The organism is Klebsiella sp. GG_Kp173, assembly GCF_040062415.1.
Lineage (GTDB): Bacteria > Pseudomonadota > Gammaproteobacteria > Enterobacterales > Enterobacteriaceae > Klebsiella > Klebsiella quasipneumoniae.
Genome location: NZ_JBEAFZ010000020.1, coordinates 55,510 through 112,532 on the forward strand (window position 1 = coordinate 55,510; position 57,023 = coordinate 112,532).

Annotated in this window: 52 protein-coding genes and 2 pseudogenes (2 of these 54 only partly in view); 23 read left to right on the plus strand and 31 right to left on the minus strand. The window is 57.4% G+C overall.

Annotation, left to right across the window (positions count from 1 at the left end):
- The 3 genes from lgt to rppH form a co-directional block, all read right to left on the minus strand.
- A protein-coding gene (gene lgt, locus ABLU50_RS10435) for a prolipoprotein diacylglyceryl transferase (protein ID WP_004205445.1) crosses the window boundary here: on the minus strand, positions 1-135 show its 5' end (the start). 741 nt of this gene lie to the left of the window's left edge; 135 of the gene's 876 nt are visible here — the first part of the coding sequence; it begins with the start codon at positions 133-135; the stop codon falls past the left edge of the window.
- 243 nt (positions 136-378) lie between these two features.
- Positions 379-2,625 carry a phosphoenolpyruvate--protein phosphotransferase gene (ptsP, locus tag ABLU50_RS10440; protein WP_004205444.1) on the minus strand — a complete coding sequence of 749 codons (2,247 nt, stop codon included), beginning with the start codon at positions 2,623-2,625 and terminating at the stop codon, positions 379-381.
- A gap of 12 nt (positions 2,626-2,637) precedes the next feature.
- Positions 2,638-3,168, minus strand: coding sequence for an RNA pyrophosphohydrolase (gene rppH, locus ABLU50_RS10445; RefSeq protein WP_004205443.1), 531 nt, complete (start codon positions 3,166-3,168; stop codon positions 2,638-2,640).
- A gap of 453 nt (positions 3,169-3,621) precedes the next feature.
- Here rppH and ABLU50_RS10450 point away from each other — a divergent pair.
- From ABLU50_RS10450 to ABLU50_RS10470, 5 genes and pseudogenes are all read left to right on the plus strand, one after another.
- Positions 3,622-3,762 (plus strand): annotated as a pseudogene (locus tag ABLU50_RS10450) (hypothetical protein); the annotation flags it as partial.
- Positions 3,763-3,850: 88 nt separating this feature from the next.
- Entirely contained in the window at positions 3,851-4,546 is a 696-nt protein-coding gene (gene mutH / locus ABLU50_RS10455; protein WP_023319078.1) for a DNA mismatch repair endonuclease MutH, read from the plus strand.
- 63 nt (positions 4,547-4,609) lie between these two features.
- Positions 4,610-5,323, plus strand: coding sequence for a TerC family protein (locus ABLU50_RS10460; RefSeq protein WP_087833220.1), 714 nt, complete (start codon positions 4,610-4,612; stop codon positions 5,321-5,323).
- Between the two features lie 123 nt (positions 5,324-5,446).
- Complete coding sequence (locus tag ABLU50_RS10465) at positions 5,447-5,665, plus strand: YgdI/YgdR family lipoprotein (RefSeq protein WP_002915974.1); 219 nt, start codon at positions 5,447-5,449, stop codon at positions 5,663-5,665.
- 221 nt (positions 5,666-5,886) lie between these two features.
- A complete protein-coding gene (locus ABLU50_RS10470) occupies positions 5,887-6,927 on the plus strand; it encodes an NADP(H)-dependent aldo-keto reductase (RefSeq protein WP_008806332.1) in 1,041 nt (346 codons plus the stop codon).
- Between the two features lie 198 nt (positions 6,928-7,125).
- Here the strand turns inward: ABLU50_RS10470 and lplT are convergent, their stop codons facing one another.
- The 3 genes and pseudogenes from lplT to ABLU50_RS10485 form a co-directional block, all read right to left on the minus strand.
- Positions 7,126-8,319 (minus strand): lysophospholipid transporter LplT, encoded by a 1,194-nt coding sequence (gene lplT, locus ABLU50_RS10475; RefSeq protein WP_043520877.1) that lies wholly within the window; start codon positions 8,317-8,319, stop codon positions 7,126-7,128.
- Entirely contained in the window at positions 8,312-10,471 is a 2,160-nt protein-coding gene (gene aas, locus ABLU50_RS10480) for a bifunctional acyl-ACP--phospholipid O-acyltransferase/long-chain-fatty-acid--ACP ligase (RefSeq protein ID WP_087833219.1), read from the minus strand. The genes lplT and aas overlap by 8 nt, the downstream gene beginning before the upstream one ends.
- A gap of 262 nt (positions 10,472-10,733) precedes the next feature.
- Positions 10,734-10,998, minus strand: a pseudogene (locus tag ABLU50_RS10485) (hypothetical protein).
- A gap of 93 nt (positions 10,999-11,091) precedes the next feature.
- Here ABLU50_RS10485 and galR point away from each other — a divergent pair.
- The gene (gene galR / locus ABLU50_RS10490; RefSeq protein ID WP_002915981.1) at positions 11,092-12,108 is read left to right on the plus strand and encodes an HTH-type transcriptional regulator GalR; all 1,017 of its coding nucleotides are present in this window, start codon (positions 11,092-11,094) and stop codon (positions 12,106-12,108) included.
- On the opposite strand, the gene ABLU50_RS10495 is transcribed toward galR, so the two are convergent.
- The 4 genes from ABLU50_RS10495 to ABLU50_RS10510 all read right to left on the minus strand — a co-directional run bounded on the left by ABLU50_RS10495 (position 12,069) and on the right by ABLU50_RS10510 (position 16,158).
- The gene (locus tag ABLU50_RS10495; RefSeq protein WP_017899241.1) at positions 12,069-12,548 is read right to left on the minus strand and encodes a GNAT family N-acetyltransferase; all 480 of its coding nucleotides are present in this window, start codon (positions 12,546-12,548) and stop codon (positions 12,069-12,071) included. The genes galR and ABLU50_RS10495 overlap by 40 nt on opposite strands.
- Positions 12,545-13,318: a GntR family transcriptional regulator gene (locus tag ABLU50_RS10500; RefSeq protein WP_004205433.1), complete on the minus strand. Its 774-nt coding sequence runs from the start codon at positions 13,316-13,318 to the stop codon at positions 12,545-12,547. Before ABLU50_RS10500 ends, ABLU50_RS10495 begins: the two co-directional genes overlap by 4 nt.
- A 67-nt stretch (positions 13,319-13,385) precedes the next feature.
- A complete protein-coding gene (locus tag ABLU50_RS10505; RefSeq protein WP_087833217.1) occupies positions 13,386-14,813 on the minus strand; it encodes a glycoside hydrolase family 1 protein in 1,428 nt (475 codons plus the stop codon).
- 7 nt (positions 14,814-14,820) lie between these two features.
- Complete coding sequence (locus ABLU50_RS10510) at positions 14,821-16,158, minus strand: PTS transporter subunit EIIC (RefSeq protein ID WP_004205429.1); 1,338 nt, start codon at positions 16,156-16,158, stop codon at positions 14,821-14,823.
- 299 nt (positions 16,159-16,457) lie between these two features.
- Here ABLU50_RS10510 and ABLU50_RS10515 point away from each other — a divergent pair, with 299 nt between their 5' ends.
- Positions 16,458-17,459, plus strand: coding sequence for a LacI family DNA-binding transcriptional regulator (locus ABLU50_RS10515; RefSeq protein WP_004229436.1), 1,002 nt, complete (start codon positions 16,458-16,460; stop codon positions 17,457-17,459).
- On the opposite strand, the gene lysA is transcribed toward ABLU50_RS10515, so the two are convergent.
- Positions 17,452-18,714, minus strand: a complete 1,263-nt coding sequence (gene lysA, locus ABLU50_RS10520) for a diaminopimelate decarboxylase (RefSeq protein WP_057213041.1) — start codon at positions 18,712-18,714, stop codon at positions 17,452-17,454. The two genes, ABLU50_RS10515 and lysA, sit on opposite strands and share 8 nt — an antisense overlap.
- 136 nt (positions 18,715-18,850) lie before the next feature.
- Here lysA and ABLU50_RS10525 point away from each other — a divergent pair, with 136 nt between their 5' ends.
- A complete protein-coding gene (locus ABLU50_RS10525; RefSeq protein WP_004205422.1) occupies positions 18,851-19,777 on the plus strand; it encodes a LysR family transcriptional regulator in 927 nt (308 codons plus the stop codon).
- Here ABLU50_RS10525 and ABLU50_RS10530 read toward each other — a convergent pair.
- A complete protein-coding gene (locus ABLU50_RS10530) occupies positions 19,743-20,456 on the minus strand; it encodes an aspartate/glutamate racemase (protein ID WP_004205421.1) in 714 nt (237 codons plus the stop codon). The two genes, ABLU50_RS10525 and ABLU50_RS10530, sit on opposite strands and share 35 nt — an antisense overlap.
- Before the next feature lie 139 nt (positions 20,457-20,595).
- Here ABLU50_RS10530 and ABLU50_RS10535 point away from each other — a divergent pair, with 139 nt between their 5' ends.
- From ABLU50_RS10535 to ABLU50_RS10555, 5 genes are all read left to right on the plus strand, one after another.
- Positions 20,596-20,922 (plus strand): cupin domain-containing protein, encoded by a 327-nt coding sequence (locus ABLU50_RS10535; protein ID WP_004205420.1) that lies wholly within the window; start codon positions 20,596-20,598, stop codon positions 20,920-20,922.
- Between the two features lie 453 nt (positions 20,923-21,375).
- Positions 21,376-22,266: a sugar ABC transporter permease gene (locus ABLU50_RS10540; protein ID WP_004205419.1), complete on the plus strand. Its 891-nt coding sequence runs from the start codon at positions 21,376-21,378 to the stop codon at positions 22,264-22,266.
- On the plus strand, positions 22,259-23,161 hold the full coding sequence (locus tag ABLU50_RS10545) for a carbohydrate ABC transporter permease (RefSeq protein WP_017899247.1): 903 nt from the start codon (positions 22,259-22,261) through the stop codon (positions 23,159-23,161). Before ABLU50_RS10540 ends, ABLU50_RS10545 begins: the two co-directional genes overlap by 8 nt.
- 12 nt (positions 23,162-23,173) lie before the next feature.
- Positions 23,174-24,301 (plus strand): ABC transporter ATP-binding protein, encoded by a 1,128-nt coding sequence (locus ABLU50_RS10550; protein ID WP_017899248.1) that lies wholly within the window; start codon positions 23,174-23,176, stop codon positions 24,299-24,301.
- Positions 24,302-24,317: 16 nt separating this feature from the next.
- Positions 24,318-25,604 (plus strand): ABC transporter substrate-binding protein, encoded by a 1,287-nt coding sequence (locus ABLU50_RS10555; protein ID WP_004205415.1) that lies wholly within the window; start codon positions 24,318-24,320, stop codon positions 25,602-25,604.
- Positions 25,605-25,663: 59 nt separating this feature from the next.
- On the opposite strand, the gene ABLU50_RS10560 is transcribed toward ABLU50_RS10555, so the two are convergent.
- The 4 genes from ABLU50_RS10560 to ABLU50_RS10575 form a co-directional block, all read right to left on the minus strand.
- Positions 25,664-27,007, minus strand: coding sequence for a carbohydrate porin (locus ABLU50_RS10560; RefSeq protein WP_087833216.1), 1,344 nt, complete (start codon positions 27,005-27,007; stop codon positions 25,664-25,666).
- Between the two features lie 121 nt (positions 27,008-27,128).
- Positions 27,129-28,562, minus strand: a complete 1,434-nt coding sequence (locus ABLU50_RS10565) for a glycoside hydrolase family 32 protein (RefSeq protein ID WP_087833251.1) — start codon at positions 28,560-28,562, stop codon at positions 27,129-27,131.
- A 19-nt stretch (positions 28,563-28,581) separates the two neighbouring features.
- Positions 28,582-29,823, minus strand: a complete 1,242-nt coding sequence (locus tag ABLU50_RS10570) for an MFS transporter (RefSeq protein ID WP_087833215.1) — start codon at positions 29,821-29,823, stop codon at positions 28,582-28,584.
- Between the two features lie 12 nt (positions 29,824-29,835).
- Positions 29,836-29,970 carry a hypothetical protein gene (locus ABLU50_RS10575; RefSeq protein WP_017899252.1) on the minus strand — a complete coding sequence of 45 codons (135 nt, stop codon included), beginning with the start codon at positions 29,968-29,970 and terminating at the stop codon, positions 29,836-29,838.
- A gap of 94 nt (positions 29,971-30,064) precedes the next feature.
- Between ABLU50_RS10575 and ABLU50_RS10580 the strand changes: the two genes are divergently transcribed.
- A complete protein-coding gene (locus tag ABLU50_RS10580) occupies positions 30,065-31,060 on the plus strand; it encodes a LacI family DNA-binding transcriptional regulator (RefSeq protein WP_087833214.1) in 996 nt (331 codons plus the stop codon).
- Here ABLU50_RS10580 and ABLU50_RS10585 read toward each other — a convergent pair.
- Both ABLU50_RS10585 and kduD read right to left on the minus strand, forming a co-directional pair.
- Positions 31,057-32,478, minus strand: a complete 1,422-nt coding sequence (locus ABLU50_RS10585; protein WP_087833213.1) for a sugar porter family MFS transporter — start codon at positions 32,476-32,478, stop codon at positions 31,057-31,059. The genes ABLU50_RS10580 and ABLU50_RS10585 overlap by 4 nt on opposite strands.
- A gap of 296 nt (positions 32,479-32,774) precedes the next feature.
- Positions 32,775-33,536 (minus strand): 2-dehydro-3-deoxy-D-gluconate 5-dehydrogenase KduD, encoded by a 762-nt coding sequence (gene kduD / locus ABLU50_RS10590; protein WP_087833212.1) that lies wholly within the window; start codon positions 33,534-33,536, stop codon positions 32,775-32,777.
- Between the two features lie 484 nt (positions 33,537-34,020).
- Between kduD and ABLU50_RS10595 the strand changes: the two genes are divergently transcribed.
- Positions 34,021-35,196: an oligogalacturonate lyase family protein gene (locus ABLU50_RS10595; RefSeq protein ID WP_023319089.1), complete on the plus strand. Its 1,176-nt coding sequence runs from the start codon at positions 34,021-34,023 to the stop codon at positions 35,194-35,196.
- A gap of 133 nt (positions 35,197-35,329) precedes the next feature.
- On the opposite strand, the gene ompK26 is transcribed toward ABLU50_RS10595, so the two are convergent.
- The 3 genes from ompK26 to ABLU50_RS10610 all read right to left on the minus strand — a co-directional run bounded on the left by ompK26 (position 35,330) and on the right by ABLU50_RS10610 (position 38,440).
- Entirely contained in the window at positions 35,330-36,025 is a 696-nt protein-coding gene (ompK26, locus tag ABLU50_RS10600; RefSeq protein WP_004205398.1) for a KdgM family porin OmpK26, read from the minus strand.
- 248 nt (positions 36,026-36,273) lie between these two features.
- The gene (locus tag ABLU50_RS10605) at positions 36,274-37,452 is read right to left on the minus strand and encodes an acetyl-CoA C-acetyltransferase (protein ID WP_004205397.1); all 1,179 of its coding nucleotides are present in this window, start codon (positions 37,450-37,452) and stop codon (positions 36,274-36,276) included.
- Positions 37,453-37,570: 118 nt separating this feature from the next.
- Positions 37,571-38,440, minus strand: coding sequence for a LysR family transcriptional regulator (locus ABLU50_RS10610; RefSeq protein ID WP_087833211.1), 870 nt, complete (start codon positions 38,438-38,440; stop codon positions 37,571-37,573).
- A gap of 102 nt (positions 38,441-38,542) precedes the next feature.
- Between ABLU50_RS10610 and ABLU50_RS10615 the strand changes: the two genes are divergently transcribed.
- The 6 genes from ABLU50_RS10615 to ABLU50_RS10640 all read left to right on the plus strand — a co-directional run bounded on the left by ABLU50_RS10615 (position 38,543) and on the right by ABLU50_RS10640 (position 43,894).
- Positions 38,543-39,004: a multidrug/biocide efflux PACE transporter gene (locus tag ABLU50_RS10615; RefSeq protein ID WP_004205393.1), complete on the plus strand. Its 462-nt coding sequence runs from the start codon at positions 38,543-38,545 to the stop codon at positions 39,002-39,004.
- 123 nt (positions 39,005-39,127) lie between these two features.
- A complete protein-coding gene (locus tag ABLU50_RS10620) occupies positions 39,128-40,357 on the plus strand; it encodes an amino acid permease (RefSeq protein ID WP_004205392.1) in 1,230 nt (409 codons plus the stop codon).
- A 120-nt stretch (positions 40,358-40,477) separates the two neighbouring features.
- Positions 40,478-41,356 carry an aldo/keto reductase family oxidoreductase gene (locus ABLU50_RS10625; RefSeq protein ID WP_017899257.1) on the plus strand — a complete coding sequence of 293 codons (879 nt, stop codon included), beginning with the start codon at positions 40,478-40,480 and terminating at the stop codon, positions 41,354-41,356.
- Between the two features lie 383 nt (positions 41,357-41,739).
- On the plus strand, positions 41,740-42,444 hold the full coding sequence (gene mrkH / locus ABLU50_RS10630) for a transcriptional activator MrkH (RefSeq protein WP_004205390.1): 705 nt from the start codon (positions 41,740-41,742) through the stop codon (positions 42,442-42,444).
- A 17-nt stretch (positions 42,445-42,461) separates the two neighbouring features.
- Positions 42,462-43,034 (plus strand): LuxR C-terminal-related transcriptional regulator, encoded by a 573-nt coding sequence (locus tag ABLU50_RS10635; RefSeq protein WP_004205389.1) that lies wholly within the window; start codon positions 42,462-42,464, stop codon positions 43,032-43,034.
- Between the two features lie 143 nt (positions 43,035-43,177).
- Positions 43,178-43,894: an EAL domain-containing protein gene (locus ABLU50_RS10640; protein WP_023319091.1), complete on the plus strand. Its 717-nt coding sequence runs from the start codon at positions 43,178-43,180 to the stop codon at positions 43,892-43,894.
- Between the two features lie 33 nt (positions 43,895-43,927).
- Here ABLU50_RS10640 and mrkF read toward each other — a convergent pair whose 3' ends face one another.
- The 5 genes from mrkF to mrkA form a co-directional block, all read right to left on the minus strand.
- Entirely contained in the window at positions 43,928-44,563 is a 636-nt protein-coding gene (gene mrkF / locus ABLU50_RS10645) for a type 3 fimbria minor subunit MrkF (RefSeq protein ID WP_004205386.1), read from the minus strand.
- A 13-nt stretch (positions 44,564-44,576) separates the two neighbouring features.
- Positions 44,577-45,572 (minus strand): type 3 fimbria adhesin subunit MrkD, encoded by a 996-nt coding sequence (mrkD, locus tag ABLU50_RS10650; protein WP_004205385.1) that lies wholly within the window; start codon positions 45,570-45,572, stop codon positions 44,577-44,579.
- Positions 45,563-48,049, minus strand: a complete 2,487-nt coding sequence (gene mrkC, locus ABLU50_RS10655; RefSeq protein ID WP_004205384.1) for a type 3 fimbria usher protein MrkC — start codon at positions 48,047-48,049, stop codon at positions 45,563-45,565. Before mrkC ends, mrkD begins: the two co-directional genes overlap by 10 nt.
- An 11-nt stretch (positions 48,050-48,060) precedes the next feature.
- Entirely contained in the window at positions 48,061-48,762 is a 702-nt protein-coding gene (gene mrkB / locus ABLU50_RS10660; RefSeq protein WP_000820818.1) for a type 3 fimbria chaperone MrkB, read from the minus strand.
- Positions 48,763-48,857: 95 nt separating this feature from the next.
- Positions 48,858-49,466 (minus strand): type 3 fimbria major subunit MrkA, encoded by a 609-nt coding sequence (gene mrkA / locus ABLU50_RS10665; RefSeq protein ID WP_000756959.1) that lies wholly within the window; start codon positions 49,464-49,466, stop codon positions 48,858-48,860.
- 705 nt (positions 49,467-50,171) lie between these two features.
- On the opposite strand from mrkA, the gene ABLU50_RS10670 reads away from it, so the two are divergent.
- Entirely contained in the window at positions 50,172-50,381 is a 210-nt protein-coding gene (locus ABLU50_RS10670; protein WP_002916131.1) for a DUF1471 domain-containing protein, read from the plus strand.
- A gap of 95 nt (positions 50,382-50,476) precedes the next feature.
- Here the strand turns inward: ABLU50_RS10670 and ABLU50_RS10675 are convergent, their stop codons facing one another.
- Entirely contained in the window at positions 50,477-51,373 is an 897-nt protein-coding gene (locus ABLU50_RS10675; RefSeq protein WP_048295557.1) for an EamA family transporter, read from the minus strand.
- 81 nt (positions 51,374-51,454) lie between these two features.
- Between ABLU50_RS10675 and ABLU50_RS10680 the strand changes: the two genes are divergently transcribed.
- On the plus strand, positions 51,455-51,961 hold the full coding sequence (locus tag ABLU50_RS10680; protein WP_004205381.1) for a MarR family transcriptional regulator: 507 nt from the start codon (positions 51,455-51,457) through the stop codon (positions 51,959-51,961).
- Here the strand turns inward: ABLU50_RS10680 and ABLU50_RS10685 are convergent.
- The 4 genes from ABLU50_RS10685 to ABLU50_RS10700 form a co-directional block, all read right to left on the minus strand.
- Positions 51,958-52,914: a nickel/cobalt transporter gene (locus tag ABLU50_RS10685; RefSeq protein ID WP_087833210.1), complete on the minus strand. Its 957-nt coding sequence runs from the start codon at positions 52,912-52,914 to the stop codon at positions 51,958-51,960. The genes ABLU50_RS10680 and ABLU50_RS10685 overlap by 4 nt on opposite strands.
- A 152-nt stretch (positions 52,915-53,066) precedes the next feature.
- Positions 53,067-54,056, minus strand: coding sequence for a fimbrial protein (locus ABLU50_RS10690; protein WP_057213023.1), 990 nt, complete (start codon positions 54,054-54,056; stop codon positions 53,067-53,069).
- 12 nt (positions 54,057-54,068) lie between these two features.
- On the minus strand, positions 54,069-56,549 hold the full coding sequence (locus ABLU50_RS10695) for a fimbrial biogenesis outer membrane usher protein (protein ID WP_087833209.1): 2,481 nt from the start codon (positions 56,547-56,549) through the stop codon (positions 54,069-54,071).
- Positions 56,550-56,561: 12 nt separating this feature from the next.
- On the minus strand, positions 56,562-57,023 hold the 3' portion of the coding sequence (locus ABLU50_RS10700; protein WP_060655693.1) for a fimbria/pilus periplasmic chaperone. Its footprint extends 222 nt past the window's final position; 462 of the gene's 684 nt are visible here — the last part of the coding sequence; its start codon lies off the right edge, out of view; it ends in the stop codon at positions 56,562-56,564.

Here is a 57,023-nt window from a genome sequence, read left to right on the forward strand (position 1 = left end):
CGCCCGACGGGTGGCCAGCCACATCGCAAAGACAAAGCCCACCAGGTACATCAAACCGTACCAGTGGAGGGAGACCGGGCCTAGAGAAAAAATGACCGGATCGAACTCCGGAAAATGCAGGTAGCCACTATTCATCTGTCACCATAAAGACTTGTTATTCCGCCGAAAGTGGACAGCGGTGATGATCCATGCCCGATTAAAACGGGCACGCCGAAGGAGGCGAATCATAGCATAAGCCAGGAGTGCGATCCGCGCCGGCGTGTAAAAGATATGTATACGGATGCTAACAGAAGCCGTTTCACCGGCTGTGCTGTATGTTGCCGGATGGTGTGAACAGAGGATTCCCGGGTTACGGCTTACGCCTCACCCGGGATATCGCTACCGCCCGCCGCGGATCAGGCCGCCGAGACCGCGACGCTCCATAAAGGCCGCCACCTGATGGCGCACCTCGGCGGTCATCTGGGCTTCGAGGCTGCGACGAGACAGCTCCTGCGCCTCTTCGATATCGATGCGGCGCAGCAGATATTTCACCCTCGCCACCGAGCGGCCGTTCATCGACAGGTGGCGATAACCGAGACCGACAAGGATCGTCACGCACATCGGGTCGCCTGCCATCTCGCCGCACAGTCGCAGATCGATGCCAAAGCGCTCCGCGTCATGAGCGATCATCGCCAGCGCCCGCAATACCGCAGGATGCAGGCTGTCATACATGCTGGCGACCCGGGTATTGTTACGGTCGACGGCCAGCAGGTACTGGGTCAGGTCGTTCGTTCCTACCGAGATAAAATCGATCCGGCTGGCCAGCTGCGGCAGCATAAAGACCATCGACGGCACCTCCAGCATCACCCCCAGACGCGGACGCGGGATGGCGTAGCCGATCATCTCTTCCACTTCCCGACTGGCGCGGTCGATCAGCCGGCGGGCCTCATCGACCTCTTCCAGACTGGTCACCATCGGCAGCAAAATGCTGAGGTTGCCGGTGGCGGCGTTGGCGCGCAGCATCGCCCGCACCTGGATCAAAAAGATCTCCGGCTGATCGAGGGTGATGCGGATCCCGCGCCAGCCGAGGCATGGGTTCTCTTCACTGATCGGCATGTACGGCAGCTGTTTATCCGCGCCGATGTCCAGGGTACGCAGGGTCACCGGTTTGCTGTTAAACATCTGCAGCATGCCCTGATACTGGGCGACCTGCTCCTCTTCAGAGGGGAAGCCGCTCTGCAGCATAAAGGGAATTTCGGTACGGTACAGACCAATGCCGTCCACAAAACTGCCGAGCTTCTCTTCGTGCTCCGGGCTTAAGCCGGCGTTGAGCATGACTTTTACCCGCTCGCCGCTTTTCAACTCCGACGCACGCTGGAGATCGTCCTCCGCCAGGCGGCTGAGCTCGTTCTCTTCACTGATAAGGCGCTGATATTCCTGTAACAGAACAGGTTCAGGATCCACCAGCAGCTCACCGCGATAGCCATCGACAATCAGCGTATGGCCATGCAACAGCGAGGGCTGAATATCGGCGCCCATCACCGTTGGGATGCCAAGGGCCCGCACCATAATGGCGGCATGGGAGTTGGCGGCGCCATCGCGCACTACCACGCCGGCCAGGCGATCCTGCGGTACTTCGGCGAGGGTGGTGGCCGACAGCTCGTCCGCCACGAGGATAATGCGCGCCGGCCAGGTGTTGGGGCCCTGAATACTGTCGTCGAGATGGAACAGCAGACGCTGACCCAGCGTGCGCAGGTCGCCGGCCCGCTCTTTCAGATAGCCGTCGCTCAGCGCGGCAAACTGTTCGGCGAACTTCTCAATGATCTTTTTGACCGCCCACTCGGCGACGGCGCCTTTGTCGACTTCGGCAAAGAGCTCGCGACGCAGGCGGGCGTCGGAGAGCAGGTGCGAGTAGAGATCGAAGATCGCCGCCGTCTCTTTTTGCGCGCCGGCGGCGTAGCGTTTGCTGTAGCGACGAAACTCGTTGGCCGCTTCTTCCAGCGCGCCGGTCAGGCGTTCACGTTCCGAGGCGGTATCCAGCGTCGAGGCTTCATACACCTGTTCCATCAGCGGCAGGCTGACGTCCATCCAGCCCTCGGCGATCGCCACCCCGGAAGAGGCCGGCAGAGCGCGAATGCGCGTCTGACGATACTGGCCAAACAGGGCGTTCAGCTGGGACTGGGAGAGGATCGCCGCCATCTGGGTGGCGAGGGTGACGAGGAAAGACTCTTCGCTTTCATCAAACTGGCGCAGCTCACGCTGCTGGACCACCAGCACGCCCAACAGCTGGCGGCGCTGGATGATCGGCACGCCAAGGAAGGCGCGGAAGCGGTCCTCTTTGACGGCGGGGATATACTTGAAGCTGGGGTGTTTTTGCGCATCGGCGAGGTTGATGGGCTCCGCCAGGCGGCCAACCAGCCCCACCAGGCCTTCATCGAACGCCAGCGCAACGGTGCGCCCGCGAGGTTTTTTTAACCCGCGGGTGGCCATCAGGTAATAGCAGCGTCGGTCATTGTCAGCCAGGTAAACCGAGCAGACTTCCGTCTCCATCGCCTGGCAGACATCTGTCACCAGAATATCCAGCGCCTCGTTTAAACGCGGCGCACTCGCGACCTTCTCGACTATTTCTCGCAACCGAGTGAGCATAATGTGCGTGGCTTAACCTCTTTTACGTCGATAAGCAGGCGCGCTTTGCGGCTTAGGGGCGCTCTCCGCCAGCGACATGGTTACGCTGGCGAACTCTTTCATCACCCGGCGGTAGACGTCGCGTTTGAACGACACCACCTGACGAACCGGGTACCAGTAACTCACCCAGCGCCAGCCATCAAATTCAGGCGTGCTGCTGGTTTGCATATTGATGTCCGCGTCGTTACCGATCAACTGCAAAAGAAACCACTTTTGTTTCTGGCCGATACAAACCGGCTTTGTGTCCCAACGCACCAAACGTTTAGGCAACTTGTAACGCAGCCAGTTACGGGTTGAGGCCAGGATCCGCACATCTTTACGGCTTAACCCGACCTCTTCAAACAATTCCCGATACATCGCCTGCTCTGCGGATTCTCCTGGATTTATGCCCCCTTGCGGGAACTGCCACGAGTGCTGACCATAGCGTCGGGCCCACATGACCTGGCCCTGACGATTACAGATTACAATACCGACATTTGGGCGGTAGCCATCGTCATCAATCACCGGACTACCTCAAGATAAGCTTCAATGTGAATGATTGTTTCACACTCGTCGGAAACGGTAAACCACTCTGTTCGCACACTGAGAACGGATAACATTTGAATAACTCACAGTAATTGCCAGAGTTATAAACAGCGAAAGCGCCCGACGGCCGATTTTATTCACTTTTTCTGTGGATAGAGTTGTGAAGAAGTACGGAATTAACCCGGGAAAACCCGGAGTAATCTGAACATCGCACCGCTAACACCTTATAATAATGATAGCATATTCATTAAGTTAGAATATATTCCTTTCACTTATTACAGCATAACGTGACGATCATCACACATACGATCCGCCGACTGATGAAAGATCGAACAATGTCGATTTTATCCACAGATTACGCGCAGGTCGCGGGCAGATTTTCTCTAAAAATTCGATTTTCGTCGCACGTCAAGGCTGTAAATCGAACCAGTAGTGGGGCTTTTCCCCAGTTATCCCACTTTTCTGTGGATAACATGGTGTAAGATCCTGTTTATTGTCAGTGACCAGTTCTGGAAAACCTGTTTTCATGGTTTTCACCCGCAGCGCAATGACCTTAAAAAGGCATATAAATCATGGGATTGGTATAGTTACTCAGAAAACGGTAAACTCTATCCACAACGCGCAAAATTAGCGCTCATTTTTTAGCCAAAGGTGTCGCCCTATGCCCGCTATCGCTCCTCTCTCCTCTCCGCCGCAAAGTCAGGAACAGCTGTTGGCCCAGGCCCGACAGCTGGCCGGCTATACGCTGGGCGAGCTGGCGGCGCTGGCCGGGATCCCCATTCCCCGCGATCTGAAGCGTGATAAAGGCTGGACGGGCATCCTGCTGGAGCTGTGGCTGGGGGCCAGCGCGGGCAGTAAACCCGAACAGGATTTCGCCGCGCTGGGGGTGGAGCTCAAAACGATCCCTATCGACAGCCGGGGTCGTCCGCTGGAGACCACCTTTGTCTGCGTCGCTCCGTTAACCGGCAATAGCGGCGTCACCTGGGAGAGCAGCCATGTGCGGCATAAGCTGCAGCGCGTCCTGTGGATCCCGGTGGAAGGAGAGCGCACCATTCCTCTGGCGGCGCGACGCGTCGGCGCACCGCTGCTGTGGAGTCCGAACGAAGAAGAGGAGCGCCAGCTGCGCATGGACTGGGAAGAGCTGATGGATCTTATTGTCCTCGGTGAGGTGGAGCGCATTACCGCCCGCCACGGCGAGGTGCTGCAGTTAAGACCGAAAGCGGCCAACAGCAAGGCGTTGACCGAAGCCATCGGCGCCCGCGGGGAGACGATCCTCACCCTGCCGCGCGGTTTCTACCTGAAAAAGAATTTCACCGCCGCCCTGCTCGCCCGCCATTTCTTGTTACAACACGATTAATTTTTTGTTCTGCGTTGGGGCGTGCATATAATTGCTGCTTTCTATTTTGCAGGACTTTGAACAATGTTATTTGCATGGATAACCGATCCTAACGCCTGGCTGGCGCTGGGCACCTTGACGCTGCTGGAGATCGTGCTCGGGATCGATAATATTATTTTTCTCTCTCTGGTCGTGGCCAAGCTCCCCACCGCCCAGCGCGCTCACGCGCGACGGATCGGTTTAATGGGGGCGATGGTCATGCGCCTGGCGCTGCTGGCCTCTATCGCCTGGGTCGTTAAGCTGACCAACCCGCTCTTCACCATCCTCGGTCAGGAGATTTCGTTTCGCGATCTGATCTTGCTGTTAGGCGGACTGTTCCTTATCTGGAAAGCCAGTAAAGAGATCCATGAGTCTATCGAAGGTGAAGAGGAGGGGCTGAAAACTAACGTTCACTCCTTCCTCGGCGCCATCGTGCAGATCATGCTGCTGGACATCATCTTTAGCCTCGACTCGGTGATCACCGCCGTCGGTCTGTCGGACCATCTGTTTATTATGATGGCGGCGGTCGTGATTGCGGTGGGGGTAATGATGTTCGCCGCACGACCTATCGGCGATTTCGTTGACCGTCATCCGTCGGTGAAAATGCTGGCGCTGTCGTTCCTGATCCTCGTTGGCTTTACCCTAATGCTGGAAAGTTTCGACGTCCATGTGCCGAAGGGATACATCTACTTCGCCATGTTCTTCTCTATTGCCGTTGAGAGTCTTAACCTGCTGCGCAATAAGAAAAACCCGCTGTAAACCACAAAATTGCAGCCTGGTCACAGGCTGCAACCCTTTTTCAGACTTTACTGCTTTTTATGTCTCACAAATCAGGCTATTAATAGACGGGTATGGGGTGCAGCTACTCAAGAGGTGATGACGATGAAAAAATGGGCAGTATTGATTTCCGCCGTAGGACTGGCGTTCTCGGTTTCCGGTTGCAGCAGCGATTACGTCATGGCGACCAAAGATGGGCGCATGATCCTGACCGACGGTAAACCTACCGTGGATGACGATACCGGTCTTATCAGCTACGAAGATCAGCAGGGTAATAAAATGCAGATCAATCGTGACGACGTTTCACAAATCATTAAGCGTTAATTTTTCCCCGTCGGCCCCAGCCTCTGTTGACGCTGCGCTTACCGACAACCAGCCTTCTGAGAAGAGTCGGGACACACCAGGACACCGCGGGTTTCACCCACCGCTCCTCCTCGTCACCCGGCTTTTTTGATTTTTTTACTTCCTCTTTTTCTCACCCTCTGCCATGTTGATACTCCTTTGTCGGGGAATGCCTGACCTTATAAATAAAAAGGAAGCTGGCTATGCAGTATCACCGTATCCCACACAGTTCACTTGAAATCAGCACCCTCGGGCTGGGAACTATGACCTTTGGCGAGCAGAACAGCGAGGCCGATGCCCATCAGCAGCTCGATTACGCAGTCGCCAACGGCATCAATCTGATCGATGTCGCCGAAATGTACCCTGTCCCGCCGCGCCCGGAAACTCAGGGGCTAACTGAAACCTACGTCGGCAACTGGCTGGCGAAACGCGGCAATCGCGAAAAGCTGGTGCTCGCCTCGAAGGTCAGCGGGCCCGCGCGCAATAACGACAGCAGTATTCGACCAAACCACGTCCTGGACCGGAAAAATATCCGCGAGGCGCTGCACGCCAGCCTGAAGCGTCTGCAGACCGATTATCTCGACCTGTACCAGGTACACTGGCCCCAGCGCCCCACCAACTGCTTTGGCAAACTGGGCTACACCTGGGCCGACGCAGCCCCTGCGGTGACCCTGCTGGATACCCTCGAAGCGCTGACCGAGTTCCAGCGCGCCGGCAAGATCCGCTACATCGGCGTATCGAATGAAACCGCCTTCGGCGTGATGCGTTATCTGCACCTGGCGGATAAGCACGACCTGCCGCGGATCGTGACCATTCAGAACCCCTACAGCCTGCTGAACCGCAGCTTTGAAGTCGGCCTCGCGGAAGTGAGCCAGTTCGAAGGCGTGGAGCTGCTGGCCTACTCCTGCCTGGCTTTCGGCACCCTGACCGGGAAGTACCTCAACGGCGCGAAGCCGGCGGGGGCGCGCAATACGCTGTTCAGCCGCTTTACGCGCTACAGCAGCGAACAGTCGCAGAAAGCGGTAGCGGCCTATGTAGATATCGCCAAACGCCACGGCCTCGATCCGGCGCAAATGGCGCTGGCCTTTGTGCGTCGGCAGCCGTTTGTCGCCAGCACCCTGCTGGGGGCGACGACCATGGCGCAGCTGCAGGCCAACGTGGAAAGTTTGCAGCTTGAGCTGAGCGAAGAGGTATTAGCGGAGATTGAAGCGGTGCATCAGGTTTATACCTACCCGGCACCGTAGCACAACCTGTCGACGCCAGCTTCTGGCGTCGCGTTGTTGCCCGGTGGCGGCTACGCCTTACCGGGCCTACGCTACCCAGGGCGGGTAGCCGCCTCAGTAGCCGCGGTAGCCCGGATCAGGCGCAAGCCGCAACCCGGGGGTTTCTCTCTGCCGCGCGCCTGGCAGAGGCGACGATTTCAAGTCAACCGCGACGAGAAGTTATTTACGCCGCCCCCAGACCCACAGCGCGGCGATGGCCACAGCAAACACCGCGCCAAAGCCTATTCCCACAGCGACCGGCGGCACGCCCACACTTACCGCCAGAGAATAGAGCCCCAGCATCAGCAGCATCGCCACGTTTTCGCCCAGGTTCTGTACCGCAATCGCGTTACCCGCCCCGACCGAATGTTTCCCGCGCTCCTGCAGCAGCGCGTTCAACGGCACGATAAAGAAGCCGCCGAACACCCCGAGCAGCAGCAACAGACCGAACGCCGGCAGCAGCGACTGCTGCACGGCAAAGGCTATCACCGCGATACCGATCAAAATCCCGGCCGGCATACAGCGCGACACTGTCTCCAGGGTCACCAGCTTCGCCGCCGCCCCGGCTCCCAGTACAATCCCCACCGCCACCATCGCATTAAGATAGGTAGGCATGGCGTTGCTGGTAATGCCCAGCGCCACCGGCACCCAGATCACCAGCAGGAAGCGCAGGGTCACGCCAGCGCCCCAGAACAGGCTGGTGCCCATCAGCGAAAAGCGGGTTTCGCCGTTGCGCCACAGCGTGCGGCAGGCGCTGAAGAAGCTGTGCGTCATCGGCTTGAAACGCCATGACTGCCCCGGACGCGCCGCCGGCAGCCTGGGTATCCACAGGTTAGCCACCACCGCCCCACCGTAGACCAGCGCGCAGACGATCAGCGCCGCCAGCACGTGCCAGTCGGCGAGGATCCCGCCGGCCATGGAGCCCAGCAGGATCGCCGCGATGGTCGAGGACTCCATCAGTCCGTTAGCCTTCACTAACTTATCGCCGGTGGTCAGTTCGCCGAGAATGCCATACTTGGCCGGCGAATAGGCGGCGGCGCCAATCCCCACCAGCGTATAGCCGAGAAACGGATTCACGCCGAAGCAGATACAGCCGGCGCCAAGTAGCTTCAGGCCGTTGGCCACCATCATTACCCGGCCTTTGGCAAAGCTGTCGGCGAACTGGCCGACAAAGGGGGCAAAAAGGATGTAAGCGCCCACAAACAACATCTGCAGGACCGGCTGGCTCCACTCCGGATAATAGAGCTGCTTCATCAGCGCCAGGGTGGCGAAGAGAAGCGCATTGTCGCCGAAGGCCGACAGGAACTGAGCGCAGATCACCGCCATCATCCCTTTCGAATACAGCGACGGGTTAGTATGCACTGACTCACTCATGAGTTGTTTCCGCCTCGTCGACCATATTTTTCAGGGTGACATAGTCTGGCTTGCCGCTGCCGAGCACCGGCAGCTGTTTCAGCCAGCGTATATCGCGCGGCACCGCCAGCTCCGGTACGCCGTGCTGGCGAGCGTAGCGCAGCAGGGCTTCGCGAGTCAGTTCATTATCGGTGGTAAACAGCACCAGCGCCTCGCCTTTGCTGGCGTCCTGTTTAATCGCCGTGGCGTGCATTTTGTCCGGCGACGCGCCGAGGGCCACCTGCTCCACCATCTCAAGAGAGATCATTTCGCCAGCGATTTTGGCGAAGCGCTTCGCACGGCCCTGGATGCGGACATAGCCCTGCTCATCGAAAGTCCCGATATCGCCGGTGTCATACCAACCCGCTTCCTTTTCGCCGTGCTGATTTTCCGCCGTCGGCGCTTCCAGCACCCCGGGATTTTCCACCCGCAGGTAGCCTTTCATAATGTTCGGCCCTTTCAGCTGCAGTCGTCCCCCCTGCTCAATGCCAGGCATCGCCAGCAGGCGGGCGTCCATCCCCGGCAGAATCCGCCCCACGGTGCCGACCTTCGCCGCCATGGGCACGTTGATCGAGACCACCGGGGCGCACTCGGTCACACCATAGCCTTCGAGAATACGCAGGCCGAATTTATCCTGCCACAGCTGTTTGGTGCTCTCCTGCAGCTTCTCCGCCCCGGCGACCACGTAGCGGAGACGATAGAAATCATAGGGGTTAGCGAAGCGAGCATAGTTGGCGAGGAAGGTCGAGGTGCCGAACAGCACAGTGCAGTTGCGATCGTAGACCAGCTCCGGCACCACGCGATAGTGCAGCGGGCTGGGATAGAGAAACACCTCCGCGCCGGTAAGCAGCGGCGTCAGCAGGCCGACGGTGAGGCCAAAAGAGTGGAACAGCGGCAGCGCCGACATAAAGCGGTCGTTAGCGGTAAAGTCGGCGATGGTTTTGATCTGCTCGACGTTGGCCAGCAGGCTTTTATGACTGTGCACCACCCCTTTCGGGTTGCCCTCCGAGCCGGAGGTGAAGAGGATCATCGCCGCGTCTTCCGGCTGCTGCTTAACCTGCGCCAGACGCGGCGCCAGCAGATGGCCGAAAATCCACAGTTTGTCTGCGGGGGTGATATCGCCTTTGAGATCTTCCAGGAACACCCAACGCACCTGGGTCAGCTGCTCCGGCAGGTGCCAGAGCTTGCCTTTATCGAGGAAGGTGCGCGAGGTAAAAATGGTCTTGAGTTCCGCGGCGGCGATGGCGCTGCTGAGTCCTTTCACCCCGGCGGTATAGTTCATCATCGCCGGAATGCGCCCGCGGGCGATCGCGCCGAAAATCACCGCCGCACTGATGCCGGCGTTGGGCAGCATCAGGCCTATCTTCTCACCCTGCTGGCTATATTTTTCCAGAATGCGGGCGACAAACAGGGTTTTGGTCAGCAGCTTGCGATAGGTATCCGGCTGGAAGTTGATATCCTCCACGCAGGGTTTGCGCGCGCCGAAGCGGTCTTGCGCCGCCAGCAGCGACTCATACAGGGTTTCCCGCGGGCGCACCGCCATCCGGGCCTCCATCATGATCTGATGCAGCATTTCCCCGGCGATTTTGCGCCGGTCGCGGGCGCGCGGCGCCTCGGGCATCGGCAGATGGGTAGGCGGCAGCAGGTGCAGCTGAATCCGCGGGAACAGGCGACGCTTTACCAGCCCCTTCAGCCGGCTGAAGGGCGTCAGTTCAGCGCCTTCAATGCGCAGCGGCACGATGGTCGCCTGCGATTTGGCGGCGACAAAGGCGGCGCCGTCATAAATTTTCATCAGCGAGCCGCTGACCGAGATTCGCCCTTCCGGGAAGATGACCACCGGCCGCCCCTGTTCGATCAGGCGCACCAGATGTTTGATCGACATCGGCTTGGTCGGGTCCAGCGGCACAAAATCGATAATCGGCGTCAGCACACGCATAAACCAGCGCTGGCTGATTGAGGTATAGACAGCAAAAACCGGTCGGACCGGCAAAAACAACGCCAGCAGAATGCCGTCGAGGAAAGAGACGTGGTTCGGGGTAATTAAGACTTTTTGCTGGTGCAAAGCCTGCGTATCGCCGGTCAGTCTGACCCGGTATAACCCCTTGAACAGCAGTCTGAAAAATCCCAATAGCATAACAACTCCATGTGACCGGTGATGAGTCAAAGCAGGTTACACGAGAAGGCGTGGGAAAGCAGTGCGGCGGGGGGATTTTCAGAATAAAAAAAACCTGCGCATCCGCGCAGGCTGGTGTAAGACGTCCAGTACGAAGAGCGTACCTGAGAAACTCACCTATCAATACCTCTGGGATCTCGATTGTCGCGTTTTTCGCCCGCTTCGGGCCAGCGGGAAAACGCAAGTGAGTGAGCCTAAGTGCAACCAGTTATTACGATTTTCGCTATCTGTAACAACGCCGGCCACGGGCAAAAAAAAACCTGCGCATCTGCGCAGGCTGGTGTAAGTAAAGTGGTCAACTTGACGTTGACTCCACCTATCAATACCTCTGGGATAGCCAGAATATCAACCTGCTCGGCGGACAAACCAGCGAACATTCGCAACAGCGCATCGCAAAGTGTAAGCAAAGGTTTGTATTTCCCCGAGCCGGTTTCAATTACTGATAGCGTCAATGTAAACAGGTCAACGATAAGCCCGCTCTGAATCACATTTGCGCCATTCCTTCGCCGCCGCGCCTTGAATCTGCCGCTCTTTCCCGTAACATAGCAGTATGTAAACGCTTACCCTATAAAAGGCATGGTATGGCGACAATTAAGGATGTAGCCCGACTCGCAGGAGTCTCCGTCGCTACCGTCTCCCGCGTCATCAACAACTCTCCCAAAGCCAGCGAAGCCTCGCGTCAGTCCGTGGGCGCGGCGATGGAAACCCTCAACTATCACCCCAACGCGAACGCCCGGGCGCTGGCCCAGCAGTCCACGGAAACCGTCGGCCTGGTGGTGGGCGATGTCTCCGACCCCTTCTTCGGCGCGATGGTCAAAGCCGTCGAACAGGTGGCCTACCGCACCGGCAATTTTTTGCTGATTGGCAATGGCTACCACAACGTGCAAAAGGAGCGCCAGGCGATAGAGCAGCTGATCCGCCACCGCTGCGCGGCGCTGGTGGTGCACGCCAAAATGATCCCCGATGAGGAACTCGCGGGGCTGATGAAACAGATCCCCGGCATGGTGCTGATCAACCGCATCCTGCCCGGATATGAAACCCGCTGCGTGGCGCTGGACGATCGCTACGGCGCCTGGCTGGCGACCCGCCACCTGATCCAGCAGGGGCACACGCGTATCGGCTATCTGTGCTCAAACCACGATATCTCTGATGCGGAAGATCGCCTGCAGGGGTACTACGCGGCGCTGGAGGAGAGCGGCCTGCCGTGCAACGACCGGCTGGTCACGTTTGCCGAGCCGGATGAAAGCGGCGGCGAACAGGCGATGACCGAACTGCTTGGCCGCGGCCGCCACTTTAGCGCCGTCGCCTGCTATAACGACTCGATGGCCGCCGGCGCGATGGGGGTGCTGAACGACAACGGTATCGACGTCCCGCGGGAAATTTCGCTGATCGGCTTCGACGATGTCCTGATTTCGCGCTATGTCCGCCCGCGGCTGACCACTGTCCGTTACCCGATCGTCACGATGGCGACCCAGGCGGCCGAGCTGGCCTTAGCCCTGGCGGAGCAGCGCCCGGCGCCGGAGATCACCCACCTGTTCAGCCCGACGCTGGTGCGCCGTCATTCGGTGGTGGCCCCGCAGGAAGGCGATAAGTCGTAGCGATAGAGATGCACGGCGGTGGCCGGATAATCCAGGCCCTCGCCGATGTAGCGCCAGCCGAAGCGTTCATAAAAATCGCGGCAGGTGGAGTAGAGATAAAGCTCCTGATAGCCCGCGCGGCGGGCATAATCGATCACATGCCGCTGCAGCTGTCCGGCCAGCCCCTGACCGCGAGCGGCGGGCGCGACGTACAGCGCCGCCAGCCAGGGAAACAGATCCTGGCGGCTTATCAAATCGCAGCGCCAGAGGCCAATCGTTCCGAGCAGTTGCTCCCCTTCCACGGCAATAAAGGTCAGCGGTAGCGCCTCCGCCGTCTGGCTATGCTGCACAATGCTGGCGAAAAACTCCCGCGGCAGCGCCTCGCCGCCAAAGGCCTGCCACAGCCAGTCGGTCACCTGCCGGGCGAACTGCGGCGCGGCGTACAGCGGCAGGATCGTCATACCAGCTTCCCCTGAAAAATCGGCACCGAATCGAACAGATAGCCGTCAAAGTCCGGGGCGTCTTCATCGGACAGCTCCAGCAGACTGTTTTTGACGTTTTCCAGATGCTGCCACATCGCCTGCCAGGCGCCCATCACATCGCGACGCCGCAGCGCGGCGAGCAGCGTCTGCCGGTCGCCGAGCCACTTCAGCCGCCAGGCGCGGCTGGCAATATGCACATTGAACTGCTGCCACAGCGGGCTGCTGTCCATCTGCAGCCAGATCCGCTCCACCGTCGCCAACAGCATCTGGTTCTGCGTCGCCCCGGCCAGCACCAGATGGAACAGGCGGGCGTTATCCTGGGCGGTGTCGTTGAGGGCGATAGCCCGCTGCTCCTGCTCGATAATCCGCTTCAGATTATCGATATCGGCGCGGGTGGCCATTTTCGCGGCAAAGGCGGCGATATTGCTCTCCAGCAGCTGGCGCGCCTGGAGAATTTCAAACGGACCGACGTCGCTGCTGAGCAACTGCTCTTCTTCGCTGTCGTTTTCATGCGGGATACGCATGACGTACACGCCGGATCCCTGACGAATATCCACCGTCCCCTGCAGCTCCAGCATCAGCAGCGCTTCGCGCACAATGGTCCGGCTGACGCCATAGGTTTCGGCAATATGGCGTTCCGGCGGCAAACGCGACCCGACCGGGTAGCGCCCCTGCGCAATCTGGGCGCGCAGGTCATCACCAATCTCCTGATAGGGCTTCTTTTCCGGCGGAATTATCGCTTTTTCCACAAAATCACCTGTGCGTTACATGCCTGCGAGTCGAATACGCCGCTATCTTAGCAAAGATTGCTCCCCGCTAGCGGTATTCATCGTCGATATCCAGCACCAGCTCACGCCGTTCGCCGAGCTGACGAAACCAGTACGCCGAAGCTTTGGGCCGCCGGGCGCGATGGTTTTGCAGATCGATTTCGATTAGCCCGTAGCGGTTTTTAAAAGCGTTCATCGGCGACACGTTGTCGGTAAACGCCCACAGCATATAGCCCTGGCAGTTGGCCCCTGCCTCGCGGGCGCGCAGGGTGTGCCAGAGATGTTCGCTGATAAAACGAATGCGGTAGCTGTCATCGATGACGCCTTCGCGGTTACGGAACTGGCCTTCGTTTTCCACCCCCATCCCGCTCTCGGCCACGAACCACGGGATGTTGCGATAGTCATTTTTGATCCGCATCGCCATATCAAAGATGATTTGCGGGTAGATTTCCCAGCCGCGGGAGGCGTTCATCCGCCGGCCGGGCAGCTCAAACGGCTCATAATACCAGGCTGGATGGAACGGGGTATGCGGATGCCAGGCCCGCGACGGGGCTTTGACCCGGTGCGGATAGTAAAGGTTAATCCCCAGCTCATCGACGGTGTGCTCGCGGATAATCGCCAGCTCCTCCGCGCTGGCCTCCCACGTTACCTGATGCTGCTCAAGCAGCGCGAGAAGCGCCGGCGGCCAGACCCCGTGCACCAGCGGGTCGAGAAACATACGGTTGTAGAACAGATCGTAGATCTCCGCCGCGCGCAGGTCATGCGGGGCGCGGGAGCGTGGGTAGGTCACCTCCGGATTGAGGATGCAGCCGACGGTCCCGGGATAGCCGAGTTCGCGAAATCGCTTCACCACGCAGGCGGTCGCCAGCACCTTATGGTAGTTCCACTGCATCCAGGTGCTGGTGTTCTGCTCATAGGGCCAGCGCAGGGCATCCAGATAGACCCGGGTCTGCATCACGATCGGCTCATTAAAGGTAAACCAGCGGGTTACCTTCAGGTGGTAGCGGGCAAAGACCTGCTCCGCGTAGCGCACAAACAGCTCAACCACTTTTTTCGACCCCCAGCCGCCATACTTTTCCAGCAGATAGCCCGGTAATTCGTAATGCTCAAGGCAGATCATCGGCGTAATGCCGTTGGCCAGTAACGCATCGAACAGCTGGTCGTAATAGGCCGCATACTCCTCATCCACCGTGACGTTTTCATAGTCGATCAGAAAGCGCGACCAGTTGATCGAGGTGCGGTAGTGGGTCAGCCCGGCCAGCTTCATCAGCTGCACGTCTTCCTGAAAGCGATTAATAAAATCGGTAGCCACCGCCGGGCCATAGCTGTTATGCCAGACGTGGCGGTCGTTTTTGTACCAGAGATCGGGCCAGGAGTCCTGCCCCGGTTTTTTTCCGCTCCAGCCCTCGGTCTGCCAGGCGGAAGCCGCCGCGCCAAGGATAAAATCATCGGGAATGGTCATCCGTACGGTAGTCATAGGCTCCTCAGACAGGGTTGGCGGTCTGTTGATTATCGGCCTGACGCTGTGCAGCATCGGCACGGCGGGAGGCAATTTTGACGAAAGGCAGATAGATAAGCACCGCGACGACGATGCAGATAAGCTGGGTCACCACCGCCCCCATCGAGCCGGCGGTGGACAGCCAGGCGTTGATCAGCGGCGGCGTGGTCCAGGGCACCATCACCACCGCCTTGCCGGCGAAGCCGGTCAGGGTGGCGAAATAGCCGATGCTGCCGGTCACCAGCGGGGTGATGATAAACGGGATGGCGAGGATCGGGTTGAGCATGATCGGCATCCCGAAGATCACCGGCTCGTTAATATTGAACAGCCCCGGGCCTATCGACAGCTTGGCGATCTCTTTCATCTCTTTGCGCCTGGTGGCGATCATCACCGCAATCAGCAGGCCGATGGTCAGCCCCGAGCCGCCGATGCTCATGTAAACATCCCAGAAGGGCATCGTGATGATGTTCGGTACCTCTTTCCCCTGCTCAAAGGCGCTCATATTGACGGTGATCGCCCCCAGCAGCAGCGGCTCGCGGATCGGCTTGATCATCTGGTTGCCGTGAATACCGATCACCCAGAACAGCTGGGCGACGAACATCAGCAGCAGGATCCCCGGCAGGCTCTGCACCACCCGCTCCAGCGGCTGCTGCACCACCTGGTAGACCGCATCGTAGAGATACATTCCCGTCAGCTGGTGGAAGAGAAAACCAAAGGTGGCGATCGCGGTGGTGGTGATGATCGCCGGGATCAGCGCGGAAAAAGAGGCAGAAACGTTCGGCGGCACGGTATCCGGCATCTTGATCTTCAGCCCCTTGCGCCCCTCCAGCCAGCAGTAAATCTCGACCGACAGAATGGCGATGAACATTCCGAGGAACAGACTACGGGTATCGGAGAACTGACGCAGCAGGACATCTTTCACCACGTGCATCTGGCCATCGACCATCATCTCCACCGTGGTCGGCGTGACGCAGATAAAGCAGATCACCGCCAGCAGGCCGGGAAACAGGCTTTTGATGCCGTTGATCCGCCCCAGCTCAATGCCGATCAGAAACACGGCGCCGATATTGAGGAAGTTGAGCGTGGCGTAGTTCAGCGCGCTGGTGATCGGCTTCAGCGCCGCGAGAAAGGAGAGTGAGGAAAAGCTGGCGAGCCCATTCTTCGGATCCAGCACCATATTGGAGATCAGCACCGAAAAGGCCCCGACGATGATCACCGGCATCAGGGTAATAAACGCCGATTTGATCGCCATAATGTAGCGATAGCTGTTGAATGTCGTCGCGAAACGCCCCAGCGCGTCGATCAGTTTGTCCTGTAATGCCATAAAAGAGTACCTCAGAGTAAAGGGCTTATTGCGGCCAGGTGGACAGCCAGAGACTTTTGGCATACCAAAACATAGTCGCCAGGCAAAAATTGTTCTGTGACAGCGCTCGCAACCCGCTTCGTGGTATCCCAAATATCGATAAAAACAGCCATTGGCATACCAGATAACGCCGGTTGGTCAGTTCCTGCTAAAAGCGTGATCGCGATGGTTTTTCCGCCCCGCCCCGTCGATATGTCCCTTTTCGGTCTGTGATAAACTGCGCCTTACCACGTGAAATCAGGAATCGATGAATGGCTACAATGCTGGATGTCTCAATTCGCGCAGGCGTCTCGAAAGCGACGGTTTCCCGCGTGTTGAACGGCACAGGTCAGGTGAAAGAGAGCACCCGCCAACAGGTCTTTAAAGCGATGGAAGAGCTGGGCTACCGGCCGAATTTCCTTGCCCGCTCGCTGGCCAATCAGACCAGCAACAGTATCGGGCTGGTTGTCTCCACCTTTGACGGCTTCTACTTTGGCCGTCTGCTGCAGCAGGCGTCACGCCAGACCGAAGCCTGGGGAAAACAGCTTATCGTCACCGACGGCCATGATACGCCGGAGCGCGAAGAGGAAGCGGTGCAGATGCTCGCCGACCGGCAGTGCGATGCGATCATCCTCTATACCCGGCATATGAGCGAGAAGGCGATCATGTCGCTGATTAACTCGATCGCCATGCCGCTGGTGGTGATTAACCGTGATGTGGCGCAGGCCCGCGAACGCTGCGTGTTTTTCGAACAGCAGGAAGCCGCCTTCCAGGCCGTGGAGTATCTGATTACCCAGGGCCACCGCGATATCGCCTGCATCACCGTCCCGATGCACACCCCCACCGGCCAGGCGCGCCTGCAGGGCTATCGCAACGCGCTGATAAAACATGGTATTGAATGGGATCCGAGCCGGGTGAAATACGGGGACTCGACGATGACCCGCGGCTACGAGCTGTGCCGGGAACTGCTGGACGAGAAAGCCCGCTTCAGCGCGCTGTTTTCCTGTAACGATGATATGGCGCTGGGGGCCTCAAAGGCGCTGCATCAGGCGGGGCTGCGTATTCCGCAGGATGTGTCGCTGTTTGGCTTCGACGATGCGCCAAGCGCGAAATGGCTGGAGCCGGGGCTGTCGACGGTCTATCTGCCCATCGACAACATGATCACCACGGCTATCGATCAGGCGATCAAGCTTGCTAATCAGCAGCCGATCGAAACGATCCCGCCGTTCACCGGCACGCTGGTGTTGCGCGAGTCGGTAACGACGGGACCGTTTTTTAAATAAGCTCTAAGGCCAGCAGCTCCTGGATGGTCTGGCGACGACGAATCAGCCGCGCCTTGCCGCCATCAAACAGCACCTCCGGCAGCAGCGGACGGCTGTTATAGTTGGATGACATCGAGGCCCCGTAGGCGCCCGTGTCATGGAGCACCAGATAATCCCCTGGGGCCACCGCCGGCAGCAGACGGGTCTCGACTTTACCCCCTTCCTGCTGGGTAAAGACGTCTCCGGACTCGCACAGCGGCCCGGCCACCACGGTCTCCACCTGCGGCGCGGCGCTGAGATCGCGCCCATCCGCCGCCAGAGCGGTGATATGGTGATAGCTGCCGTACATCGCCGGGCGCATCAGGTCGTTAAAGCCGGCGTCAATCAGCACGAAGTGGCGGCTGCCCATCTCTTTCACGCTGCGCACCTGCGACACCAGCACGCCGGACTCGGCCACCAGGAAGCGTCCGGGTTCAATCTCCAGTTTCACCGGGTGCCCCAGATGGGTGGCGATCTGCTCCCGGGCGCGGTTCCACAGGCCGTAATAGTGGGCGGTGTCGATGGCCTCTTCACCCTCGCGGTAAGGAATAGACAGGCCGCCGCCGGCGGAGATGGCCTGCAGATCCTGGCCAAAGTCGACAACCTGGCGCACCATCGCGCCGCACACCTGCTCCAGGTGACCGTAGTCGACGCCAGAGCCGATATGCATATGGATCCCCACCAGCTGCAGCTGATAACGACGCATCACTTCCAGCGCCGCCGGCAGATGGCTGTACCAGATGCCATGCTTGCTGTTCTCACCGCCGGTATTGGTTTTCTGGCTGTGGCCGTGGCCAAAGCCCGGGTTGACGCGCAGCCAGACGCGATGGCCCGGCGACACCTCCCCCAGCTGGCTTAGCATGTCGATCGAACCGGCGTTCACCGGGATCTGTAACGCCTTGACGCGATCGAGGGTGGCGTCGTCGATCAGATCGGCGGTGAAGACAATATCCTCTGGATGCTGCTGCGGATCGTAGCCTGCCGCCAGCGCACGCTCGATCTCCCCCAGCGACACCGAGTCCACCTTCACCCCCTGCTCACGCATCAGACGCAGAATATGGATGTTAGAGCAGGCTTTTTGCGCAAAACGCACCACGTCAAACTGGCTGAGCTGGGCAATCTGGCGGCGAATAATCTGCGCATCATAGACCCAGACCGGGCAGCCAAATTCCGCCGGCAGGCGCAGCAGGTTGTCCGCGGTTAGATCGGTATCAGTGGCGTAAAGCGAATGTGGCATAAAAACTCCGGTGCAGTGCGTGTGTTGGTCGCTGTTTTTTCTGATTACGCCACAGTGCCTGACCAATAAAAAATATCGTTTTATCGCGACTCTATGCAAAAATGATATGGTTACAGCAGAGCCTCAGGGAGACCGCATGCCAGCCGTCAATTTGCGCCATATCGAAATCTTTCACGCGGTGATGACCACCGGCAACCTGACCGAAGCCGCGAGGATGCTGCACACCTCGCAACCCACCGTCAGCCGCGAGCTGGCGCGCTTTGAGAAGGTGCTCGGCCTGCAGCTGTTTGAGCGGACCCGCGGTCGCCTGCAGCCAACCGTGCAGGGCCTGCGCCTGTTTGAGGAGGTTCAGCGTTCCTGGTACGGCCTGGACCGCATCGTCAGCGCCGCCGAGAGCCTGCGCGAGTTCCGCCAGGGCGAGCTGTCGATCGCCTGCCTGCCGGTGTTTTCCCAGTCCTTTCTGCCGCTGCTGTTGCCGCCGTTTCTCGCCCGCTACCCGGAGGTCAGCCTGCAGATCGTCCCCCAGGAGTCGCCGCTGCTGGAGGAGTGGCTCTCCGCCCAGCGCCATGACCTTGGCCTGACGGAGACCCTGCATACCCCGGCGGGCACCGAACGCACTCCGCTGCTGACGCTGAATGAAGTCTGCGTGCTGCCCGCCGGCCATCCGCTGGCGGCGCAGACGACGCTGACCCCCGCCGATTTTCAGGGCGAAAACTACATCAGCCTGTCGCGCACCGACAGCTATCGCCAGCTGCTCGACGCCCTGTTCCTTGAGCATCAGGTTAAACGGCGGATGGTGGTCGAAACCCACAGTGCGGCCTCGATCTGCGCCATGGTGCGCGCCGGCGCCGGGATCTCGGTGGTTAACCCGCTGACCGCTCTGGACTATGCCGATAGCGGCGTGGTGGTGCGCCGCTTCAGCGTCGAGGTGCCGTTTACCGTCAGCCTGATCCGCCCGCTCCATCGCCCGCGCTCGGCGCTGGTCGATGCCTTCGTGACGCACCTGCAGCAGAGTCTGCCGCAGATCCTCACGCCGCTGGCGTCGGTCCTGCAGAGAGCATAAAGTTGACCGCGTCTTCCGCATGGATCGCCGCGGTGTCAAAGACCGGCAGCGGGCTGAGCTCGGCAGGCACCAGCAGGCCTATCTCTGTACAGCCGAAAATAACCCCTTCCGCTCCCTGCTCCGCCAGGGCGGCGATCGTCTGCAGATAATAGTCCCGCGACGCCTCGCTGAAGGTGCCGAGACAGAGCTCGTCGAAGATGATCTGATTGATCCGCGCCCGATCGTCGGCCTCGGGGATCAGCGTCTCGATGGCAAACTGCTCCTGCAGACGACCGCGGTAAAAGGTCTGCTCCATGGTATAGCGGGTGCCCAGCAGCGCGACCCGCCGCTGGCCTTTGGCGGCAATCGCCCGCCCGGTGGCATCGGCGATATGCAGAAAGGGAACCTGGCAGCGGGCGGCGATGGCATCCGCTACCTTGTGCATGGTGTTGGTGCACAGAACAATGCCCTCGGCACCCGCCTGCTGCAGCCCGACCGCGGCTTCGGCAAGGATCGCCCCGGCGCGATCCCAGTCGCCGGCGGACTGACAGGCTTCGATGTCGTGAAAATCGACGCTGTGCAGCACCAGGCTGGCGGAGTGCAGCCCACCCAGTCGCGCCTTCACGCCTTCATTAATCAGGCGATAGTAAGGGATCGTTGACTCCCAGCTCATGCCGCCTAACAGGCCAATGGTTTTCATCTTCTGCTCCTTATGTCGTTTCTGCCAGTGAAACAAACTTGTGATCAACTTTCCACTTCTCTGGCCGCGTATTTCTTTTTCATGAAGAGTGGGATAAGTTAAGTGAAACAACGTTTCATTTTAACAACAGGATCGCCCGATGTTTATTTTCCATAAAGACACCACCCTTGAAGACCTCGGCAATGGCGTAACCCGCCGCATTCTGGCGCACGACGGCAAAATGATGGCCGTAGAGGTGAATTTTGCCGCCGGCGCCGTCGGCCCGATGCATAACCATCCTCACGAACAGCTCACCTATGTGCTCTCGGGCGAGTTCGAGTTCACTATCGGCGAGGAGACGCGCGTCGTCAGCGCTGGCGATACGCTGTATAAGCAGCCGGGGATCATGCACGGCTGCGTCTGTTTGCAGCCCGGCACGCTGCTCGACACCTTTACCCCGATCCGCGAAGATTTTCTCGCACGCTGATGAAAAACGGGGGCGATCGCCGCCCCCGATTCAGGTTTCACAGCACGCGCTAAAAAAGATGCCGCCCCAATCATTATCCTGGTAATAATATTTCCCGCTCAGTTCAGACTGATTGTTCCTTGTTTTCAAGCTCCCTCAGATCCTTAAAGTGCTTACCACCTCACCTTTTTGAAACATCGTTTCGACTTTGATCACATTTCCATCCAGATCTGCATGACGCGGAAATAAATCGCAATAAAATGAAATTAAAACGGTGTTTTATAAAAAACAGATCAGCATAAAAAAGAGCCTGACGGCCCCTCCATGTTGGGCCAGATAAAACTTAAGCCATTCATTAACAAGGATATGTTAACCAGAGGAAACGTTCAGACTTTTTTGCGTTGTTCGCGGCAAAAGGCCGACAGCGCGGCGTCACCCGATCCGTATTACAACTCGTAAGCCAGGTAGGTATGTATGAATGAAAACAAGCTGCTGGGATTGGCATGGATATCGCCCTATATCATCGGGCTGATTGTCTTTACTGCTTTTCCTTTTGTTTCATCTTTCTTTCTCAGTTTTACTGAGTACGACTTGATGAGTCCGCCGGTATTTAACGGCATTGAAAACTATCGCTATATGTTGACCGAGGATAGCCTGTTCTGGAAATCGATGGGGGTGACCTTTGCCTACGTCTTTTTAACCATCCCCTTAAAACTGGCTTTCGCCCTCGGCATTGCCTTTGTGCTCAATTTCAAACTGCGCGGCATCGGCTTTTTCCGCACCGCCTACTACATCCCGTCGATCCTCGGCAGCTCGGTGGCGATTGCCGTGCTGTGGCGCGCCCTGTTCGCCATTGACGGCCTGCTGAACAGCTTTCTCGCCGTCTTTGGCATCGATGCCGTCAACTGGCTGGGGGAACCCTCGCTGGCTTTAATGTCGGTCACCCTGCTGCGCGTCTGGCAGTTTGGCTCCGCGATGGTCATCTTCCTCGCCGCCCTGCAGAACGTCCCGCAGTCGCAGTATGAGGCGGCAATGATCGACGGCGCCTCGAAGTGGCAGATGTTTATGAAGGTCACCGTGCCGCTGATCACCCCGGTGATTTTCTTCAACTTTATTATGCAGACTACCCAGGCGTTCCAGGAGTTTACCGGCCCGTACGTGATAACCGGCGGCGGCCCGACCTATTACACCTACCTGTTCTCGCTCTACATCTACGATACCGCCTTTAAGTACTTCGACATGGGCTATGGCGCCGCGCTGGCGTGGGTGCTGTTCCTCGTCGTGGCGGTTTTTGCGTCGATCGCCTTTAAGTCATCGAAATACTGGGTCTTCTACTCCGCCGATAAGGGAGGCAAAAATGGCTGATATTCAACAGATGGCGCCGGTGATAAGCGACGCCGATCGTGAGGTCGCACGTACGCTGCGCCGGGAAAAAGTGAGCCGGGTGGTGCGCTACGTCGTGCTGATATTCGTCGGCCTGCTGATGCTCTACCCGCTGGCGTGGATGTTCTCCGCCTCGTTCAAGCCGAACCATGAGATCTTCACCACCCTCGGGCTGTGGCCGACCCACGCCACCTGGGACGGGTTTATCAACGGCTGGAAGACCGGCACCGAATACCATTTCGGCCACTATATGCTGAACACCTTTAAGTATGTGATCCCGAAGGTGGTGTTAACCATCATCTCCTCCACTATCGTGGCGTACGGCTTTGCGCGCTTTGAGATCCCGTGGAAGAAGTTCTGGTTCGCGACGCTCATCACCACCATGCTGCTGCCGAGCACCGTCCTGCTTATCCCGCAGTACCTGATGTTCCGTGAAATGGGAATGCTGAACAGCTATCTGCCGCTGTATCTGCCGCTGGCTTTCGCCACCCAGGGATTCTTTGTCTTTATGCTGATCCAGTTTCTGCGCGGCGTCCCGCGGGATATGGAAGAGGCGGCGCAGATCGACGGCTGCAACTCCATCCAGGTGCTGTGGTATGTGGTGGTGCCGATCCTCAAGCCGGCCATTATCTCGGTGGCGCTGTTCCAGTTCATGTGGTCGATGAATGACTTTATCGGTCCGCTGATCTACGTCTACAGCGTCGATAAGTATCCCATCGCGCTGGCGCTAAAAATGTCTATCGACGTCACGGAAGGCGCGCCGTGGAACGAAATTCTGGCAATGGCGAGCATCTCCATTCTGCCGTCCATCATCGTCTTCTTCCTGGCTCAACGCTACTTCGTGCAGGGCGTGACCAGCAGCGGAATCAAAGGTTAAGAGGGAAATATCATGGCTGAAGTGATTTTCAACAAACTGGAAAAAGTTTACTCCAACGGGTTTAAAGCGGTGCATGGTATCGACCTGAAGATTGCCGATGGCGAATTTATGGTGATCGTCGGCCCTTCCGGCTGCGCCAAATCGACCACCCTGCGCATGCTGGCGGGTCTGGAGACCATCAGCGGCGGCGAGGTGCGGATCGGCGACAAGATCGTCAACAACCTGGCGCCTAAATCCCGTGGTATTGCGATGGTGTTCCAAAACTACGCCCTCTATCCGCATATGACGGTGCGGGAAAACCTCGCCTTCGGCCTGAAGCTGAGCAAGCTGCCCAAGGCACAGATTGATCGGCAGGTGGAGGAAGCGGCGAAAATCCTCGAACTGGAGGAGCTGCTGGAACGTCTGCCGCGCCAGCTCTCCGGCGGCCAGGCGCAGCGCGTGGCGGTGGGCCGGGCGATCGTCAAAAAACCGGACGTCTTCTTGTTCGACGAGCCGCTCTCCAACCTGGACGCCAAGCTGCGCGCCTCGATGCGCATTCGCATTTCCGATCTGCATAAGCAGTTGAAAAAATCCGGTAAACCGGCGACCACCGTCTACGTTACCCACGATCAGACGGAAGCGATGACCATGGGCGACCGCATCTGCGTGATGAAGCTCGGCCACATTATGCAGGTCGATACCCCGGACAACCTTTACCACCAGCCGAAAAATATGTTTGTCGCCGGCTTTATCGGCGCGCCGGAGATGAATATTCGCCCCAGCCAGCTGGTTGAGCACGACGGCCGCCTGTGCCTGACCCTTGGCGACCAGCGCCTGCCGTTGAACGACCGTCTGGCGGAGAAAGTAGGCGCCTATCAGCATCAGGAGGTGTTCTACGGGGTCCGCCCGGAATTCGTGTCGCTCTCCGACGCACCGTTCGCCGAAGGCGGCTGCATGGGCGAGATGGTGCGGGTGGAAAACATGGGGCATGAGTTCTTTGTCTATCTGCAGGTCGCGGGCTACGAGCTGACCGCTCGCGTGCCGTCGGACGATGCGAAGCCAATGATTGCTAAAGGACTGAATCGAAAAGTCTATTTCACCTTTGATCTTAACAAGTGTCACATCTTTGACGCCAAAACAGAACAGAACCTCTCTCTGTGAACCCTGGAGCATAACAATGAAAAACGTGCTGATAAGCGCCACCCTCTCCGCCACCCTGGGCCTTAGCGCCTTCTCCTCGCTGGCGCAGGATGTCGACCTGCGCATGTCCTGGTGGGGGGGCAATGGCCGCCATCAGGTGACCCTCAAGGCGCTGGAGGCTTTTCACCAGCAATATCCTGATATCAATGTCAAAGCGGAATATACCGGTTGGGACGGCCATCTTTCGCGCCTGACCACCCAGATAGCCGGCGGCACCGAGCCTGACGTGATGCAGACCAACTGGAACTGGCTGCCGATCTTTTCGAAAAATGGCGATGGCTTTTACGATCTCAATACCCTGAAAGACGAGATCGATCTCAGCCAGTTTGACGCCAAAGAGCTGCAGTCCACCACGGTCAACGGCAAGCTCAACGGCATCCCGGTGTCGGTCACCGCCCGCGTTTTCTACTTTAACGACGAAGCGTGGAAAAAGGCGGGCATCCCCTTCCCGAAAACCTGGGATGAACTGCTGGCGGCGGGGAAAACTTTCGAAAGCAAACTCGGGAAACAGTACTACCCGGTGGTGCTTGAGCACCAGGACGTGCTGGCCCTGCTCAACTCTTACATGGTGCAAAAATACAACCAGCCGGCCATCGATGAGAAGGGCCGCAAATTCTCCTACAGCAAAGCGCAGTGGGCGGACTTCTTCGGCATGTATAAGAAGCTTATCGACAGCCATGTGATGCCGGACACCCGCTACTATGCCTCGTTCGGCAAGAGCAACATGTACGAGATGAAGCCGTGGATCCAGGGTGAATGGGGCGGGACCTACATGTGGAACTCCACCATCAATAAATATTCCGACAATCTGAAGCCGCCGGCGAAGCTGGTGCTGGGGGAATACCCGATGCTCCCCGGCGCCACCGATGCCGGACTGTTCTTCAAGCCTGCGCAGATGCTGTCCATTGGCAAATCGACGAAAAACCCGCAGGCAGCGGCGAAATTGATTAACTTCCTGCTGAACAGTAAAGAAGGGGTGGATATTCTGGGTCTGGAGCGTGGCGTGCCGCTGAGCAAAGCGGCGGTCACCTACCTGACCGAGGACGGGATCATCAAAGCCGACGATCCGGCGGTGTCCGGCCTGAAGCTGGCGCAATCCCTGCCCACCACCCTGCCGGTCTCGCCGTACTTCGACGACCCACAGATCGTCGCCCAGTTCGGCACCACCCTGCAGTACATCGACTACGGTAAAAAGTCGGTGGAAGAAGCGGCCGAGGACTTCCAGCGCCAGACCGACCGCATTCTGCGCCGCGCGATGCGTTAACCTGCCTGCCTGAACTCTCCCGCGGCGTCCGCCGCGGGAGAGCCTGCCTGAGCATCCTGTCAGAAGAAATATTTAAAGCGCACCCGGGCACCATAGCGTTCGTCGGGATTCCCGCTCTTCGCCGCCGTGGAATCGAGCCACGAGGCGTAGGCGCCAAGGTAAATATTGAAGTTCGGCATCGCCATAATATTCGGCAACTGCCAGGATGTATGCACGGTATGGATGTCATAGCGCCCCGGCGCGAGGATTGCGCAGTCGCCATCGCACTCGCCATTCACGCCGGCCATGTTGAACTGATCGATTTTGTTATGCGCGTAGATATAGCCCAGCTCCACGCGATGCCACAGGGCATTGATTCCGGCGCTGAAGTCGGTTTCATCCGCCGCGTCCAGCAGGGCAGTACTCAGATTGACCACCGCCCCATCGTGCGGATCGCTTTTCAGGGTGTTCCAGCTCATGGTCATCCCGTAGCCGGTGCGGTTTGACTGGTCGACCCAGCGCCCGCTCTGATTCTGATAGCCGTAGGCGTTGTTGACGAGGTTGCTCTCTATCGCTGCCGCCGCCGACCAGGCGCCGGACTGCCACACCGCCACCGGCCGCACGTACACTACGTTTTTGCGGTTTTCCAGCGCATTACCGTGATAGCTCTGATCGACAAACAGCGAACTGCCGTCCTCCACCAGGGTATTGACCTCGAAATACCAGTTATCTACGGTTTTGCTGAACAGGAGGTTGCCGCCGCTACTGCTGCGGCCGCGCCCCTCTTTCATCATGTAAATATAGCCATAGCCGTCGGAATAAAGGTCGTTGGCGGTATTTCCTGAATATTCAATAAAGGTATCCTGATTCAGGGGGAACATATCCCAGGCTTCAAAGCGGCCTATTTTTATTTTCCAGTCATCCTGCTGACCAAAGAAAAATACCGCATCGTCGAGATTCATTTTGCCATCCATATCCGCCAGCGGCTGCACGCTGAATCCGGCATATTTCCCGTCCTCGCCATTACGTCTGCCATCAAAACCCAGCAGAATACGGCCATTAATATCCCAGCGTTCTTTCTCGCCGGGCGCCCAACTTTTATTCGCGCTGGTTTTGACCGACGTCAGGCTACCGGTGCGGCTGGCGCCATCAAGATTAAATTCGACGTCGCCATAAAATTTTAATTCGCCATTGTCGTTCAGCTGCAGGCGCGGCGTAGCCGGCGCCGCGCGGGCGACGGTCGTGGCCTGCTGCTGGCCTTTCAGCGTCTTAATCTCCGCCTCTGCGCTGGCGGCGCGCGCCTCCGTCGCCTTCAGCCGCTGCTCCATTTGCGCCAGCCGCTCTTCCAGCGATAACGGCGCCTGCGCCATCGCCTGTGGCAGATACAGAGACGTGAGAAAACACCCGACCCAGATTTTATTCATCGGTAAACCCTTTTATTATGGAATGAACTGAATTTTTTATTAATTGGTAATGCACGACGATACAGGCAATAATAACCCGCCCATCGTCAAAGACGGGTTATTAACGACAACAGCCTTTTTATTATTCGAGCTGCCAGGCTCCGGCTTCGGTTAATGCCGCCGAACCGCTCCAGGCAAATAACGCTAATTCACGGCGGGGAGCCTGCGGATAGATACGGCTGCTCAGGCAGGCCTCGCCGTCATTGACAAAAACCTCCACCGAAGAGCTATCGAAAAATATCCGCAGATTGAGATCCGCCCCGGCGGTCAACGGTACGCTGCGCGTCCCGCACAGGCCATACTGCGGATAATGCCGCTCCAGCACCAGACGCTGCTGTTGGGCATCCACGTAGAGGCGCAGGCCATCGCCAAAGCGCAGACCATACTGCTCGGCGCTGCTGCTGGCGCAGTTCCAGCGCAGGTTGACCTCCATCGCCTCGCAGTTGTCGACCATCGTGGTCTGCTGATTGTTCAGGGTGCTTACCGGCCACGGGAACCAGACGCCGCGCAGGCTCTCCACTTCTTTCGCCGGGCGCATCTGCAGGCGGTTATCCGCGCTCAGGCTCAGCTCGCGCGCCAGGGAGAGCATGCCCGCCCAGCCGTCCTGCTGCTCCGGCAGCGGCGATTCCCACATATCCAGCCAGCCAATCACGATCCGCCGGCCATCGGGGGTGGCGAAGCTTTGCGGCGCATAGAAATCGTGGCCGTGATCCATCTCCGTGAACTCGCCGTGGCGGACGAATCGCTGCCCCGGCTGCCACTCGCCGATCAGATAGCCGCTCTGGAACAGGTTGCGGTTGCGGAACCCCTCGGCCTGCATCCCCTGCGGGGAAAACATCAGGACGCGTTTGCCGTTGAGGGTGAAGAAGTCCGGGCACTCCCACATATAGCCCATGGTGCTTTCCGCTTCATCCAGCACTCCCGCGTCCTGCCACTGGCGCAGATCGGCTGAACGGTACAGCCGTACCTGACCGGTGTCGCCTTCGCGCGCGCCGACGATCATGTACCAGCTGTCTCCCTCCCGCCAGACCTTCGGGTCGCGGAAATGGTGCATGCCCGGCGGAGTGTCGACCACCATCCCCTGGCGCTCGAAGTGGATCCCGTCCCGGCTGGTGGCCAGGCACTGTACCTGATACAGATTGGCTTCGTCGCCAGGGTCGCCGTGGAATTTATGCCCGGTGTAAATCAGCGCCAGGGTATCGCCATCGACCACCGCCGAGCCGGAGAAGCAGCCGTCTTTATCCTCCGGCCCCTCCGGCGCCAGGGCCACCGGCAGATGCTCCCAGTGCACCAGATCCTTGCTCCGCGCATGCCCCCAGTGCATCGGCCCCCACTGGGTGGAGTACGGGTGATGTTGATAAAAAGCATGGTACCAGCCGTCGAACCACACCAGACCGTTTGGGTCGTTGATCCACCCGGCGCGGGCCGCCAGGTGATAGTGCGGATACCAGCGCAGATTGAGCGCCTGGCGTTGTGTCTGGAGTACCTGTTCAGCCCTGGAGATTGTGTAAGTCATCATTTTCACTCTTTTTGATTCAGATAGCGGTAGGTTGCGACACCAGCGGATCGGCGGAGGATTTGCCGGAGCGCAACAAGAAGATGGAAATAAAGGTGGTGCAGAACACCAGCAGGCCCATGATCAGATAGGACTGAGCGAAGCCATATTTTTCATAGCTGTAGCCCGCCAGCGGCGACAATACGCTGGCGATAATCGAGCTGGTGCAGGCGAAGCCCACCAGATAGAGGGTGGCGGAGAGGCGTTTATCGAAGTTGATGCTGTTGTACTTAAAGATAGCCACCAGCAGTATCGGCAGCTCCACCGCGTGCAGCAGTTTGGTGATGGAGATCAGCAGCGGCCCCTCCACCAGGCCGGAGGCCACCATGCGCATCGCCATCACCATGCCGGCGAAAATCAGACCGTTTTTGGCGCCGATGCGGTTCACCAGCCACGGCGCGCAGAACATGCCGGCCGCCTCGAGGAACACCTGGAAGGAGTTAAGGTAGCCATACATCTCATTGCCTTCCTGCAGGGTCGCGAACTGCGATGAGAAATAGACCGGGAACTGCTGGTCATAGACGCCGTAGATGCAGGTGCCGATGACGAAGAAGACCAGCGCCCAGAAGCGCGGCAGCGTCAGCAGGCGCAGCGCATCTTCCAGGGTCACCTTGCCGCCCGAAACCGCCTCCTGCATCGCATGCGGTGCCGAGGAGACGCGCAGCCGGGCCAGCAGAATAAAAAACACCAGTCCGGAGCAGCTGGCGACGAGGAAGTTAAGCTGCGGGTTGATGTTAAACAGCAGACCGGCGAAGAAGGTGGCCACCGCCCAGCCCAGCGAGCCCCACATCCGCGCCCTGCCGAATTCAAACTGGCTCTGGCGCGCCACGCGCTCGGTATAGGATTCCAGCACGCCAATGCCGCCGTTAAAGGTCAAGCCGATGTAGATCCCGCCGAAGATGCTGCCCAGCAGGACGTTAATTTTCAGCAGATGGCCGAACAGCAGATACGCCGGACCGGAGAGGATCAGCAGCGCGGTGATATACCAGAGCAGATGTTTGCGCAGCCCCAGCTTATCCTGGATAAAGCCATAGCAAACTTGCGCAAACAGCGCGGAAACCGACAGAACGGCGTAGATGATACCGGTATCGCCGGCCTTCAGCCCCACCTCCTGGTGCAGCCAGATGGAGAGCAAGGAGCCGGATGACGACCAGGTCACGAAAAAGAAAAACAGTAAGGCACTGAGCAACGGGTAGCTGTGTGAGTGATGCGCTTTCATCATGACATTCTCGTGTTAGAGGAATGCAATTATGGTAACGTTAACAAAAAACAAAGCGCAGAGGGATTCGCTGCGATATATGATGTTAATCACAAAAGTTAACGTTAACATAATGAAGATGCGATCGCGATCAAAAATCAACCGCAACATCGCTCACGACGGCGTTAGCAGAAAATCGTTTCACGCTTTTACATCAGCGACTTAGTTGTATAGCCTGTACTCTGCAGCAATGGCGGAGGAAAAAATGGCGTCCCTGAAAGATGTAGCAAAACTGGCGAATGTATCTCTGATGACCGTCTCACGGGCGCTGAACACCCCGGAGCGGCTGAAGCCGGAGACGCTGGCCCGCGTACAGGCCGCCATCGCCGAAACCAACTACGTCCCCGACCTGTCGGCGAAAAAGATCCGCGGGGCGCGGGCCACCCCCAGCACCATCGGCGTGCTGGCGCTGGATACCGTCACCACGCCCTTTTCGGTGGAAATCACCCTGTCGATCGAAGAAACGGCCCGCGCCCACGGCTGGAACAGCTTTGTGGTCAATATGTTTTCTGACGATCGGCCGGAAGCAGTGGTCGACCTGCTCCTCTCCCACCGTCCGGACGGCATCATCTTTACCACCATGGGCCTGCGCCAGGTGCCGCTGCCGGACAAACTGCTGACCCTGCCCTGCGTGCTGGCTAACTGCGAAAGCCTCAGCCAACCGGTGGCCAGCTATATCCCGGACGATGAACAGGGCCAGTACGACGCGGTAAAAGCCCTGCTTGCCGCGGGCTATCATCGTCCGCTGTGCCTGCACTTACCCGCCAGCCAGCTGGCGACAATCCGCCGCCGCCAGGGGCTGGAGCGCGCCTGCCGGGAGGCGGGCATCGAACCGGAGAGCCTGACCCACTCGTATATGGCCCAGGGCGATGAGCATTACCACGATATTCCCGCGGTGGTGCTGGCGCATATCCGCGAGGGTAAACCCGGATTCGACTCGGTGATCTGCGGCAACGATCGCATCGCCTTTATGGTCTATCAGACGCTGCTGGGCCAGGGGTTACGCATTCCACAGGACGTGGCGGTGGTGGGATACGACAATATGGTGGGCATTGGCGATCTGTTTCTGCCGCCGCTCTCCACGGTGCAGCTGCCGCACTACGACATCGGGCGTCTGAGCGCCCTGCATATCATTCACGGCGACAACCATCGGGAGACGCGCAAGGTCGCCAGCCCGTGGTTGCCGCGCGCCTCGCATTAACGGTTACCGATATTGCGCAGCTTGTCGCCCGCCATCAGGTTGCGCTCAATGTGTTCGAGGGTGACATTTTTGGTCTCCGGGATCAGCCAGAAGGTGACGCCGATAAAGGCTACGTTGAGCACCGTGTAGAGCCAGAAGGTCCCGGCGGCGCCGATCGCGTCAAGCAGCGTCAGGAAGGTGGCGCCGATGATCATGTTCGACACCCAGTTGGTGGTGGTGGAGCAGGTGATGCCGAAGTCGCGGCATTTCAGCGGCTGGATCTCAGAGCAGAGGATCCACACCACCGGCGCCGCGCTCATCGCATACCCGGCAATACACATCATGGTCATGCCGACGGAAAGCCAGGAGAGGCCGCTGGAGGCGGTGCCATTGTCGAACTGCATCAGGCAGTAGCCGAGCACCAGGGTGCCCAGCGCCATCACGCTGAAGCCGATTTTCAGCGCCGGCTTGCGGCCTGCTTTATCCACCGTGAACACTGCGATAAAGGTGGCAAACATAAAGGTCAGGCCCACCACCAGGGTGGCGATCATCTGCTGTTCGGTAGTGGTAAAGCCCGCCATTTTGAAAATACGCGGGGCGTAGTACATGATGATGTTCATGCCGGTGAACTGCTGCATCGCCTGCAGCAACATGCCAAGGAACACCGCCCGGCGTACGTTACGATTGACCTTGAACAACGCCCAGCCGCCCTGCTTCAGCTTCAGGCTTTCGCGGATCTCGTTAAGCTCATCGCGCGCCTTCTCCGAGGTATCGCGCAACATCCGCAGCACCTCTTCCGCTTCGATATGGCGCCCTTTCTCCGCCAGCCAGCGCGGGCTGTTCGGCAGAAAGACGACCAGAACGATCAGGATCACCGCCGGCAGCGCCAGCACGCCCAGCATGGCGCGCCAGTTACCGCTGTAGCTAAAGGCGGTATCGGAAAGAAACGCCAGCACAATGCCGAGGGTCACCATCAGCTGATACATACTGATCATTTTGCCGCGCACGTTCTCGCTGGCCATTTCGGAGAGGTACAGCGGCGCGGTGTAAGAGGCGATCCCAACGGCCACCCCCAACACCACGCGGGCCACCAGCAACACTTCGACGCTGGCGGCAAAAGCGGAGCCGATAGAGCCGGCGACAAAGAGCACAGCCCCCGCCATCAGGCTGTATTTGCGGCCAAGGCGGAACGACAGCCAGCCGTTAAACAGCGCGCCTATCGCCGCCCCCAGCATCATGCTGCTGACCACCCACTCCTGAAGCTGGCTGGATAAGGTGAAGTGGTCGGTAATAAAGGGCAGCGCCCCGGATATCACGCCGATATCCAGGCCAAAGAGCAACCCCGCCACCGCCGCGGCGATAGAAACAAACCAGTTCATCCGCCGGGTGTCACGTTGCGCCCGCGGCGTTAATGCAGAGTCGTTACTGATTGAAGTCATTTTTATTCCTGCCACACAGAGAAAGACATAAGACGAAAGTACGTGACTGGCGGAGGAGTTTGTCAGGCTGGATACGCCAAAGATATGGACTATTTTGCTGGCAAGATGGGTTTTGTGATGGACATTAAACTTTCAAAGTAACGAAAAATTCGTTTCGCATCGTTAATAACCCTGTTCATACAGGGCGGTAACATTAATTCTGCATTATGGAATATGGACGATCCTCATTTTACGGTATGGACAATAATTGCTCAGACGGCCGGGGCGGTGAGTGCCGCGCCGGCCGTCGCCGTCGGTTAGCGCGCCAGCCAGCCGCCGTCCACCGCCACCGTGTAGCCATTGATATAATTGGAGGCTGGGGAAGCGAGGAAGACCACCGGCCCCATCAGGTCGGCCGGCAGGCCCCAGCGCCCGGCGGGAATGCGGTCGAGGATTTCGCTACTGCGCTGCTCGTCAGCGCGCAGCTGCTGGGTGTTATTGGTCGCCATATACCCCGGGGCGATGGCGTTGACATTGATATTGTGTTTAGCCCACTCGTTGGCCAGCAGGCGGGTAACGCCCATCACCGCGCTTTTGGACGCGGTATACGACGGCACACGGATCCCGCCCTGGAACGACAGCATCGAGGCGATGTTAATGATTTTCCCGCCGCTGCCCTGGGCGATAAAGTGCTTCGCCGCCGCCTGGGACATGAAAAATACGCTCTTGATGTTGAGGTTCATGACGTCGTCCCAGTCCTTTTCGCTGAACGACAGCGCGTCCTCGCGGCGGATCAGGCCGGCATTGTTGACCAGAATATCAATATGGCCAAACTCCGCCACCGCCCGCTCCAGCAGGTGAGGGATACCGTCGATCTGGCGCAGGTCGGCGGTCAGGCTGAGAAAGCGGCGTCCCAGCGCCGTCACCCGCTCGATGGTTTCCACCGGCTCGACAATATTGATACCGACAATATCGCAGCCCGCTTCCGCCAGCCCGAGGGCCATCCCCTGACCTAAACCGGTATCGCATCCGCTCACGACGGCCACTTTTCCCTGCAGGGAGAATGCATCAAGAATCATAATGTGTTCCTTAGTCGTTCAGAGCCTGCAGTATGCAGGCAAGGTTCTCTCGGCCCGGCTCGCGCCGGCGGCGCGACTGAGCGTGGGGCGAACTCATGGGCAGAGCCCATCATAAAAAATAAAACAGAGTTCCGTTTTACTGATGGGTGCCATCTTAGCCCCGCACTCTGTCATTTTCAATGATATTTAAAACGTTGTTTCATTTTTTATGACGCCGATTACAAAAAAAGAAAACGCGAACGGATCCGGTAACCCACGCCGGACAGGAAGCGGTTTTAAAAGGATGATGATTCAGCCGGTTGTCCGGAGAGGCGGCCAAAGTGAGGCCAGTAGGCCGCAGAAGATGCGGGAATTACGCTGAACTGCGTGAGACATCACAAATAATGAAACGTTGTTTTGATAAATTGACACCCATCTTTTAAAACACATCACTCAGCGAAACGCCTCTGGTCCAGCGGCATCGCAGGAAAGTAAGGAGCACTACATGGCTAAAGGCATGCGGGTCAAACTGAATTACCACGTCAGCCGCGATCCGGATACCGGGGCGGAAGTCACCCGCTTAACCCCCCCGGAGGTCACCTGTCATCGCAACTACTTCTATCAGAAGTGCTTTTTTAACGATGGCAGCCATTTACTGTTCGCCGGCGAGTTTGACGGCCACTGGAACTACTATCTGCTGAATATTGCCAGCGCCGAAGCCGTCCAGCTGACGGAAGGCGCCGGGGATAACACTTTCGGCGGCTTCCTCTCCCCGGACGATAAGTCACTCTATTACGTGAAAAATGACCGTACCCTGCTGGAGGTGAACCTCACCACCCTCGCCGAGCGTGAAGTTTACCGCGTCAGCGAGGCGTGGGTAGGCTATGGCACCTGGGTGGCAAACAGCGATTGCAGCAAACTGGTAGGCATTGAGATTGCGAAAAGCGACTGGACGCCGCTCAACGACTGGCAGATTTTCCATGACTTCTTCCACAAAGGACCGCATTGCCGCCTGCTGCGCGTCGACCTGCGCAGCGGTGAGAGCCAGGTGATCCACGAGGAAAAAATCTGGCTGGGACACCCGATCTATCGTCCCTTCGACGACCATACCGTCGCCTTCTGCCATGAAGGGCCGCACGATCTGGTTGACGCCCGCATGTGGCTGGTCAATGAAGATGGCAGCAACGTGCGTAAAGTCAAAGCACATGCCCCGGGGGAAAGCTGCACCCATGAATTCTGGGTCCCGGACGGTTCAGCGCTGATCTACGTCTCCTATCTGAAAGGCCAGCAGGGGCGGACGATCTATCGTTTTGATCCGGAGAGCGGCGTCAACGAGGCCCTGATGACGATGCCCGCCTGCTCGCATCTGATGAGCAATTTCGACGGTACGCTGCTGGTGGGCGATGGATCAGGCACGCCGGTGGATGTCAAAGATACCGGCGGTTACTCCATTGATAACGATCCTTATCTGTACGTCTTTAACGTGGCGGAGAAGCGCTACTTCCGCGTCGCGCGTCATGATACCTCGTGGGCGACGGTGGCCAACAGCCGCCAGGTGACGCACCCGCACCCCTCGTTTACGCCGGACGACAGCGCCATTCTGTTCAGCTCCGATAAAGACGGCAAGCCGGCCATCTATATCGCGAAATTACCTGACCATCCGCCGATGCTGAGCGCCTGAGCCCCGGCGAACGTTTTTCTGTAACTGGCCTTGCCCTCCTTCGCGGAGGGCTTTTTTTGTTCCCCCGCTTTGGCCCATAAAAAACCCCGGCTGACGGCGCCGGGGAAAACAGACGATGAGGGCCTGATGGAAATCAGAACGAGTAAGCCACCCCGACGCGGAAACGGGTCTGACGATCGCTGCGGTCATTCACGCCGACGTTGCCGATTTCACCATACGGCGACCAGTTGTTATCCAGCTTATAGGCCACCTTCACGTTATATTCCTGCGAGTAGGGTTTGTTGTCGTTACGATTCACCCCTTCCGAACTGCGGGCATAGACATAGTTCAGCTCGGTGCGCCAGTCGCCGAGAGCAAACCCGGCCCACGCGTCGCCGCGATTCACCTTGTCATCATCTTTGCCGGCATCATTCGGATAGCGGGTGTACTCATAGCGATAGCGAGCGGCGACATAGAAGCCATTGTCGAAACTGTATTGTACGTGCAGGTGCGGCTTGTAGATGGAGCGGCTGTCGTTGCTCTCTATGGTAAATCCGGGGGTGAGGAACAGGTTCGATGTCGCTTTCCAGCGCCAGCTGATGGTGTCTTCATGGCCGTTGCCCACCACGTCCGAATAGGGTTGCGAACCGTTGTCGCCGCCTGAACGCCATTTGGCCTCTACGGTAAAGCCTAGCCCGTTGGCGAAGCGGTGGGACACCGAGACGCGGTCAGCATTGCTTTTATCGCTCTTGCCGCCATCAATAAATTCATGACGTAAATCTATCGTGACCGCGGTTGCCGCAAAAGACATACCGCAGAGGGCGGCCAGAACCAGAGATCGTTTCAACATAGGGTACCCCTTATAATAAATAAAATGTCATTTCGTTTTTATGAAACATTATTTTATTTTTTAAGCACCTTAGTTTTAGTGACCAGGATCGTAGTTATTTGTTTCAAAAAAGGTGGCACAACAAGACGTGACGGATCTCAATAAATTGGCGGTGGGTGAGGGAAATACGGGAGAAAAAAGAGGGGTCGGCAAAGCGCGGCGCATAAAAAAGGCCTCCCGCAGGAGGCCATGGAAATCGACATGCAGCGCTACGCGCGTTCTACCGCCAGCGCCACGCCCTGACCGCCGCCGATGCACAGCGTCGCCAGCCCTTTACGCGCATCGCGCTTGATCATTTCATGCACCAGCGACACCAGAATCCGACAGCCGGAGGCGCCGATGGGGTGGCCGAGGGCGATCGCGCCGCCGTTAACGTTGACCCGTCGCTCATCCCACTCCAGTACCCGGCCAACGGAGATAGCCTGAGCGGCAAAGGCCTCATTGGCTTCGATCAGATCGACGTCGTCCAGCCGCCAGCCGGCCCGCTCAAGACAGCGACGAGTGGCGTGCACCGGCGCGATGCCCATCAGCGCCGGATCGACGCCGACGCTGGCGAAGGCGCGGATCCGCGCAAGGATCGGCAGCCCCAGCGCCTCGGCTTTCGCCTCACTCATCATCATCACCGCCGCCGCGCCGTCATTGATGCTGGAGGCGTTGCCGGCGGTTACCGATCCGAGACGATCGAAGGTAGGCTGCAGGCTGGCCAGCCCTTCCGCGCTGGCATCCACCCGCGGTTGTTCATCGGTATCCACGGTGCGCGCCGCGCCGTTATGCTCGGTAACGACCGGGACAATCTCATCGCGAAAGCGTCCGGAATCAATCGCCTTGCGCGCCTTCTGCTGCGAGCTGAGCGCCCAGGCGTCCTGCAGTTCGCGGCTGATGCCATATTCCCGGGCGAGGTTCTCCGCCGTGACGCCCATATGATAATCGTTGAAGGCGTCCCACAGGCCGTCATGGACCAGGCTGTCAATCAGCTGGCTGTTGCCCAGCTGGGCGCCGGTGCGGCTGTCGGTGAGGACATGCGGAGCGCGGCTCATGTTCTCCTGGCCGCCGGCGATCACCACGTCCGCCTCTCCGCACTGGATCGCCTGGGTGGCGAGGTGCAGGGCTTTCAGGCCGGAACCGCAGACGTCGTTAATGGTGATCGCCGATACGGTGTTGGGCAACCCGCCGCGAATAGCAGACTGACGGGCCGGGTTTTGCCCGGTTCCCGCGGTCAGCACCTGGCCGAGGATCACCTCATCCACGCTCTGCGGATCGATTCCCGTCTTCTCCACCAGCGCCTTCACCACCACGCTGCCCAGCTCAACGGCTGAATGGCGCGATAACGCGCCCTGAAAGCAGCCAATCGGCGTACGTAGCGCCCCGACGATCACGACATCCTTCATCCTCTACCCCTGCCCGTGCTTTTGCGCAAAGAAACAGCGATATACTAGATAATTGTTATCAAAAAACTTTGTAATTGTTTAAAAAAAGTGAAGCCAATCACAAAGAAATAGCTATTCGTTAACGCTCACGCCGCTGCAGATACTGACGCAGCCAGCTGCCGGCCGCCCCGGGCGGCGCTTTCTTATTCCACAGCAAATCCACCGAAATCGCCCGCGGCCAGCCGGGGATATCGAGCGCCACCAGTCCGCCCTGCGGCGCAAACTCCGCCACCAGCGCACAGGGCAGAATGCACCAGCCGAAGCCCTGCACCGCCATGCTGAGCAGCAGCAGGTAGTTTGGCGCCGACCAGACCTGCCCGGCGGCAGGCTCCGTCGCGCTGGCCAGAAAGGTGCTCAAACGCAGCTCGCGCCAGCTGCGCAGCTCATCCCAGACAACCTTGCCCTGCCCCGCCAGCGGATGGTCAGGCGCCACGTAAATGCCCATCGCCGTCTGCAGCGGCAGGCGGGTGCTGCCGATATCGGTCGGGTAGCGCTCTCTCGCCTCAATCAGTCCCACCTGGGCGCGGGATTTTTGCAGGAGATCGATCACGTCCTCATCTTCGCCAATCAAACACTCGAATTCGGTATGAGGGAAGCGGCGGTCAAACTGCACCAGCAGATCTTCCAGCACGTCCGGGTGCAGGGTGTCCGAGAGCACAAAGGTCAGCCGCGGCTCCGTCTCGCCGGACAACGATACCGCCAGCTCATCCAGCCGCTCGCTGGCGGCGAGGATCGCTTTGACATAGCTCAGCACCTGCTCCCCCTGCGGCGTCAGCGTCGGCTGCCGCGTTGCCCGATCGAAGAGGGTCACCCCGAGGTCAGCCTCCAGGTTGGCGATAGCGGTACTGATCGTCGACTGGCTTTTGCGCAGGCGACGGGCGGCGGCGGAGAACGACCCGCTGTCAACGGCCTCGACAAAGGCGGTTAACGCTTCCGGTGAATAACGCATGATGTATCTACTTTATCGATGGTTTCTATCTTTTGTTTATCATATTTTTCCATAAACTGCCGGGTAATTTCCTGTTCAGGCTAAAACTGGAGGTAGCTCGCCATGCAACAGACCCCACATCAGCGCAAGACGCTCACCGAGCGCGTTATCCACGCCATCACCTTCGAAGGGCTGGCGACGCTGATCCTCGCTCCCACCGCCGCCTGGCTGATGCAGCGTTCGGTGGTGGAGATGGGCGGACTGAGCATTCTGCTCGCCACCCTGGCGATGGTATGGAACATCATTTATAACGCGGCTTTCGATCGCCTATGGCCAGTCTCCCGCGTCCCTCGCCGGCTGAAAGTGCGGGCGCTGCACGCGATCGGCTTCGAGACCGGCTTTGTTATCATCGGCGTCACCATGGTGGCCATCGTGCTGGGGGTATCGCTGCTGCAGGCGTTTATGCTGGAGATCGGCTTCATGCTCTTCTTCCTGCCCTACACCATGGCGTTTAATTGGGTCTGGGACACCCTGCGCGAGCGCGTGATCCGTCGTCGCCGCCCGCGCCAGGCGGCGCGCGGCTAGCCTCGCGGCGGATCCTTCGCGATCCGCTGCCACTTTATCACCAAAAACTATCGCAACAGACGAACCATAAATATGGTAAATTGCACTCCTTTTTTTTGGTTTGACGGTTGATAAAGTCGCATAATGTCTAAAATTTGGTCTAAAGAAGAAACTCTATGGAGTTTTGCCTTATATGGCACTGCAGTAGGCGCTGGGACGCTATTTCTACCGATCCAGCTGGGTTCGGCTGGCGCCATTGTCCTTTTCATCACCGCGCTGGTCGCCTGGCCGCTCACCTACTGGCCTCACAAAGCGCTGAGCCAGTTTATTCTCTCGGCCAATATCGCGCCGGGAACCGGGATCACCGGCGCAGTAAATCACTACTATGGTAAGAAAATTGGCAACCTGATCACCGGGCTCTATTTCCTCGCCTTCTTTGTGGTCGTGCTGATCTACGCCGTGGCCATCACCAACTCGCTGGCCGAGCAGGTGGCACATCGCACGCCGATGACGCCTGCGCTACGCGCGCTGCTGAGCCTGGGGGTCGTGCTTGTCCTTAACCTGATCTTTCTCATGGGCCGGCAAATCACCATCAAGGTGATGGGCTTTCTGGTCTTCCCGCTTATCGCCTGCTTCCTGTTTCTCTCCCTCTATTTAATCCGCGACTGGCATCCGGAACATCTCACCAGCCAGATGCAGTTCAGCTCGCAGACGCTCCACCAGGTCTGGATCTCCATACCCGTGATGGTTTTCGCTTTTAGCCATACGCCGATCATCTCGACTTTTGCTATCGACCAGCAGGAGAAGCACGGCGACCTGGCCATGGGTAAATGCAAAAAAATCATGAAGGTGGCCTATACCATCATCTGCGCCAGCGTGCTGTTTTTCGTCTTCAGCTGCCTGCTGGCCATCCCGGCGACCTATATTGAGACCGCCCGCGATCAGGGGGTGACCATCCTCTCCGCCCTGTCGATGGTGCCGGGCGCGCCGGGCTGGCTGGCGGTGACCGGCATTATTGTCGCCGTGGTCGCCATGTCGAAATCCTTTCTCGGCACCTACTTCGGGGTCATTGAAGGCGCCAGCGAAATCGTCAAAAGCTCGCTGGGCCTGATGGGCGTGCGCAAGAGCCGCGCCTTCAACCGCGCGATGTCGATCATGCTGGTCTCTGCCTTCACCTTTGCGGTGTGCTTTATCAACCCGAATGCGATCTCGATGATCTACGCCATCAGCGGACCGCTTATCGCCATGATCCTGTTTATCATGCCCACGCTGTCAACCTGGCTTATCCCGGCGCTGAAACCGTATCGCTCGGTGGGTAACGCCATCACTCTGGTGGTCGGCCTGCTCTGCGTCTCCGTGATGTTCTTCGGCTAATCCGTCTCCGGCGACAGCGGCTTGCCTGAGCCGCTGTCGCACATTCTGACAATATTCTCACCCTTCTCTTCCTTGTTAGCGCATTACACTTACGGCTTAGCCACCGTGAGGAGAGTTCCTATGTCCAGTGTCACCTTATCCGGTCGCGGCACGCTCGGCGATCGCCAGGTCTATCGGTTGGGTTACGGCGCCATGCAGCTGGCCGGCCCCGGCGTTTTCGGCCCGCCGAAAGATCCAGAAGAAGCGGTGCGCGTGCTGCAGGCCGCCGTCGAAGCCGGGGTAAACCATATCGATACCTCGGATTTCTATGGCCCCCATGTGACCAATCAGCTGATCCGCAAAGCGCTCCACCCCTACCCCGACGATCTGTGCATTGTCACCAAGGTCAGCGCCCGCCGTGACGAGAAAGGCAACTGGCTGCCAGCCATGTCGCCCGCTGAACTGACCCAGGCCGTCGAGGACAATTTGCGTCACCTGGGGCTCGACGTGCTGGAGGTGGTGAACCTGCGCAGTATGTTGAGCCCCCACGGTCCGGTGGAAGGGTCGCTGGAGGCGCCGCTCGCCACCCTGCTGGAGCTGAAGGAGCGAGGATTGATCCGCCATATTGGCCTCAGCAACGTGACGGCAAAGCAGGTGGCGGATGCACAGAAAATGACGCCTATCGTCTGCGTGCAAAACCTCTATAACATTGCCCATCGCGCCGACGACGCGCTGGTGGATGCGCTGGCCGCCCAGCACATCGCCTGGGTTCCCTTCTTCCCGTTGGGCGGTTTTACCCCCCTGCAGGCGCAGGAGCTGAACGAGGTCGCGGCCTCGCTTGAGGCGACGCCGATGCAGGTCGCCCTCGCCTGGCTACTCCAGCGCGCGCCCAATATTCTGCTGATCCCAGGCACCTCATCCCGGACGCACCTGGCGGAAAATATTGCCGCCGCCGGGCTAATTCTGCCGGCGGATGCGCTGCGCACCCTGGATAATATCGCCACCCGCAAGCATCCCTGACCCATCAGGCCGAAAGGAGGGAACGACTTCCCTCCTCAATATTTGCCTGGAAAAACCTCATCACTGCTGGCACTATAGATCCTACAAATGGGGCGTGATCGACGATCGTTCTCTCATTATCCCCGTTAATTAAACTTAAGTTTTTTATCCTTCGACCGGTCTCCAGCTTGGAGGCCGTTGTCGTTTTTGTCATGACCAAAATTTGAAACGCTTGATTACAGGAAACACAATATCGAATTCCAAGTTTATACATATCAATCTGGCTGCAAAGATAGTCAATAACATCAAACGCTCATAAAAACATCTGATTAACCCAATCAGAATGTTGCTATTGCTATAAGAAAAATCAAACGCCTCACGACAACTATTTACAAGGGATGCACATGACAGAGGGAACGATAAAGACCAGTAAGTATGAAATTATTGCTATTTTCAGAGAGGAGTTGCGCAAACGCACTGAAATTGAAATATTTTTTAACAACACCAGTATCATAACCCAACTGACGCGCGTGGACTTTGCCGAGTTCCATATTCAGACCCATCGCAAAATCCCGCCAGGGCATAAAATTCGCTTTCTCCTGCATAGCGATTCAGGGAAAATAGAGTTTAATGCGGCCCTGACAAAACATGACAATAGCGGTGTCGATAAAGGTATCCGCTACGCCTTTTCCTTGCCTGAATGCCTGCAGGTGGTGCAGCGTCGCCGCGATCCCCGCTTTCGTTTACGCCACGAGCATGATTTTTATTGCCGCGGTCGCCATAAAAATGGCGAAAACTATCTTTTCGACATCAAGGACATTTCAGACGGCGGTTGCGCACTGATGACCAAAACGCCGAATCTGAAATTCCTCAGTCATAACGCATTGCTGAAAAACGCCGTACTGATGCTGGCGGAATATGGCGAGATCACCATCGACCTGGTGGTAAAGAATGTCATTATTATCACCCTTGATGACCCTAATGAAGAGAGCGAAAGCTACTATCAGATATCCTGCCAGTTTAAGTTCCGCCATCTCGACGACCAGCGCAGAATAGAGAAAATTCTGCTGGACCTGATCTTAGAAGCCAAGCGAAAAAAGAGAATCTGATACCCTTGGAAAGTATATTGCTGTACACCAATGATAATCTCATTGGTCACTCAATCTATCACTACCTTATTGATAGTCATGAAAACGCCACCCGTTTTGGCTATGACGAAGTCATCCATGGGAAACAGCTGCCTGAGGCCCAAACGGTTATTTTCAATTTAATCAATAAGGATATTTCTGCCATCAGAATCGTTGATCTATTGAATGCGCTCCGCCTTTCCCTGCAACGCTGCCAGCAGCCGGTGCTGATGATAAAAAGCGACATTGCCGGACTGTGCAGAGAGTTAATAACCGTCGATAATGCCATGATTATTAGTGAAAAATCGCCGCTATCTATGTTTGCTTCTATTATCCAGCGGGCGAAGGGCGCCAGCGAACAACCGCCGCGACGATTGCGCAAACAGCTGTCGCCGCGGGAGTGCCAGATCCTCGAGCTGCTGATTGCCAATAATAATAATAAGCGGATTGCCGCCCTGCTCGGCATTGCCCATAAAACGGTCCACAGCCATCGAATCCATATCATGCAAAAGCTGGGCATTGATAATTCCCGCACGATGAACCAGCGTATTGCCGCCCTCCATCAATGTTAAATTACGCAGAGGTAAATCAATAGCGGATAAAGCGTACTTATTCGTTGTTGATTTACATTTCCTGCCATTCCCATTAATCATCAGGTAGCCTATAATTAACCTATCCTCTGCTTATTGTCTGACTAACCTCGTGAAGAGGGATAATGAACACTAAAATATTCGAAGACAACATTTTATCTCGTAATGATATCGCTGTACGCTACGTCTTTCAGAAAATGTTTTCCCCACAAGGTACCTTAGTCGCGGTTGAATGCTTAAGCCGCTTCGATAATCTTCCCGTTTCGCCAGAATATTTTTTCCGCCATGCCACCGCGGCAGTTCGTGAACGTATTTTTCTCGAGCAACTGGGGTTGATTGAACAGCATAAAGCATGGTTTTTACGTAACCATATTTCCGCTACCATTAACGTTGATGACCATCTCCTGACTCTGCTGCGCCAGAAGGAAATAAAAGAGAAAATCGCCGCCCTGACCTGTGTCCATTTTGAAGTGACCGAAAACGCCGAGAAACTTCTGAATAATTCCCTGGCCGCCTGGCAAAGCCCGCAGGATACCTCGCTGTGGCTCGATGACTTCGGCTCTGGCTACGCGGGGATTAACGCCATCAGCGGTTATCATTTTGACTATGTCAAAATTGATAAAGATTTTTTCTGGCATCTGATGCGCAAAGAGTCCGGCCGTCAGCTGATGGATGCGCTGGTCACCTTTTTATCCCGCAATCATCACAACGTGATTATTGAAGGCGTGGAAAGCGAAGCCCATAAAAAATGGCTGCAGGGTATGGAGTGGTTTGCTATTCAGGGGCATTACTGGCAGGAAGTCAGCATTGAGCAACTGGTTGCCGACGATATTGGCATATAAAAAAGCCGGGCTTGCCCGGCTTTTTCGTCCCGCTTAATTATAAACTAATTCCCACGTTGCCCAGCTGGTAATTGGCCCGCTGGTGGCGCTTTTCGGGGTCGGCGAAACGTAGCCCACATAATAGGTGAACAGGCCGCCGCTGACCGCGTTTTCCTGTAAATGCACCTGATTTTGCTGCGGATCCGCAGGGACAATTTTATTACTCTTATCCAGCGTATTATTATCATTGGTCGACAGCGCCAGATAAATATTCTGCGCGCCGTCTGGCAAGGTATTGGCCAGATAGCCCGCGTTCTCATTGCCGACCGCCGTCAGTAAAAAACCGTCGATCCAGCGAACGCTGACCCGACGCACCTCGTCCTGCGAAGCGGCGCCGCCGTCATGACGTAGCTGGCAGTTTGACAGCGCCAGGGTAAAAGGCTGCGGCTTCATAAACGCGCCGGCCCCGCGATCGTGCACTTCCGCCAGGCTGACCGGCGCCAGCCAGACGTTGCCGCTGCCGGCATGCTGGCCGCCATTGAGCGCGACGCTGCAGGAGATATCCGTCACCCGCCCGGCAAAATCGACCCGTCCGCGGTCGTAATTGGTCTCGAAACCCCACGCCGAGGGGACGGCGAGGCTGCCGCAGAGCAGCAGCCACGCGATAGTATGTTTCGGCAATCCCTTCATTCCCCCTCCCGTATTAATCGTACGTCAGGTTAAAGATCATATGCGACTCCACCTCGCCGGTGCTGGTCGTCGGGCCATACTGATAAAAGCGCGCGTGTAGCGGTATGGTGATGTAGCGGGTCTCCTGATTATTCAAGCGGCCAACGGTATATTTCTTATTAAACTGCAGCGGGGATCCATCCTTCAGCACCTGGATGCCGACGCCTTTCGCCATCCCGCTGCCGGCCTTTTCATTCAGCAAGGCGCCCATGGTGGCGGTGGTGCTGGTAGCTAGGGTGCCGGAGAAAGAGGTGCTGATGTTGGCATATCCCGTTTCACTCAGGCCGCCGCTGCACTGCAGCTCAATATTAAAATCCTTCCCGCCCGCGGTGGTGCCAACCCCTTTCAGGTCAGTACGTCTGATGGCGCCCACATCAACATTCATATTTTTCCCACTCAATACCGAACAGGAGGGCGAGACCACGGTGATCGCGTTGGCGCTCAGATAGGTTTCGAGGATCGGGTTGCCGCCGCTCTCCCAGTCGTAGGAGGTGTATTTTCCCGCCGCGAGGGTACCGCTGCCGGTGGTTGCCGCGGTTTTGATAATCTCCAGCGTAAAACGTGATCCTTCAAGGGAATAGTTGGTGGTGTTATACACTCGGGACGAATAGACGTCGGGATAGACGATATTCACCGTCGCGCCGCCGCGGCTGAAACGCATACCAATTCCCGGCACGTTGGTGGAATAAATTTTATTCCCCAGGTCCGTGGCCCCTGGCGACACGATCTTCGCCGCGAAGCGGTTGGTGCCAGAGGTACAGCGATAGCTCGCCCCGCCGGGGGCGCTCATCGTCCAGTCGCGGGTGAGGATCACCGAACCCACCGGCAGATCCGGGGGCACCACCACCCTGCCCACCACCATGTCCAGCATCACCGTTGGCGAAGAAAGGCGCGTACAGACGGCCCAGGACGAGGTGGTGCCCAGCGCCATTAAGACGATAAAAAGCGTCAGTAATTTCCTCAGCGACATACGCTATCCTTTGTTGTTTGCTGTCCCAGATCCACCGAACACTGCCCGCCGCTCCACTTCACAATCGCGCGTTTGGCGTTCGCATCGCTGATAAACATCATGCTGCCCTGACCGACGACGCCGATCTCCTTGCCGTCGGGGGAGAAAATACTCGCCGCAAACGGCAGCGGCTCATGGTTCGCCTGGCGCGCCTGCAGGGTGAGGTTGTTCTGCACCGTGGTGCCAAACGCCACCTTAACCACGCTGCCTTCCCACGGCACAACCTGCGCCACGGTGCGATCGAAGGCCACGTCGTCATGGCTGCCTTTCGGGTCGATCTCGACGGCGTTAATTCGGTACGGGCGCAGATACGGCAGGATGGCGTAACCATTGCTGTCCACGCGGGTGCCCGGCGATCCCGGGAGCATAGCGCCGGCCGCGTCTTTGGCTTCAATCAGCGCCATCGTCGAGCCGCTTTCCGGTGAGAGCACCACGCCGCCGCTGTGGGCGATCATCGTCCCGCTGGCGCCAATGCCGCTCTGACGATAGCCTTCGCCCTGGCTGTAGCTGCCGTTGAGGGTGGTCCATGGCGTACGGTAGCTGCCGTTGAGCGCCACATCATGCTGACCGCCGGTGGCGGTGGTGGTCGACACGCCGTAGTTAAGGTTGTTTTCACTGTCCAGCGAACCGTTGATACCAATCTGCGAGCTGGCAAAGCGCGAGTTGTTGAACGAGGTATTCGACGTCAGGTTGGCGGTGCGGTTGTCGCCAAACCACAGCGGGTAGCTGAAGTTGAGTGAAATGCGATCGTCGCGGCGATGGCCGGAGCTGTCCGGGGTATAGACGCGCTGGGCGCTCGCCGACCAGGAGAGACGACCAAACGAATTGTTATAGCTGACCTGATACTGCTTCTCGGTCCCGGAGCGGTTCCAGTAATCGGAAATACGACCGCTGAGATAAAACCCGCCCCAGCCGTCAGGCAGGTTCTGGTTTACCGTGAAGGTCATGCCGTTTTTTTGCCGCCACAGGGTGTAGTTGCTGCGGCTGTTTTTTTCCTGATCGACGGCGTACAGCGCGTCGTTGAGGTTGTAATAACCTTTCGTCGAGTAGCGATACGCCGCCAGCACGATGCTGGTCTGGGTATCGGTGAACATGCGGTTAAAGGTGGCGCGATAGCTCTGCCCCGAGTCATCATGGCTATCGCTTTTCAGCCGAGAATGGGTGACGTCAAAAGAGAGGGCGCCGATCCCGGTGTTCATCCCGGTGCCCACCAGGAAGGCCTGATAGTCGTCAAAGCCGGTGACCCCGGTATAGCCGGTCAGCAGGTTATTGATCCCGTGCTGCCAGGTCGCCTGATAGAGCATCGGCTTATTGCGCAGCCCGCTGTCGTCCACTTTACCGGCGGAGAGCGCGTAGCGGGTCATGCCCGGACGCAGCAGCTGAGCAACGGAGGCGTAAGGCACGCTGAACACTTCCACCGAGCCATCCGCCTCTTTAACTGAAACCTCAAGATCGCTGCCATAGCCGGATGGATAGACATCCTGCAGGGTAAACGGCCCCGGCGGAACGGTGGTCTGATAGATAATGTTGCTGCCCTGGCGCACGGTGACGAGGGCGTTGCTCTGCGCCACGCCGCGAATTTCCGGGGCATAGGAGCGCATGCCGTCCGGGAACATATTGTCATCGGTGGAAAGATTAACCCCACGCAGACCGATGGTGTCGAAAAATTCACCATTGGTAAAGATCTGCCCACCGCTGACGATGGAGTTGATCTGCGGGATCGGCCGCTGGAGATAGGTCTGGTTGCTGTTCCAGTGCGCTTTACCCTGCTGCTGCTGCCAGTTCAGGTTACCGATATGCTTCAGCAGCCAGCCGTCCCACGACAGGCCGGCATTGACGCCAAGGTAGGCGCTGCTGTTATCCGAACCGCCGACCGAAGAGGTGTGGCTGTTCCAGGCGTTGGCCATCCAGCCAAGATTAAGCGCGGTAATGCCTTTGTCCCAGAACTCCGGGCTGACATAGTTTTTCAGGCGTTGATCTTCATAGATCTGCGGCACCGAAATGTTCAACCGCAGGGAGGACTGGACCAGGTTGTCTTTGACGTTGTCTTCGTTGCGCCAGGATTTGAGGCTACCGCAGTAGCCTTCCTGTTCGCTCAGCTGCGGATTGAGCTTTTCCGCCGCGATGCCGTACTGCGTCAGCATCGCTTTGGTGTAGCAGACCCCGAGGTTACCGTCTTTGTCGCGCGCGATGCGCAGATCGTAGCGCCCTTTCCATTCGTCGTTGGTGTAGACGTCAAGGGAGTAAGTGCCTTCGGTAATCGCGCTGGTCGAGAAGCGTGACAGGTCGACCTTTTCGCGACTGCCGACAATAAAGCCGTCGTTAAATTGATATACCGTTCCCGGGTTTTCCTGTCCGCTGGAAAATGGCGGAAAGCAGCACAGCGCGATGGCGATCGCGGTGCTTAATCTTCCCGGGCAGAATGACCTCTGCTTCATTAGCTTTTCCCTTATTTAACGGCCACTTTCACTGCGACATCGGCGCCATAGTCATTAATGTTGTTAACGGTCAGGGTTTCGCCGCGGTTGACGGCGGAGGAAAGCGCCACCGTCTGGCTGGACTGCGGCGCCAGCATCACGGTTTTGCTGTTCAGGGCTTTACCGCCGTCGCGGGAAATACGGCTGACGGTAATGTAGAACGGCGTCGGGTTGTTGATGGCGAGACTACTGCCGCTGGCGGTCAGGGTCAGCTTCTCGGCCGCCGCATCGCGGTTGCCCAGTCCGGCAGGACGATAAATAAATTTAAAGCGCGAACGGATCGCCAGCTGCAGCACGTTCTGGCCTTCATTTTTCTGATTGGCCACCACCGGCGGAATTTCCAACAGATTCAGCCACCACAGCGTCTCTTTATCTTTCGCCAGACCGGCGCTGCTGCCGAGCTTAATACGCAGCGTCTGGCCGCTCTTGGCGTCAACGCGCGAAATCGGCGGGGTGATAATAAACGGGGTGGTAATGGTATCCGGTGTGGCATCGGCATCGCCGTTATCCAGCCAGGCCTGCGCCAGCGCCGGACGGTCGGCGTTATTTGAAAGCTGTACCGTTATTTCTTTTTCATTTCCTGGATAAATAAAGCGGGTACCGTTAACAATAATATTGTTGGCGTGGGCCGCAAAACTAAAAATGAAACAGAAAAAAAGGGCAATACGCTTCATGCTGACCTCAGAATAAAAATACAAGCGGCGGTCATCGCCGCTTTATTATTGTTATTAACTGCCCCATCGCGGGGCAGTTTTATTTTCTGACGGAATTACTGGTAAGTAATTTCGTAAGTCGCGTAGCTGTTAACCACACCAGTGGTCACAGTGGTCGGCGCGCTGGTGGCGTAGCCTACGTAGTAGGTGAAACGCGCGCCATCAGCGACAGCGGAAGCGTCGCCTTTCGCTTTCGGCTGAGTGCTGTCACCCGGGATGATTTTGTTGGTCAGCGCGGTAGCGTTGTCAGTAGACAGTACCAGCTGGATGTTCTGAGCACCGGAAGCTTCGGTGTTCGCCAGGTAGCCCTGTTGTTTGCTGGTAGCGCCAGCCAGCAGGTTACCGCCGGTCCAGTTTACGCCCAGTTTGCTTACGTCATCCTGTTTGGTGCCGTCAGCAGCCTGGCAGTTAGAGACGTCAATGGTGAAAGATTTCGGTTTCAGGTAAGTATCCGCTGCTGCCGCTTTAACTTCAGTCAGAGTTACCGGAGACAGGTAAACGTTCGCATCGCTGCCCTGGCCGTTAACAGAAACAGTACAGGATACATCGGTAACTTTACCGAAGAAATTAACCTGGCCGCCGCCAACATTGGTATCAGCTGCATGGGCAGCAGTCATGCCAAAAAACGCGGTTGCCATTGCTGCAGAGAGAAGAACCTTTTTCATTGCCATTTCCTTGTCAGAGTGAATTACGAATCAATGAGCACACTGTGAATTCGCATAGAACCAGAAACATCAGGCGATGCTGATTTATGCCACTGCTAATAGAATCTTCGACTGACCGGGAGCCGCAATATTTAAGGCGTCAGGTAACGAACTTAAAAATATAAGTTCGCTGGTGCTATCGGCGTCAAAGAATGCTATTTATTCGCCGACAAATATACATTTGTTCACGTTTCATTAAGTTATATAACAGATAATCGATAACTATTAATAAATGTTTATTGATAGATCAAAACGGGGTGATGGATGTTTACAGCGCGGAAAGCCTAACGCCAGGGCATGAGAGAAATGGCCGTCTCAGCATGCCGAAATGGCCGCCAGAGGGCTATTGCGAATCGTCCGAATCCGCCCCAACGGCGGCTAAAAACCGCCCAACTAATTCATACAATGAATGGTAACCGCGTAAATGAGGCGCCTTCTACATTCTGATCGCAGGCAGTCCGCGTGATACTCCCATCAAAAAATAATCACTAATCCATTGTTTTTAAATTAAAAAATAGAGAAACATTCATATCTCCGTCATCAAACCGCCATAAAAATGTGATCTAAATCGCACTTTTTGCCACGCGCGTTATAGTTAGCAGACTTATTATAAGCCCATCGAAAGCAAACACGCTTTCCACCATAAAAGTTAAAAGGACAAACACCATGAAAAACGTAAAATTACTCGCCGCTGCCGGTATGCTCTCCCTGGTCTCTTTCGCTAGCTTCGCCCATCCGGTGAGCGTAACAGCAGACACCCTGGACAGCGCAGAAGCGAAAATCGCGACCATTGCGAAAGAACAAGGCGCTTCCTACCACATCACCGAAGCGTACACCGGCAACCAGGTCCATATGACCGCCGAGCTCTCTAAATAAGCGAATGGTTGCAGAGGGAGCTGCCGGACAGGCCGCCTGCGGGCGGCTGGTCTGGCTCCCGCCGCCCACCCCGCACACAGCAATGTCGAGCCCCGTTATGGGGCTTTTTTCGTTTTTGCCCCCGCCGCCTGACGCGCCAGCGCGCGCTGAATAGACAACACGCTCGCCAGCACCACGATCAGCCCGACCAGCGCCATCCCCTGGATCTTTTGGCCAAGGAAAATCCACCCCAACACCACGGCGGTCACCGGGCTCAGCAGGCTCATTGCCGATACCGCCACCGGCGAGAGACGGCCAATCCCCCGGAACCACAGGCCATAGGCCAGCATCGCGCCCGCCACGCACAGCCACAGATAGCCGGCCACCTGCAGCGCTGTCACCTGTTGTAAAGGGGGATCAACGATCAGCGCCACGGGCGCCAGCACCACCCCGCCGATCGCCAGCTGCCAGCCGGTTAACGCGACGATCGGCAGGGAGAGCGCCCAGCGGCGGGAGAGCCAGGTGCCCAGCGCCATACTGATCGCCCCGAGAAACGCCGCGCCGATGCCCAGCGGGTCGAGGACGGTGCGCGGCGACAGCAGCAGCATGGCCATACCGAGTATGCCGGCGAGGGCTGAGAATACCGCCAGCCAGGGCGAGCGCTGCCGGTCTACGCACCAGGCGAGAAGCATCACCAGCAGCGGCTGGATCGCGCCAATCACTGCCGCCAGACCGCCGGGTAAGCGATAGGCGGCGATAAACAGCAGCGCCTGAAATGCGCCGATATTTAAGATGCCGGTAACGATAAGCTTTAGCCATTCGCCGCGCTGTGGAAAGCGGCGGCTCCAGATCAGCAGGGCGATGCCTGCCGGCAAAACCCTCAGAAGGGCGGCGATAAACGGCCGGTCGGGGGGAAGAAACTGGGAGGTGACGATGTAGGTCGTCCCCCAGATAGCGGGCGCCAGCGCCGTGAGCAGCAGGTCGAGCATCAGACTACGCGAGAGAAAAGCCATGATTTTATCTTCACTTCAAGTTAAATTGGTGCCGCAAGTATGTACACGCAATTATCTTGATATCAAGACAAGTGAGCACTTATGGACAAATCACCGCCGATCGACGCCGTTGATCGGATCCTCGCCCAGTGGCAGCGCGAGCGGCCGGACCTCGACTGCAGCCCAATGGGGCCAATTGGCCGTCTGAAACGATGCGCCATGCTGCTGGAGCCGCAGGTGGAAGTGGCTTTTACACGCCATGAGCTGGTGCGCTGGGAGTTTGACATGCTGGCGACGCTGCGCCGCGCCGGGGCGCCGTTCATTCTTTCGCCTACCCAGCTCTTCTCCACGCTGATGATCACCTCCGGCACCATGACTCATCGCCTGAAGGCGCTGGAGAAACGCGGATTTATTACCCGCCTGCCCAATCCGGAAGACGCCCGCAGTATGCTGGTCGCCCTGACGCCCGCCGGACGTGAACGCATCGATGAAGCGGTGGAGACCCATGTCGATAATGAACGGCAGCTGCTGGCGGGGCTCAGCGATGGCGAGCGCCAGCAGCTGGATCAGGCGCTGCGGGTATTGATGCGCCTGCTGGAGAGCCGTTAACAGCCGGCGGCGATAAAGTCGCCGTTAGCGCTGATCGGCACCACGGTGAAAAATAATCCCGCGGCAAAGAGGATCAGCGCCAGCCCGCCGAGGATCTTCACCAGCGGCACCAGCCAGGGCCGCGGATGGCTGGTCGCCGTCAGCCGGTTGACGGTACGGTGACGGGCATAGTGCACCGCCAGCGACAGACCAAGGATCGACAGCGCGGTGCCCAGCGCCATGGTCATCACTGCGGCGATGCCCCAGCTGACGATCCCCAGCGCGTTGGCGAACAGCAGGATCATAATCGCTCCGCTGCAGGGCCGGGCGCCGATGGCCAGCACCACGCCCAGGCGTGTCTTCCAGTCGGCGCCCTGCAGGTCGTGTCCCACGCCGTGGTGCCCGCAGCCGCACGAGGCATCATGCTGATGCGCCGGCCTCAGGGCGCGTATTCTCCTTTTACCCGGCAGCAGGCTCTGCAGCGCACGACAGATAACGTAAACCCCAAAGGCGGCGATGGTCAGGGCGCTGATCTTCTCGACGTACCAGCGGCTGGCGCTGAGATCGCCAGCGGCCAGATTCAGCCCCACCGCGAGAATAAAGACAAACAGGATGGCGCTGACGCCCTGCAGCAGGCTGCCGAGAAAAGGCACCACCCGCGCCGCGGTCAGGCTCTCCTGATTGGTGCTCAGGTAAGTGGTGACGATAAACTTGCCGTGGCCCGGTCCGATAGCGTGCAGCACGCCGTAGAGAAAAGCGCCCACCAGCAGCCAGACGCCGCCGCTGTACTGATGGTTGTTCAGCAGCAGAAGGTACATCACCAGATAGCGATGCAAGGTAATTTGCGTGGCGAGGCACCACTGGAGGAAGTCGCTCCAGTGGCTGTGCAAGGTGATGCCGGCGGCCAGCAGAAGAAGGCCGCCGCTCCCGGCGGCCAGCAGGCGCCAGTCGCGTTGCGCAAACGGAGTATTCATCAATATACCATGGTGTAAAGACGTAAACCGCCGGACGCCCCTCTCACCTCCGGCGAGCGGTGTACCGGCCCTCCCGGCCAGGGTGAGCGGTACGCCTTCCCTGACCGTTCGGGATAACATTAGCCTGGAGCGCCGCCGACGGCAAAGCGGGATTAGTTGTTATTCACCACGATAATGACCCGGCTCTTGATTGTTCCGGTACGGATATTCTCACCATATTTCATGGGCTTGATGTTGAGAATGATGGGATTTTTCCCCTGGGTGGCGGCCTGAGGCGTTTCGTACAGGTAGCCATTGTCATACTGGATATCCGCCCCGCTGGCATCCTGAATACGGAATCCAACCTCACCAGCCCCGGTCGCGGACAACTCTTCATCGTTAGCTAACACCAGGCCGTTTTTCAGAAGCGATGCGCTCCGGAAGGTGTACTCAATTTTGCCCGGCGTCAGCTGCAGCATACCGGAGTCCCCCTGCCGGCAATCGATATAGATCATCTCCGGGCGGTAATCTACGGTCCCCTGTTTAATATCGATGAAATTATAATCACCCATATTAATTTCCGTCGTCGGATTATCAAAGCCACAGGTCATTACGTTGATCTGCAGAATAATATGGTAAATATAGGTGATGGGGATATCAGTGCACTCTTTATCCTTGTTCTGACAGTACCTCAGATTAAGCTTATAACTTACCGTAAACGGCTGACCGGGGGTGATCACCGGCCTGCCCGCGACCTCTCCCTGACTAATGGCATAGCTAATCGAGGCGGTATCATTAAAAATGTCAGATAATTTATAGTAAATTTTTTCGGTTAAATCGGTGCCGGAAAGATTATGCGGCGACAGGTCGAATTTAATTTTATATTTTTCGTGACCTACCAAAAAATTATACTCGGTGCTGTGCTGCGCTTCTCCCGTCAGGGTAATAACGACATTCGATAATGATTTACAGATAAACAGCCAGTCATCATTGGGAAAGGTGCCCTCGCGTAACGCCAGCGTGCCGGAGAGGGTCACGGGTTTGAAAATATAGGTACCGTAACCTTCGATCCCTTTCTGGATATAACTGGTGTTCAGGTCGCAATTCCCTGCCCAGGCGCCAAAAGTGCTGAAGGTGAACAGCAGAAACAGTAGCCATCTCATCGTCATAGTCCTTTACCGGCAGACATAGGTCTGCGCTTCATCAATGGTTTGTTTAAAGGTGATCGTGCAGTACTGATTATTTGCTTTATCAACAGCCACTTTCAGCGTCGACGGAATCGTATCCGTGCGGATATATAATAAGCTGCCCTGCCCCACGACCCCGACGTTGTGCCCGCGGTCATCCTCGATTTCATAACCAAACGGCAACGGCTCGCCCGCGGCTTGTCGGGCATGAATCAACCACGGCTTACGCTGGTCGGTATCAAAGTGGCTGACCACCACAGCCCCCCGATACGGGGCCACCATTTTCCGGTTGCCCTTCAGTTCCGTCGTACTGTGGGAATCCGACACATCCAGCATCAGCGCGTTTTCACGGAACGGCGTGAGGTTGTCATAGAGCACAATCCCTTTCCCGTTAGTGGTGCGATATTTCTGCCCATTCACCCGAGCCCCCTCCAGGCCCGGCGCCTGCAAAATCGCGAAGGTATCTGATAATCGATTCGCCAGATTGATGCCCCCGGACCAGAGCACCACGCCACCGGAGAGACTCCCGCTGGCCTGCGTGTAGTTTGACGACTGGCTATAGCTGCCGCTCAGGGTCGCCAGCGGCGCATTCCAGGTGAGATTCGCCCCCGCGGCGGTTTCATTATTTTGCTGCTGATGGCTGAGGTTAACCCCGTAGCTGAACTGATCGCGGGAGCCGGCAATGCCGTTGAGTCCGGTGTTATTGGAGGCAAAGCCACTGTTATCAAAGGTGGTGGAGTTCGACAGATTCAACCGACGGCGCGGCGCGGTCAGATCGTCCCCCCAGCTGAACGGAATAGAGAAATACAGGTTAAACCGCTTATCCTGGTGGTGATAATCGTCATAGGTCTGGCTGGCCGATAGCGTATAGGTCAGCCGCTGCCAGGTGTTTGAGTACCCCAGCTGATAATCTTTATTACTGCCGCTTTTTCCCCAGTAGTCGCGCCACAGGGCGCTCAGGGAGATCGCGCCATAGCCCGCCGGCAACGCCTGGCTTAAATTGACCGACAGCGAGTTTTTTCTACCGAAATCATATTGATAATAATCGGCAATATCATAGATATCGTTTTCGTCACGGTGATAATGAGTTCTGTTCTTCGCCCACACGTGATCGTTAAAGGTGCGGAAATCCCGGCTCGAATAGCGGTAGGCCGCCAGGCCAAAACGGGTCTGGGTTGGGGTCAGGAATTTACTGTAGGCCACCTGATAGCTTTGACCATCGTAGGTGCCATCATCCTGTTCGCTATGCGACTGAGTGGCGTCGACAGAGATCGCGCCGAGCCAGGTATTCCAGCCCGTCCCGAGGGTAAAAGCCGAATAGTGATTGGACAGCATCGAACCGCCGTACAGCGTGAGCAGATTATTCACACCATACAGATAGCTACCCTGGATAAAATCAGCCTGCCGATCGGCCCCTTCGATATGGCTGCGCCCGGCAGCAAGATCGTATTTCGAGACGCCAGCCTGCAGCATATTGGGTACAGAAGAAAAGGGCACCAGATAGCGGGTGACCGTCCCGTCCGTTTCCTTGATGCTCACGTCAAGGTCGGCCCCGCCGCCGGCCATCTGTAAATCAGCAATCGCAAAGGGACCGGGCGGCACCTCTTTCTGATAAATGACGAAACCATTTTGCTCAATGGTCACCAGGGCATTGCTTTGCGCAATCCCCTGGACTATCGGCGTAAAGTTGCGCCTGGAGTTGGGCAACATCTGCATGTCGCGATATAAGCGCACCCCGCGAAAACGCACGGTGTCGAAAATATCCCCTGACGTGTACATATCCCCGGCGCGAAACGTACTTTCTATCTCGCCGAAGCCTCGTTCCAGATAGAGCGTGTTACTCTTCCATTCACCCGAACCAGAATCATTATTGTTATAGCTGGCGTCAGAGTGCAGTTGCCATCCCAATAGATTTAAGCCGCTGGTAAAGCGGGCAAAGCTGCTTTTGTTATTCCCGGCGCTTTTATAATCGCTGTAATACTGACTGGCATAATAGGACGTGTAGAAGGCGTTAACCCCGCGGTCCCAGCTTTCCGGGGAAGCATAGCCCTCCTCCAGTTCATCAACAAACGCCTGCGGAACGCTGAGTTCGAGGGTCAGGGTGGAGATATCAAAATGGTATTTTCCACCCTGCACCGCCTGGCGCAACGTGATGCATTGCGCCTGAGCCTTTTTGTTCAGTCCCTCGGTCTTAATACCGAGCCGCTGCAGCTGGGATAATGACAGGCAGCTTTCCCCTGGCTGCTCCTTCACCGTCAGGTCATACTTCCCACGCCACTTATTATTGACATATACATCCAGGTTATATTCGCCCGCAACCAGCGCGTCATCTGTAAACTGATAGTGACTGTCTTTGACCCCTTTCATTCCTCCGAACATAAAGTTGGTATCAAAGGTCTCTTCTGCTGCCAGGGCTTCAGCAAATAATGATGCAATAATCGCCAGGGCCAGTGATGTCATCCTTAACATAACCACCTCTTTTTATTTTACGCTGATGCTATCACTAATATAATTTCCGTAATCATCAATAAGAGTTATTTTGTACTGTCTGGCGACGCTGCCACCGAGGGTGATCATTTGCTGAGAAAATGGTGCCAGCATAATGGCTTTACTGTTTCCCTTAACGTTATTGGTTTTAATTTCGGGAATAGTGATCCAGTTAGCGCTGTTATTTTGTAGGAACAAGTTTTTGCCTTTTTGCTGCAGGACTAAATGATGAAAACTGGCCTGCGTAACGCCAGTGACACCTTCCGGGCGATAAAACAGCTTGATCCGGTTTTGTATTGCAAACTTCACCACATTTTTACCATCATTCACGCTAGCATTGGGTGGGATATCAAGGACATTGAGATAAAATAAACTCTCCTGGTTTCGCGGTAACGTATTGGCTAATGCTTTAATTTTAAGCTGCTGGCCGGTATTGGCTCTGACGCGCACCACCGG

Coding starts and splice junctions, on each gene's coding strand:
- ptsP (WP_004205444.1), bottom strand. CDS start 2,625: ATGCTCACTCGGTTGCGAGAAATAGTCGAGAAGGTCGCGAGTGCGCCG.
- mutH (WP_023319078.1), top strand. CDS start 3,851: ATGCCCGCTATCGCTCCTCTCTCCTCTCCGCCGCAAAGTCAGGAACAG.
- ABLU50_RS10460 (WP_087833220.1), top strand. CDS start 4,610: ATGTTATTTGCATGGATAACCGATCCTAACGCCTGGCTGGCGCTGGGC.
- ABLU50_RS10465 (WP_002915974.1), top strand. CDS start 5,447: ATGAAAAAATGGGCAGTATTGATTTCCGCCGTAGGACTGGCGTTCTCG.
- ABLU50_RS10470 (WP_008806332.1), top strand. CDS start 5,887: ATGCAGTATCACCGTATCCCACACAGTTCACTTGAAATCAGCACCCTC.
- lplT (WP_043520877.1), bottom strand. CDS start 8,319: ATGAGTGAGTCAGTGCATACTAACCCGTCGCTGTATTCGAAAGGGATG.
- aas (WP_087833219.1), bottom strand. CDS start 10,471: ATGCTATTGGGATTTTTCAGACTGCTGTTCAAGGGGTTATACCGGGTC.
- galR (WP_002915981.1), top strand. CDS start 11,092: ATGGCGACAATTAAGGATGTAGCCCGACTCGCAGGAGTCTCCGTCGCT.
- ABLU50_RS10495 (WP_017899241.1), bottom strand. CDS start 12,548: ATGACGATCCTGCCGCTGTACGCCGCGCCGCAGTTCGCCCGGCAGGTG.
- ABLU50_RS10505 (WP_087833217.1), bottom strand. CDS start 14,813: ATGACTACCGTACGGATGACCATTCCCGATGATTTTATCCTTGGCGCG.
- ABLU50_RS10510 (WP_004205429.1), bottom strand. CDS start 16,158: ATGGCATTACAGGACAAACTGATCGACGCGCTGGGGCGTTTCGCGACG.
- ABLU50_RS10515 (WP_004229436.1), top strand. CDS start 16,458: ATGCTGGATGTCTCAATTCGCGCAGGCGTCTCGAAAGCGACGGTTTCC.
- lysA (WP_057213041.1), bottom strand. CDS start 18,714: ATGCCACATTCGCTTTACGCCACTGATACCGATCTAACCGCGGACAAC.
- ABLU50_RS10525 (WP_004205422.1), top strand. CDS start 18,851: ATGCCAGCCGTCAATTTGCGCCATATCGAAATCTTTCACGCGGTGATG.
- ABLU50_RS10530 (WP_004205421.1), bottom strand. CDS start 20,456: ATGAAAACCATTGGCCTGTTAGGCGGCATGAGCTGGGAGTCAACGATC.
- ABLU50_RS10535 (WP_004205420.1), top strand. CDS start 20,596: ATGTTTATTTTCCATAAAGACACCACCCTTGAAGACCTCGGCAATGGC.
- ABLU50_RS10540 (WP_004205419.1), top strand. CDS start 21,376: ATGAATGAAAACAAGCTGCTGGGATTGGCATGGATATCGCCCTATATC.
- ABLU50_RS10545 (WP_017899247.1), top strand. CDS start 22,259: ATGGCTGATATTCAACAGATGGCGCCGGTGATAAGCGACGCCGATCGT.
- ABLU50_RS10550 (WP_017899248.1), top strand. CDS start 23,174: ATGGCTGAAGTGATTTTCAACAAACTGGAAAAAGTTTACTCCAACGGG.
- ABLU50_RS10555 (WP_004205415.1), top strand. CDS start 24,318: ATGAAAAACGTGCTGATAAGCGCCACCCTCTCCGCCACCCTGGGCCTT.
- ABLU50_RS10560 (WP_087833216.1), bottom strand. CDS start 27,007: ATGAATAAAATCTGGGTCGGGTGTTTTCTCACGTCTCTGTATCTGCCA.
- ABLU50_RS10565 (WP_087833251.1), bottom strand. CDS start 28,562: ATGACTTACACAATCTCCAGGGCTGAACAGGTACTCCAGACACAACGC.
- ABLU50_RS10570 (WP_087833215.1), bottom strand. CDS start 29,823: ATGATGAAAGCGCATCACTCACACAGCTACCCGTTGCTCAGTGCCTTA.
- ABLU50_RS10575 (WP_017899252.1), bottom strand. CDS start 29,970: ATGTTGCGGTTGATTTTTGATCGCGATCGCATCTTCATTATGTTAACG.
- ABLU50_RS10580 (WP_087833214.1), top strand. CDS start 30,065: ATGGCGTCCCTGAAAGATGTAGCAAAACTGGCGAATGTATCTCTGATG.
- ABLU50_RS10585 (WP_087833213.1), bottom strand. CDS start 32,478: ATGACTTCAATCAGTAACGACTCTGCATTAACGCCGCGGGCGCAACGT.
- kduD (WP_087833212.1), bottom strand. CDS start 33,536: ATGATTCTTGATGCATTCTCCCTGCAGGGAAAAGTGGCCGTCGTGAGC.
- ABLU50_RS10595 (WP_023319089.1), top strand. CDS start 34,021: ATGGCTAAAGGCATGCGGGTCAAACTGAATTACCACGTCAGCCGCGAT.
- ompK26 (WP_004205398.1), bottom strand. CDS start 36,025: ATGTTGAAACGATCTCTGGTTCTGGCCGCCCTCTGCGGTATGTCTTTT.
- ABLU50_RS10605 (WP_004205397.1), bottom strand. CDS start 37,452: ATGAAGGATGTCGTGATCGTCGGGGCGCTACGTACGCCGATTGGCTGC.
- ABLU50_RS10610 (WP_087833211.1), bottom strand. CDS start 38,440: ATGCGTTATTCACCGGAAGCGTTAACCGCCTTTGTCGAGGCCGTTGAC.
- ABLU50_RS10615 (WP_004205393.1), top strand. CDS start 38,543: ATGCAACAGACCCCACATCAGCGCAAGACGCTCACCGAGCGCGTTATC.
- ABLU50_RS10620 (WP_004205392.1), top strand. CDS start 39,128: ATGTCTAAAATTTGGTCTAAAGAAGAAACTCTATGGAGTTTTGCCTTA.
- ABLU50_RS10625 (WP_017899257.1), top strand. CDS start 40,478: ATGTCCAGTGTCACCTTATCCGGTCGCGGCACGCTCGGCGATCGCCAG.
- mrkH (WP_004205390.1), top strand. CDS start 41,740: ATGACAGAGGGAACGATAAAGACCAGTAAGTATGAAATTATTGCTATT.
- ABLU50_RS10640 (WP_023319091.1), top strand. CDS start 43,178: ATGAACACTAAAATATTCGAAGACAACATTTTATCTCGTAATGATATC.
- mrkF (WP_004205386.1), bottom strand. CDS start 44,563: ATGAAGGGATTGCCGAAACATACTATCGCGTGGCTGCTGCTCTGCGGC.
- mrkD (WP_004205385.1), bottom strand. CDS start 45,572: ATGTCGCTGAGGAAATTACTGACGCTTTTTATCGTCTTAATGGCGCTG.
- mrkC (WP_004205384.1), bottom strand. CDS start 48,049: ATGAAGCAGAGGTCATTCTGCCCGGGAAGATTAAGCACCGCGATCGCC.
- mrkB (WP_000820818.1), bottom strand. CDS start 48,762: ATGAAGCGTATTGCCCTTTTTTTCTGTTTCATTTTTAGTTTTGCGGCC.
- mrkA (WP_000756959.1), bottom strand. CDS start 49,466: ATGAAAAAGGTTCTTCTCTCTGCAGCAATGGCAACCGCGTTTTTTGGC.
- ABLU50_RS10670 (WP_002916131.1), top strand. CDS start 50,172: ATGAAAAACGTAAAATTACTCGCCGCTGCCGGTATGCTCTCCCTGGTC.
- ABLU50_RS10675 (WP_048295557.1), bottom strand. CDS start 51,373: ATGGCTTTTCTCTCGCGTAGTCTGATGCTCGACCTGCTGCTCACGGCG.
- ABLU50_RS10680 (WP_004205381.1), top strand. CDS start 51,455: ATGGACAAATCACCGCCGATCGACGCCGTTGATCGGATCCTCGCCCAG.
- ABLU50_RS10685 (WP_087833210.1), bottom strand. CDS start 52,914: ATGAATACTCCGTTTGCGCAACGCGACTGGCGCCTGCTGGCCGCCGGG.
- ABLU50_RS10690 (WP_057213023.1), bottom strand. CDS start 54,056: ATGAGATGGCTACTGTTTCTGCTGTTCACCTTCAGCACTTTTGGCGCC.
- ABLU50_RS10695 (WP_087833209.1), bottom strand. CDS start 56,549: ATGTTAAGGATGACATCACTGGCCCTGGCGATTATTGCATCATTATTT.